At 63.2% G+C, this 56,479-nt stretch carries 53 protein-coding genes and 1 pseudogene (2 of these 54 cut by a window edge); 27 read left to right on the forward strand and 27 right to left on the reverse strand.

From position 1 onward, the window contains the following. The 3 genes in view from AC070A_RS17785 to cysE are tightly spaced (at most 10 nt apart) and all read left to right on the forward strand, a layout consistent with a single transcriptional unit that may run on beyond the window. Positions 1-456, forward strand: the final stretch of a protein-coding gene (locus AC070A_RS17785; RefSeq protein WP_112996762.1) for a CobW family GTP-binding protein. It extends 654 nt beyond the left edge of the window; the window shows 456 of its 1,110 coding nt (coding positions 655-1,110); its start codon lies off the left edge, out of view; the stop codon is at positions 454-456. Next, positions 456-1,445: a WD40 repeat domain-containing protein gene (locus tag AC070A_RS17790; RefSeq protein ID WP_492384743.1), complete on the forward strand. Its 990-nt coding sequence runs from the start codon at positions 456-458 to the stop codon at positions 1,443-1,445. Before AC070A_RS17785 ends, AC070A_RS17790 begins: the two co-directional genes overlap by 1 nt. Before the next feature lie 10 nt (positions 1,446-1,455). Beyond that, positions 1,456-2,283, forward strand: a complete 828-nt coding sequence (cysE, locus tag AC070A_RS17795; protein ID WP_112996763.1) for a serine O-acetyltransferase — start codon at positions 1,456-1,458, stop codon at positions 2,281-2,283. A gap of 33 nt (positions 2,284-2,316) precedes the next feature. Here the strand turns inward: cysE and AC070A_RS17800 are convergent, their stop codons facing one another. From AC070A_RS17800 to AC070A_RS17810, 3 genes and pseudogenes are all read right to left on the reverse strand, one after another. After that, complete coding sequence (locus AC070A_RS17800; protein WP_058325261.1) at positions 2,317-3,504, reverse strand: ZIP family metal transporter; 1,188 nt, start codon at positions 3,502-3,504, stop codon at positions 2,317-2,319. Next, positions 3,501-4,626: pseudogene (locus tag AC070A_RS17805) on the reverse strand (multicopper oxidase domain-containing protein). Before AC070A_RS17805 ends, AC070A_RS17800 begins: the two are co-directional and overlap by 4 nt. A gap of 305 nt (positions 4,627-4,931) precedes the next feature. Continuing rightward, positions 4,932-5,378 carry a glyoxalase superfamily protein gene (locus AC070A_RS17810; RefSeq protein ID WP_058325263.1) on the reverse strand — a complete coding sequence of 149 codons (447 nt, stop codon included), beginning with the start codon at positions 5,376-5,378 and terminating at the stop codon, positions 4,932-4,934. 279 nt (positions 5,379-5,657) lie between these two features. On the opposite strand from AC070A_RS17810, the gene AC070A_RS17815 reads away from it, so the two are divergent. The 3 genes from AC070A_RS17815 to AC070A_RS17825 all read left to right on the forward strand — a co-directional run bounded on the left by AC070A_RS17815 (position 5,658) and on the right by AC070A_RS17825 (position 7,465). Continuing rightward, positions 5,658-6,338: a LysE family translocator gene (locus AC070A_RS17815; protein WP_112996765.1), complete on the forward strand. Its 681-nt coding sequence runs from the start codon at positions 5,658-5,660 to the stop codon at positions 6,336-6,338. Then, a complete protein-coding gene (locus AC070A_RS17820; RefSeq protein WP_218373491.1) occupies positions 6,335-6,913 on the forward strand; it encodes a hypothetical protein in 579 nt (192 codons plus the stop codon). The genes AC070A_RS17815 and AC070A_RS17820 overlap by 4 nt, the downstream gene beginning before the upstream one ends. 144 nt (positions 6,914-7,057) lie before the next feature. Next, on the forward strand, positions 7,058-7,465 hold the full coding sequence (locus tag AC070A_RS17825) for a VOC family protein (RefSeq protein ID WP_112996767.1): 408 nt from the start codon (positions 7,058-7,060) through the stop codon (positions 7,463-7,465). A 21-nt stretch (positions 7,466-7,486) separates the two neighbouring features. On the opposite strand, the gene AC070A_RS17830 is transcribed toward AC070A_RS17825, so the two are convergent. The 3 genes from AC070A_RS17830 to odc2 all read right to left on the reverse strand — a co-directional run bounded on the left by AC070A_RS17830 (position 7,487) and on the right by odc2 (position 10,129). Beyond that, positions 7,487-8,113: a LysE family translocator gene (locus AC070A_RS17830; RefSeq protein ID WP_112996768.1), complete on the reverse strand. Its 627-nt coding sequence runs from the start codon at positions 8,111-8,113 to the stop codon at positions 7,487-7,489. Positions 8,114-8,310: 197 nt separating this feature from the next. Next, the gene (locus tag AC070A_RS17835; RefSeq protein ID WP_112996769.1) at positions 8,311-8,901 is read right to left on the reverse strand and encodes a GNAT family N-acetyltransferase; all 591 of its coding nucleotides are present in this window, start codon (positions 8,899-8,901) and stop codon (positions 8,311-8,313) included. Positions 8,902-8,989: 88 nt separating this feature from the next. Beyond that, on the reverse strand, positions 8,990-10,129 hold the full coding sequence (gene odc2, locus AC070A_RS17840) for an ornithine/lysine decarboxylase (RefSeq protein ID WP_218373492.1): 1,140 nt from the start codon (positions 10,127-10,129) through the stop codon (positions 8,990-8,992). Positions 10,130-10,823: 694 nt separating this feature from the next. Between odc2 and AC070A_RS17845 the strand changes: the two genes are divergently transcribed. From AC070A_RS17845 to AC070A_RS17855, 3 genes are all read left to right on the forward strand, one after another. Further along, the gene (locus AC070A_RS17845) at positions 10,824-11,717 is read left to right on the forward strand and encodes a LysR family transcriptional regulator (protein ID WP_057254565.1); all 894 of its coding nucleotides are present in this window, start codon (positions 10,824-10,826) and stop codon (positions 11,715-11,717) included. A gap of 126 nt (positions 11,718-11,843) precedes the next feature. After that, positions 11,844-12,488, forward strand: a complete 645-nt coding sequence (locus AC070A_RS17850; protein WP_058325269.1) for a DUF1007 family protein — start codon at positions 11,844-11,846, stop codon at positions 12,486-12,488. After that, on the forward strand, positions 12,482-13,543 hold the full coding sequence (locus tag AC070A_RS17855) for a nickel/cobalt transporter (RefSeq protein ID WP_112996770.1): 1,062 nt from the start codon (positions 12,482-12,484) through the stop codon (positions 13,541-13,543). Before AC070A_RS17850 ends, AC070A_RS17855 begins: the two co-directional genes overlap by 7 nt. Before the next feature lie 21 nt (positions 13,544-13,564). Here the strand turns inward: AC070A_RS17855 and AC070A_RS17860 are convergent, their stop codons facing one another. The 4 genes from AC070A_RS17860 to AC070A_RS17875 form a co-directional block, all read right to left on the reverse strand. Beyond that, positions 13,565-13,771 (reverse strand): hypothetical protein, encoded by a 207-nt coding sequence (locus AC070A_RS17860; protein ID WP_093233560.1) that lies wholly within the window; start codon positions 13,769-13,771, stop codon positions 13,565-13,567. A 41-nt stretch (positions 13,772-13,812) separates the two neighbouring features. After that, the gene (locus tag AC070A_RS17865) at positions 13,813-14,508 is read right to left on the reverse strand and encodes a GNAT family N-acetyltransferase (RefSeq protein ID WP_112996771.1); all 696 of its coding nucleotides are present in this window, start codon (positions 14,506-14,508) and stop codon (positions 13,813-13,815) included. Positions 14,509-14,608: 100 nt separating this feature from the next. Next, positions 14,609-15,322, reverse strand: a complete 714-nt coding sequence (locus AC070A_RS17870) for a tellurite resistance TerB family protein (protein ID WP_058326862.1) — start codon at positions 15,320-15,322, stop codon at positions 14,609-14,611. A gap of 219 nt (positions 15,323-15,541) precedes the next feature. Next, positions 15,542-16,180 (reverse strand): 2-dehydro-3-deoxy-phosphogluconate aldolase, encoded by a 639-nt coding sequence (locus tag AC070A_RS17875; RefSeq protein ID WP_058326863.1) that lies wholly within the window; start codon positions 16,178-16,180, stop codon positions 15,542-15,544. Between the two features lie 202 nt (positions 16,181-16,382). On the opposite strand from AC070A_RS17875, the gene AC070A_RS17880 reads away from it, so the two are divergent. Both AC070A_RS17880 and AC070A_RS17885 read left to right on the forward strand, forming a co-directional pair. Next, on the forward strand, positions 16,383-16,856 hold the full coding sequence (locus AC070A_RS17880; RefSeq protein ID WP_058326864.1) for a CYTH domain-containing protein: 474 nt from the start codon (positions 16,383-16,385) through the stop codon (positions 16,854-16,856). Continuing rightward, on the forward strand, positions 16,853-17,761 hold the full coding sequence (locus AC070A_RS17885; protein WP_112996772.1) for a CHAD domain-containing protein: 909 nt from the start codon (positions 16,853-16,855) through the stop codon (positions 17,759-17,761). The genes AC070A_RS17880 and AC070A_RS17885 overlap by 4 nt, the downstream gene beginning before the upstream one ends. A gap of 19 nt (positions 17,762-17,780) precedes the next feature. Here the strand turns inward: AC070A_RS17885 and AC070A_RS17890 are convergent, their stop codons facing one another. Then, complete coding sequence (locus tag AC070A_RS17890; RefSeq protein WP_112996773.1) at positions 17,781-18,209, reverse strand: DUF3592 domain-containing protein; 429 nt, start codon at positions 18,207-18,209, stop codon at positions 17,781-17,783. A 387-nt stretch (positions 18,210-18,596) separates the two neighbouring features. On the opposite strand from AC070A_RS17890, the gene trhO reads away from it, so the two are divergent. Continuing rightward, positions 18,597-19,553 carry an oxygen-dependent tRNA uridine(34) hydroxylase TrhO gene (gene trhO, locus AC070A_RS17895; protein WP_112996774.1) on the forward strand — a complete coding sequence of 319 codons (957 nt, stop codon included), beginning with the start codon at positions 18,597-18,599 and terminating at the stop codon, positions 19,551-19,553. Positions 19,554-19,779: 226 nt separating this feature from the next. On the opposite strand, the gene AC070A_RS17900 is transcribed toward trhO, so the two are convergent. The 4 genes from AC070A_RS17900 to AC070A_RS17915 all read right to left on the reverse strand — a co-directional run bounded on the left by AC070A_RS17900 (position 19,780) and on the right by AC070A_RS17915 (position 22,851). Next, a complete protein-coding gene (locus AC070A_RS17900; RefSeq protein WP_255571303.1) occupies positions 19,780-20,187 on the reverse strand; it encodes a GFA family protein in 408 nt (135 codons plus the stop codon). Between the two features lie 112 nt (positions 20,188-20,299). Next, positions 20,300-21,076, reverse strand: a complete 777-nt coding sequence (locus AC070A_RS17905) for a MetQ/NlpA family ABC transporter substrate-binding protein (RefSeq protein ID WP_112996775.1) — start codon at positions 21,074-21,076, stop codon at positions 20,300-20,302. 37 nt (positions 21,077-21,113) lie between these two features. Continuing rightward, the gene (locus tag AC070A_RS17910) at positions 21,114-21,779 is read right to left on the reverse strand and encodes a methionine ABC transporter permease (protein WP_057254555.1); all 666 of its coding nucleotides are present in this window, start codon (positions 21,777-21,779) and stop codon (positions 21,114-21,116) included. Then, complete coding sequence (locus AC070A_RS17915) at positions 21,769-22,851, reverse strand: methionine ABC transporter ATP-binding protein (protein ID WP_110880187.1); 1,083 nt, start codon at positions 22,849-22,851, stop codon at positions 21,769-21,771. The genes AC070A_RS17910 and AC070A_RS17915 overlap by 11 nt, the downstream gene beginning before the upstream one ends. A 413-nt stretch (positions 22,852-23,264) precedes the next feature. Here AC070A_RS17915 and AC070A_RS17920 point away from each other — a divergent pair, with 413 nt between their 5' ends. Beyond that, positions 23,265-24,134, forward strand: coding sequence for an NAD-dependent epimerase/dehydratase family protein (locus tag AC070A_RS17920; protein WP_057254553.1), 870 nt, complete (start codon positions 23,265-23,267; stop codon positions 24,132-24,134). 90 nt (positions 24,135-24,224) lie between these two features. Here the strand turns inward: AC070A_RS17920 and AC070A_RS17925 are convergent, their stop codons facing one another. The 4 genes from AC070A_RS17925 to xylA all read right to left on the reverse strand — a co-directional run bounded on the left by AC070A_RS17925 (position 24,225) and on the right by xylA (position 29,879). After that, positions 24,225-25,592: a GH1 family beta-glucosidase gene (locus tag AC070A_RS17925; RefSeq protein WP_112996776.1), complete on the reverse strand. Its 1,368-nt coding sequence runs from the start codon at positions 25,590-25,592 to the stop codon at positions 24,225-24,227. A 148-nt stretch (positions 25,593-25,740) separates the two neighbouring features. Further along, on the reverse strand, positions 25,741-26,922 hold the full coding sequence (locus AC070A_RS17930; RefSeq protein ID WP_110880190.1) for a Gfo/Idh/MocA family protein: 1,182 nt from the start codon (positions 26,920-26,922) through the stop codon (positions 25,741-25,743). Between the two features lie 302 nt (positions 26,923-27,224). Further along, positions 27,225-28,277 carry a sugar phosphate isomerase/epimerase family protein gene (locus AC070A_RS17935; protein WP_113132248.1) on the reverse strand — a complete coding sequence of 351 codons (1,053 nt, stop codon included), beginning with the start codon at positions 28,275-28,277 and terminating at the stop codon, positions 27,225-27,227. 291 nt (positions 28,278-28,568) lie between these two features. Beyond that, on the reverse strand, positions 28,569-29,879 hold the full coding sequence (gene xylA, locus AC070A_RS17940) for a xylose isomerase (RefSeq protein ID WP_113132247.1): 1,311 nt from the start codon (positions 29,877-29,879) through the stop codon (positions 28,569-28,571). Positions 29,880-30,034: 155 nt separating this feature from the next. On the opposite strand from xylA, the gene AC070A_RS17945 reads away from it, so the two are divergent. Next, positions 30,035-30,397 carry a nuclear transport factor 2 family protein gene (locus tag AC070A_RS17945; RefSeq protein ID WP_112995980.1) on the forward strand — a complete coding sequence of 121 codons (363 nt, stop codon included), beginning with the start codon at positions 30,035-30,037 and terminating at the stop codon, positions 30,395-30,397. A 38-nt stretch (positions 30,398-30,435) separates the two neighbouring features. On the opposite strand, the gene xylB is transcribed toward AC070A_RS17945, so the two are convergent. The 5 genes from xylB to AC070A_RS17970 form a co-directional block, all read right to left on the reverse strand. Next, positions 30,436-31,890: a xylulokinase gene (xylB, locus tag AC070A_RS17950; RefSeq protein WP_112995939.1), complete on the reverse strand. Its 1,455-nt coding sequence runs from the start codon at positions 31,888-31,890 to the stop codon at positions 30,436-30,438. A gap of 62 nt (positions 31,891-31,952) precedes the next feature. Further along, entirely contained in the window at positions 31,953-32,990 is a 1,038-nt protein-coding gene (locus tag AC070A_RS17955) for a LacI family DNA-binding transcriptional regulator (protein WP_093233570.1), read from the reverse strand. A 165-nt stretch (positions 32,991-33,155) separates the two neighbouring features. Continuing rightward, the gene (locus tag AC070A_RS17960; RefSeq protein WP_255571304.1) at positions 33,156-34,229 is read right to left on the reverse strand and encodes a metallophosphoesterase; all 1,074 of its coding nucleotides are present in this window, start codon (positions 34,227-34,229) and stop codon (positions 33,156-33,158) included. Positions 34,230-34,438: 209 nt separating this feature from the next. Then, positions 34,439-36,028: a DHA2 family efflux MFS transporter permease subunit gene (locus AC070A_RS17965; RefSeq protein ID WP_112995941.1), complete on the reverse strand. Its 1,590-nt coding sequence runs from the start codon at positions 36,026-36,028 to the stop codon at positions 34,439-34,441. 55 nt (positions 36,029-36,083) lie between these two features. Further along, on the reverse strand, positions 36,084-37,292 hold the full coding sequence (locus AC070A_RS17970; RefSeq protein ID WP_112995942.1) for an HlyD family secretion protein: 1,209 nt from the start codon (positions 37,290-37,292) through the stop codon (positions 36,084-36,086). Between the two features lie 187 nt (positions 37,293-37,479). Between AC070A_RS17970 and AC070A_RS17975 the strand changes: the two genes are divergently transcribed. The 3 genes from AC070A_RS17975 (at position 37,480) to AC070A_RS17985 (ending at position 39,961) form a co-directional block, all read left to right on the forward strand. Further along, positions 37,480-38,148 (forward strand): TetR/AcrR family transcriptional regulator, encoded by a 669-nt coding sequence (locus AC070A_RS17975; RefSeq protein ID WP_373419944.1) that lies wholly within the window; start codon positions 37,480-37,482, stop codon positions 38,146-38,148. Positions 38,149-38,259: 111 nt separating this feature from the next. Then, positions 38,260-39,099 carry an AraC family transcriptional regulator gene (locus tag AC070A_RS17980; RefSeq protein WP_058325329.1) on the forward strand — a complete coding sequence of 280 codons (840 nt, stop codon included), beginning with the start codon at positions 38,260-38,262 and terminating at the stop codon, positions 39,097-39,099. 112 nt (positions 39,100-39,211) lie between these two features. Continuing rightward, the gene (locus AC070A_RS17985; protein ID WP_110880638.1) at positions 39,212-39,961 is read left to right on the forward strand and encodes a TerC family protein; all 750 of its coding nucleotides are present in this window, start codon (positions 39,212-39,214) and stop codon (positions 39,959-39,961) included. 238 nt (positions 39,962-40,199) lie between these two features. Here AC070A_RS17985 and AC070A_RS17990 read toward each other — a convergent pair whose 3' ends face one another. Further along, positions 40,200-40,580 (reverse strand): VOC family protein, encoded by a 381-nt coding sequence (locus tag AC070A_RS17990; RefSeq protein ID WP_112995943.1) that lies wholly within the window; start codon positions 40,578-40,580, stop codon positions 40,200-40,202. Between the two features lie 224 nt (positions 40,581-40,804). Next, on the reverse strand, positions 40,805-41,152 hold the full coding sequence (locus AC070A_RS17995; RefSeq protein ID WP_057254541.1) for an ArsR/SmtB family transcription factor: 348 nt from the start codon (positions 41,150-41,152) through the stop codon (positions 40,805-40,807). Between the two features lie 259 nt (positions 41,153-41,411). On the opposite strand from AC070A_RS17995, the gene gltX reads away from it, so the two are divergent. Further along, the gene (gene gltX, locus AC070A_RS18000) at positions 41,412-42,869 is read left to right on the forward strand and encodes a glutamate--tRNA ligase (RefSeq protein ID WP_065375436.1); all 1,458 of its coding nucleotides are present in this window, start codon (positions 41,412-41,414) and stop codon (positions 42,867-42,869) included. Between the two features lie 10 nt (positions 42,870-42,879). Continuing rightward, complete coding sequence (lysS, locus tag AC070A_RS18005; RefSeq protein ID WP_110880641.1) at positions 42,880-44,376, forward strand: lysine--tRNA ligase; 1,497 nt, start codon at positions 42,880-42,882, stop codon at positions 44,374-44,376. A gap of 97 nt (positions 44,377-44,473) precedes the next feature. Here the strand turns inward: lysS and AC070A_RS18010 are convergent, their stop codons facing one another. Further along, entirely contained in the window at positions 44,474-45,133 is a 660-nt protein-coding gene (locus tag AC070A_RS18010) for a hypothetical protein (protein WP_112995981.1), read from the reverse strand. 262 nt (positions 45,134-45,395) lie between these two features. On the opposite strand from AC070A_RS18010, the gene AC070A_RS18015 reads away from it, so the two are divergent. The 8 genes from AC070A_RS18015 to AC070A_RS18050 form a co-directional block, all read left to right on the forward strand. Further along, positions 45,396-46,349, forward strand: a complete 954-nt coding sequence (locus AC070A_RS18015; RefSeq protein WP_112995944.1) for a nucleoside hydrolase — start codon at positions 45,396-45,398, stop codon at positions 46,347-46,349. Between the two features lie 88 nt (positions 46,350-46,437). Continuing rightward, positions 46,438-47,448, forward strand: a complete 1,011-nt coding sequence (locus tag AC070A_RS18020; RefSeq protein WP_112995983.1) for a ligase-associated DNA damage response exonuclease — start codon at positions 46,438-46,440, stop codon at positions 47,446-47,448. Between the two features lie 3 nt (positions 47,449-47,451). Further along, entirely contained in the window at positions 47,452-49,071 is a 1,620-nt protein-coding gene (locus AC070A_RS18025; protein ID WP_112995945.1) for a cisplatin damage response ATP-dependent DNA ligase, read from the forward strand. Positions 49,072-49,154: 83 nt separating this feature from the next. Then, entirely contained in the window at positions 49,155-49,340 is a 186-nt protein-coding gene (locus AC070A_RS18030) for a DUF3008 family protein (RefSeq protein WP_112995946.1), read from the forward strand. A gap of 135 nt (positions 49,341-49,475) precedes the next feature. After that, positions 49,476-52,115 carry a bifunctional diguanylate cyclase/phosphodiesterase gene (locus AC070A_RS18035; RefSeq protein ID WP_112995947.1) on the forward strand — a complete coding sequence of 880 codons (2,640 nt, stop codon included), beginning with the start codon at positions 49,476-49,478 and terminating at the stop codon, positions 52,113-52,115. Positions 52,116-52,445: 330 nt separating this feature from the next. Further along, the gene (locus AC070A_RS18040; RefSeq protein WP_162728101.1) at positions 52,446-55,352 is read left to right on the forward strand and encodes a monovalent cation/H+ antiporter subunit A; all 2,907 of its coding nucleotides are present in this window, start codon (positions 52,446-52,448) and stop codon (positions 55,350-55,352) included. Beyond that, positions 55,352-55,699, forward strand: a complete 348-nt coding sequence (locus AC070A_RS18045) for a Na+/H+ antiporter subunit C (protein ID WP_057254533.1) — start codon at positions 55,352-55,354, stop codon at positions 55,697-55,699. Before AC070A_RS18040 ends, AC070A_RS18045 begins: the two co-directional genes overlap by 1 nt. Continuing rightward, positions 55,692-56,479: the start of a monovalent cation/H+ antiporter subunit D gene (locus tag AC070A_RS18050; protein WP_112995948.1), read on the forward strand. It continues 829 nt past the right edge of the window; only the first 788 of its 1,617 coding nucleotides appear in the window; it begins with the start codon at positions 55,692-55,694; its stop codon lies beyond the right edge, outside the window. The genes AC070A_RS18045 and AC070A_RS18050 overlap by 8 nt, the downstream gene beginning before the upstream one ends.

Genomic DNA, 56,479 nt, shown 5'->3' on the forward strand with positions numbered 1-56,479 from the left:
GACCAGGACGATCACGAACACGATCACACCTGCGGTCCGGATTGCGGCCACGATCATCACCATCACCACCATGATCACGACCATCATGATCATGATCATGACCACGATCACGACCATCATCATCACCACGATGCCCCCTCGCCGATCCACGACGTGACGGTGCAGTCGATCTCGCTGCGCGGCGGCGAGATGAACCCCGATCGCTTCTTCCCCTGGATCCAGAAGATCACCCAGACGGACGGCCCGAACATCCTGCGCCTGAAGGGCATCATCGCCTTTGCTGGCGATGCCGAGCGTTACGTCGTTCAAGGCGTGCACATGATCATCGAGGGCGATCACCAGCGTGCGTGGAAGGAAGGCGAAAAGCGCGAAAGCCGCCTCGTCTTCATCGGCCGTGACCTCGATCGTGAAAAGCTCGAGCGCACCTTCAAAGCCTGCGAGGCGCAGCCGAACTGATGCCGACTGTCGCTCCCCTCGATCTCGAAGGTCACGTCGTCGGCGTGGCCTATCTCAAAGGCGTCCCCTTCTTCGCCGAAGCCACCGGTGCGATCCATCGCCTCGACCTCGGCCACAAGACGACGGAGGTCCATGAGGGCCTGCTGTCGCTCGTGGTGGACGACGCCAACGACACGCTGCTGACCGGCGGCGAGGACGGCAAGGTCATGCGTACGGCCGCCGACGGCACCACCTCGCTGGTCACCGAAGCGCCACGCAAGTGGATCGCGCAAGTTGCGACAGGCCCGCAAGGCGCCGTCGCCTATGCCTATGGCAAGACTACGCATGTGCGTCTTGCGGAGGGCACGACGAAGGAATTTACCGAGGAACGCACCGTCGAGGGCCTCGCCTTCGCGCCGAAGGGTTTGCGCATCGCCGCTGCCCGCTACAATGGCGTGTCGCTGCATTGGGTCGGCACCTCCGGCCAGCCGATCGATCTCGAGTGGAAAGGTGCCCACACCGGCGTCACCTTCTCGCCGGACGGCCGCTTCCTGGTGACGACAATGCAGGAAAACGCGCTGCACGGCTGGAAACTCGACGCCAAGCCCGGCGCCGAAGCCCGCCACATGCGCATGACCGGCTATCCCGCCAAGGTGAAGTCGGTCTCCTGGTCAGCCAAGGGCAAATGGCTCGCCTCCTCGGGCGCCCCGGCCGCGATCGTCTGGCCCTTCCAGGGCAAGGACGGCCCGATGGGCAAGGCGCCGCTGGAACTCGGCACCCGCGCCGACATCATGGTGACCTCGGTCTGCTGCCATCCGGCCGAAGACATCGTCGCGATCGGCTATCAGGACGGCATGATCCTCGGCGCGCGCTTTGCCGACAGCAAGGAAGTGCTGCTGCGCCGCCCCGGCAAGGGCGCCATCACCGCCATGGCCTGGAACAAGGACGGCCGGCAGCTCGTCTTCGGCTCGGCCGAGGGTGACTGCGGTGTCGTCGATATCGCGGGATAGCAGGCGAACAATGACCGCAGGCGCAGAAGCTCCACTCTATGCTGGCTCGGCCGTTGTGCCTCTGGCGGACGGCGAAGTCTGGAACCGCATCCGTGCGGAAGCCCGGGCGCTCGCCATGCGCGAGCCGGTCATGGAGCAAACCCTGCGGCTGATCACCGAGGCGCGGTCGGATGCGGCGGTGCTCGCAGGTGTTCTCGCTTCCCATCTTTCCGTCGCCCGTGTCGACGAACGGTCGCTGGCGCAGCTGCTTTCGGACGTCTTCGACGCCGATGCAGCAGCTCTGCGCGCTGCCGAGGCGGACCTCCAGGCGGTGATGGAGCGTGACCCCGCCTGCCCGGGCCTCTTGCATGTCCTCCTCAATCTCAAGGGCTTCCAGGCGCTGCAGACCTATCGCGCGGCTCACCGGCTCTGGATCGATGGCCGCAGGCAAGTCGCCAACTGGCTCTCGAACCTCGCCTCGCTTGTCTTCGGTCCCGATATCCACCCGGCCGCAGCAATCGGCAAGGCGGTGATGCTCGACCATGGATCCGGCATCGTCATCGGCGAGACCTCCGTGATCGAAGACCAGGTTTCGATCCTTCAGAACGTCACGCTCGGCGGCACCGGTAAGGAAACCGGCGATCGGCATCCAAAAATACGCCAAGGCGTCATGATCGGCGCCGGCGCCAAGATCCTCGGCAATATCGAGGTCGGAGCCTACAGCAAGGTCGCGGCCGGCAGCGTCGTCCTGAAGTCCGTGCCGCCGCGCACCACGGTCGCGGGCGTGCCGGCAATGGTGGTGCGCATTCACCGTGTCGACGAGGTGCCGGCGGCCGAGATGGACCAGACGATCGTCTGATCCATCTCGGCCCGCGTCAGACCCGCTCCCGCTTCAGATCTTCACCAGCGCGGCGGTGACAAACATGAAGGCGGCGCCGGTCGCGAGACCGGCCAGAACAGGCGGCGTCAGGAACACGTCGCGCCCGCGCTCGCTTTGCCGCATCAGATAGGCGCCGACTTCGATGATCACCTGCAAGATCGCCCCTGCACCAACCGCAAGCGCCAACGCCGACCACTGCGCCGAGGTTGCAAGGCTTCCGAGCCACATGCCGATCACCGCCGGACCGCCGGCAAGCAGCGTCAGCCCGATGAACGTCCAGATGGACGGCCTCTTTTTCAGGATCGGAGCGGCAATGCCGATGCCCTCGGTGACGTTGTGGAGCGCAAAGCCCAGCACCAGGAAGGTACCGAGCCCAGCCGACCCCGCCGCAAAGGCGGCACCGATCGCCAGCCCCTCGCCGAGATTGTGCAGGCCGATCCCGAGCGCGATGTAAGTGGAAAGCGCAAGCCCGGCCGGCGCACCGCTTCGCCGCCCGATCGCTATCAGCAGGAGGAAGCTGCCCAAGCCCGCCAGCACCACCATGACCGGCCCTTGGAAGATCGCGGCCGCCTCGCCGGCAAGTTCGAGCGCTTCTGCACTCGCATCGACAAGCAGGAAGCCGAGCAGGCCGATCGTCAGTGACAGCAGGAACGCCATGCCGTCGCGGCCGACGCCACGCAGCACCGGATAGAACATCAGGCCGACGGCCACCGGCACGATGCCGACGATAATGCCGACCAGCGCCTGCAGTCGCAGTTGGCCTGTCGTTGCCTGCGGCGTTGGCACGGCGACGGCAATGTCGTGCACAAACGTGGCCCCGGTGTTGGTCACCACCTTCACAGCATGCGCCTCGCCCAGCATCCATGGGAATGGCAGGTTCAGCCATGCTGCCCTGCCCCGCGCGATCGGCCCCGACGGATCCTGGGTGAACTGCCAATAGGCGTCATCCACCTGAACCTGCGCCACTGTCATCGGTTCGGATCCACCGGCGCGAACAAGGAGGCGAAGGCCGCTATCGTCGAGCACGGTCCTTTCGAAGGTCAGGTTTTCGATAGGCGGCGCGCCATTGCGGAATCCTGACAACGGATCGGCCGATAGAATCCAGGCAACGGCAATGGCAAAGGCGATGAGAGGCAGCGCCAGCCACACCAGGTTGGTCTTTGCCGCGCGGATAGCAGCTCTCGGCAGGGTCTCGTTCATGCCAGCGCCTCCACCACGTCGAACATGCCGACCCAGCCGAGCTCGGTAAACTCGGTCTGATGCGGGTGGAACATGTAAAGACCGGGCTCATGCTCGGCGAAGGTGAATTCGAGAATGCCGCGCTGTGCCTGGCACTGGGTGATGAGATCGACGGTTCAATGTCGGCGTCAGCGTCGTGCCCTGATCGTAATAGTCGAAGAAATTGGCGTGCAGGTGGAACGAGTTGATTGGGTCGAACTCGATGACGTTGACCAGATAGATGCGCACCGGTTTGCCCTTCACGATCCGGATCGGCCGCTTCATGAAGGCGTGAGCGACGGTGTTGACCGCGTAGAACTCGTTTTCCGCATCGAAATTGGTGTCGAAGGCGTTCATCACCATCACCAGTTCCTGCCAGCCGGCATTCTCCGGCGTGCCGAGCAGTCGGGAGCGGGCGACGTCCACATGTTCCGGCCGGCGCTCCGGATCCGGGTCGATGACGAAGGCGCCGTACATGCCCTTGTGAATATGCCGGCGCAGCGGCATCGCATGGCAATGATAGAGATGGCAGCCAAACGGCTTGGCGTCGAACTCGTAAATGAACTCATCGCCCGGATCGACCATGCCCGCACCCGGCACGCCATCCATGCGTGCGGCATGGATGCCGTGGAAATGGATCGAGTGCGGATGAGACGCATAGTTGCGAAAGACGATTCTCAGCCGCTCACCCTCCTTCGCCCGCAGCGCCGGCCCGGGGACACGGCCGTTATAGGTCCAGGCGGGAAACTTGATGCCGGGAGCGATCTCGATCTCGCGATCCTCCGCCCTCATCTCGAAGGTGCGTAGCGTCCGCCCGTCCGGTAGCGTTGAAACGGTCCCGGTCTCCCAATCGGTCAGCATGTCGGTCGGATCGAAGCCGTTGGCTGCGCTGTCAACATCGCCGACTGTCATCATCGCCCCATGCCCCATGGCGGGCATCGGGTCCTGGGTGGTGGCCCCCGCCGGCGCAGCATGACCGGCATGGCTCGCCTGCTCTTGGCCCAAGGTGGCGCTGGTGCAGATCGCGGTCCCGCCCGCCGCCGCCAGCCCGCCCATCAGAAGGCTCCGCCTTCGGAGCAGGTCTGGTCTTGTCGGCTTGTCCATTTTCGGCCCTCTCTCGATAGGATAACCCGCGCGCCACGCTGCGATCGGCATAGGTCAGCAATGCGCCACATGCTTTTGCAAATCATTTGCAGCTACATCAATAATGCAAATGCAACTCATTCGCAATTAACTTGCAAATCGAGCGATCTTCCGGCCCACGGGACAACTCGGCCAAGGCCGCACCTGCGATCGGCCCTGAAACGAAAACGTCCCCGGAAGCACGCGCTTCGGGGACGTTGATCGGAAGCCGTTGCACGGACCGGAAGCGGGCTCATCCGCGTGGCAAAGCCCGACGAGCGCCAGTCTCACCAATCGAGTTCGAGTTGCGGAAGCCCGTTCGAGGTCTTTTCGATCGTCCGACCCGTCTCATCCACCGTCGCAGTGACCCGTTGACGGAAGGCCGAGAAGCTCTCGAAGGTGACGACGTCGACCGGTTCGTCGAATTTCATCGTCAGGCGATAGCGCCCCGGCTGCGCCGTCAGCGCCTGCACCGACAGGATTTCGCCTTCGAAAGCCTGGCCGAGATAGCGCCCCTTCACCCGCGAGCCCAGCATCCAGGGATTGAAGGGCGGCCGGTTGCCGACGGCAGCGTGCAGCGTGTTCCAGTCGCGAAAGCCGTATTGGGCGGCGATCAATTCAAGCGAACGGGAATGGCCGATGGTTTCGCCTTCGGCAGCAAGGCGGGTACGCAAGCGCCTGGCCTGATCTTTTAGGGCATCGAGTGAGGGAAGCGTGGTTGTTCCGCGCGTCATGAGAGGGTCTCCTGCAGCGGCATGCATTCCTTGGAGATGGGAGCCCGCATTGCCACCGGTTCGCATGCCGTTTCGGCTGACCGTGTCTCGAAGAAGGACTTCACCAAAGCATGACGCTCGCGGACGGCAGGGACCTTCACCCTGCCGTTTCCATAGGGGATGCCGTCTCGGCTGTCAAACCTCGCCTGGAAGAGCGGCGATCGTGCAGGCGCAAAAGACGATTGCGCACGCGCAAAAGCTGTGGGACGACTACGGCGCGGGAGACGCAGGGAGGACCCCATGACCGACATGACGATACTCGCATTCGCGCTGGTTGCCTTCATCGGCATCGCGACGCCAGGCCCGACGGTCCTGCTCGCGCTCACCAACGGCTCGCGCTATGGCGTGAAGCGCGCCACGGCCGGTATGCTCGGCGCCATGCTCTCGGATTTCGTGCTGATCGGCGCCGTCGCACTCGGTCTCGGCGCCCTGCTCGCCGCCTCCGAATTCTGGTTTACCGTCGTCAAATGGCTGGGCGCCGCCTACCTCGCCTTTCTCGGTATCATGCTGTTGCGGTCGAAAGGGACGATCCAGGTCGCAACCGAGGCAAGCGGCTCCGGTCATCCCGTTTCCGCTGTCGCCATCTTCCTCAAGAGCTTCCTCGTCGCCGTCACCAACCCGAAGGGCTACCTGTTCTTCACCGCCTTCCTGCCGCAGTTCATCGACGCCGCCGCGCCGCAAGCACCACAATATGCCATCCTGGCATTCGTCTTCGCCTCGGTCGATCTTGCCGTAATGTTCGGTTACGCGCTGCTCGGTGCACAGGCCGCGGCCTTCCTCAAGCACTCCGGCGCCGTCTGGCTCGATAGACTCTGTGGCGGCGCGCTACTGGCGCTCGCCGGCTCGCTCGCCCTCTATCGCCGCGCCACCGCCTGCTGCTTCGTCAGCACGTGCTCGCAGCCATCGCGAGTGGCGACGTGACCTTGGCCTTCCGACGCTGGACGAAGCCAACGGTCAGGGCCGGTGGTACGCTGCGCACCGCAGTCGGCGTTCTCGCCATCGATGCCGTCGACGAGATCGAGGAAGGCGCAATCACCGACGGCGACGCGCGCAAGGCCGGCTTTGCCGACCTCGGCGCTCTCTTGAAACAGCTTGCCGCTCGCCGCGATGGTCGCTGCTACCGCATCGCCTTCCACCGAGCCGGCGACGATCTGCGCATCACGCTGCGGGAAATGTCCGACTTCGGCAGCGAAGAACGGGCAGAGATCGGCCGCAAGCTCGATGACTTCGACCGCAGCGCGGGCATGGCCTGGACGATACCGGTGCTCACGCTGATCGCTGCCTGCGACGGAACCACCGCCACGGAATTGAGCGCCACCATCGGCATGGAAAAACTGAAACTCAAGACGCGCATCCGAAAACTGAAGGAACTCGGCCTCACGGAAAGCCTTGCCGTCGGCTATCGCCTGTCCGAACGCGGCCGCGCCTTTCTCAAGGGGGCAGTAACGCACAAAAAGGCGGACGGCGCCGAGGACACCATCCGCTTCTCGTCTTGAGGCACATGCGATCCACGGCAACACAGCGCGAACACCATCGTTGCGCGTATCGGTGGCTCCTTCTAATCCCGATTGCCACTGTTGCGTGCCTGGAGCAGGTGTGAGACGACTTGCCACCGAGACGGGCAAGGCGAGGAGACAGGCATGATCGGCTACACCATGGTCGGGACGTCGGACCTGAAACGTGCAGAGCGTTTCTATGATCCGCTGATGACGCTGATCGGCCAGGAACGCTGCTATTGCGACGAGCAGGTGTCCTCGTGGGGCCGAAAGGACGACGACAAGGCGCCGCGCTTCTTCGCCTGCTACCCCTTCGACACGCGTCCCGCCTCGGTCGGCAACGGCGCCATGACGGCCTTCCTGGTGGAAAGCGCCAACCTCATCGACCGCCTGTTCGAAACCGCAATGGAGCGAGGCGGCGGCGAAGAGGGAAAACCGGGCTTCCGCCCGCAATACGGAGACGGCTTCTACGCGGCCTATGTGCGCGACCCGGACGGCAACAAGCTTGCCTTCGTCTGCTACGACGCCCGCACGGAGAAAGATGCCGCCTAGTCGGTCCTTTGCCGGGCACCCCTAGCGTCGCGTCGACCAGCCGAACCAGATCGCCACGGCCGCGAGCATCAGTGCGAGCACACGTCGCACCAGTCGTTCGCGGGACGGTGAGTTGAGGACCGGCTCCAAAGCCCCTGCCAGAAGCACGATCGCGGCATGCACCGCAGTCGCGACGCCCACATAGATCGCAGCAAGCGTCAGGTTCTGCGGCAACAGCGGCCGGGCGTCGTCAACGAAGGTCGGCAGGACGGTTACGAAGAACAGGGCCGCTTTCGGATTGAGCAGATTGGTGATCAAGCCACGTCGAAAATAGAAGGATACCGGCTTGCCGCTCGGACCGGCCTCCTCGCCGTTGCCGTTCCAGGCGTCGAAGGCAAGATAGAGCAGGAAGCCGACCCCTGCCCAGCGAAGTGCGCCGTAGAGCATGTCCGACTGACCGACGAACTCGGCAACCCCGAAGGAGGCGGCGAAGCCCACGAGTGCCAGGCCGAGCGCGACGCCGGCAACGGTCGCCATGCCGGGCCGACGCCCCTCCGAGGCCGCAACCATGGCGAGGTAGGCCATGTTCGGCCCGGGCGTCAGTTCGATGATGAAGGATGTCAGCAGAAAGGGCAGCAGGGTCGCTGCCCCGAGAATGAACGGATCCATGCGGGAGATTTCCATGCACTTGCAACGAGGCCTTGTCCGCAAGGACAGGTCAGCGACGCCGCGTTGTCAAGGAAGATCACGAAATCATCGGGAGAGAGCGCCCGGCCCATGGGCGTCTGCCCCCTCACCGGTCGCATCGGACCAGCGAGGGAGCAGCGAAAAATCCGCCTCCGCAGGGTTGGAGGCGGAAAGGGGTATCAAGCCGCGCGGCGGACCGGCGGCATCGTCAGCTTACGGCCGCTGGCGACGATCAGGCCGGCAGCGCCCTCAAGCCAGTTGTCCCGAAGCTCGAGCGCCAGGAACCGGTTGCGCTCAAACGGGCCGGGCATGACGAGGTGCTGCGTGCGGCCCGCGAAGAAGCCGAAGCGCTCGTAATAGGCGGCGTCGCCCACGAGCAGGATCGCGCCATGGCCGCGGTTCTTGGCCTCTTCGATCGCCGCCCGCATCAGCATGCCGCCGATGCCCTTGCCCTCATGATCAGGATCGACCGCGAGCGGACCGAGCAGCAATGCCGGCAGGGCATGGTCTTCGCGGTTGACACCGGCTTCGACGTTCCAGAGACGCACCGTGCCGATCACATGACCGTCGATATCACGCGCGACGAAGGCGAGGCCCTCGGCCGGCAGCCGGCCACTGCGCAGCTTTTCCGACGACTTGCGGCGCCGCTCCGGCCCCATGGCACGGTCGAGCAGGTTCTCGCGCGCGACGACGTCGCCCGGATTTTCGGCATCGATTACAAATGTAGTGGGCGCAAAGAATGCGCGCAGGGCGTCAACAACAGCGGCCATCGGGGCCTCCCGTCATCAAAACCGCTTCAGGCGGACCGAACAAAAATTGTGAAATGGCGCTCCCGCCCGAAGACGGGAGCAAACCGGATCAGATCACGTAGGCCTTCAGCGGCTCGAAGCCGTTGAAAGCGACGGCCGAGTAGGTCGTCGTGTAGGCGCCGGTGCCCTCGATCAGAACCTCGTCACCGATCGAAAGCGTGATCGGCAGCGGGTACATGTTCTTCTCATAGAGCACGTCGGCCGAATCGCAGGTCGGGCCGGCGAGAACGCAAGGTTCCATTTCGTCGGCATCGCGCGCCGTGCGGATCGGGTAGCGGATCGCCTCGTCCATGGTTTCGGCTAGACCGCCGAACTTGCCGATGTCGAGGAACACCCAGCGATGGGCGTCGTTGTCCGACTTTTTCGACACGAGCACGACTTCCGCCTTGATCACGCCGGCGTTGCCGACCATGCCGCGACCCGGCTCGATGATGGTCTCCGGGATGTTGTTGCCGAAGTGCTTCTTCAGCGCACCGAAGATCGCCTGGCCGTAGGCTTCCGCCGTCGGGACGTCCTTCAGGTACTTCGTCGGGAAGCCCCCACCCATGTTGACCATCTTCAGCTCGATGCCGCGCTTGGCCAGCTGCACGAAGACGCGCTTGGCATCCGAGAGAGCCGCATCCCAGGCATCGAGCTTCGTCATCTGCGAACCGACATGGAACGAGACGCCGTAGGAGACGAGGCCGTGCTGATGGGCGTAGACGAGCACGTCGACGGCCATCTGCGGGACGCAGCCGAACTTGCGCGACAGCGGCCATTCGGCACCTTCGCCATCGGTCAGCACGCGGCAGAACACGCGGGCGCCGGGGGCCGCACGGGCGACCTTCTCGACTTCCTCGTGGCTATCGACCGCAAACAAGTTGATTCCAAGCGCATGGGCGCGGGCAATGTCGCGCTCCTTCTTGATGGTGTTGCCATAAGAAATGCGGCTCGGGGTCGCACCGGCATCGAGCGCCATTTCGATTTCAGCGACGGACGCGCAATCGAACGAGGAGCCGAGACCGGCGAGAAGGCGCAGGATTTCCGGCGCCGGGTTGGCCTTGACGGCGTAATAGATCGAGCTGTCGGGCAGCGCGTGGCGGAAGGCCTTGAAGTTGTCGCGCACGACGTCGAGGTCGACAACGAGGCATGGGCCTTCGGGTCGTCGGGTGTTGATGAAGTCGATGATGCGTGCCGTGGTCATGGCCATATTCCCCTGATCCAAAATGCTCCGCTTTCGCGGAGGACAAAGGGCATACGCGCACATGCGCTGGAACCAGCCGGTGGAGACCCCGGAACCATGCATGCGCTCGATGCGCGAACGGTGAATCAAAGCCCGCCTAGGCTTCAATTCGGCTTTGTCTGCCATGGATTGGAGGGGATAACCCAACCGCACTTCCGGCAATGAAGGTGTGCCTCTTCAGTAACCCCGGCTGTTGGAAAGCCGGCAGACACCAGAAAGGCCCGCACCGTCGTTGCTTCAAGATGTCCTCGCATTTCCCGGTTGGCCGGAATAGCGACTGGAGGGGTTAGTTCCAGGTACCTTACCGATACCCTCACCTAATCGAGGGTCGGCGGACACCCACAGGCACGTGCGACTTTGGGCAAGGGCGTAGGTAAGAAAAAAGCCTGTCGCAATCAAGAGTTTTTTCGCACTGGCAGTTGAATTTTTTTCCAAGCAGGCAAAACTGGCGGTGTTCACAAACATTGAACGATCTGCGCCGGATCGATCACTGCTGTAAATTATTGAAAAGGGTCATTATTTTCAGCATGCGCCGGTATCCGCCGAAACCGGTGCATCAGGCGCAAGCGACGGACAACCTGCCGTCGGCATCATCGGCGCGAAAAGAGGCGTTCGCATCGAATCGGCGCAACGCGATTGAGAGCACGAAAGAAAGATTGCCATGGACACACTCACCCGCATCCGCGCCTTCATCGACGTCGTGGACGCCGAGGGGTTCTCGGCCGCCGCCAGGCGCGTCGGCAAGTCGAAGGCGCTACTTTCGAAATATGTGCGCGAACTCGAGGACGAGCTCGGCGCGCTGCTGCTCAACCGCACCACCCGGCAATTCTCGCTGACCGAAGCCGGCCATACCTACTACCGCACCGCCTCGGAAATCCTGAAGGAGATCGACAACCTTGCCGATCTCGTGCGCGCCAACAACTCCGACCTGAAGGGACGGCTGCGCATCACGGCGCCGCGCACTTTCGTCGATGCCGAGATCGGCCAGTCGCTCATCGACTTCGGCAAGCAGCATCCTGAGCTCTCGCTGGAGATCGTCTCGGACGACCGCTTCGTCGATCTCGTCGAGGAAGGCTTCGACGCTGCCATCCGCATTACGCGACTGGAGGATTCCACGCTTATCGCCCGCAAGCTCGACGATTTCCAGGTGCTGATCTGCGCCGCGCCGGAGTTTCTTGAGAAATCCGGCCCGATCGAACACCCGACCGATCTTTCCAAGCTCCCCTGCATTCTCGACACCAATGGCCGCTCCTATTCCAACTGGCGCTTCGTCGAGCCCGACGGCTCGGCCTTCACCGTTCCGGTCAGCGGCCCGATCGAGGTCAACAGTCCGCTTGCCGCTCTGAGGGCCGCCGTCTCCGGCATGGGCGTCGCGGTCATTCCCGATTTCATTGCCCGGCCGAAGATCGCGGCGGGCGAACTCGTGACGATGTTTGACGATTTCCTGCCGCGCGACCGCGGCATCTATGCGATCTATCCGCATCGCCGCTATTTGCCGGCCAAGGTCAGGACGCTGGTCGATTTCCTGCATGCCTGGTTCCGCAAGCCACGCTGACCGCCTCTGCACCACCGAAGCTGCCGCCGGCGCATGTGATCGGCCAAGTCCCAATTCCGTCCCATTTCCGGTACATTCCCGGAAACGAATCGCGGGAGATCGCCCCGCCGAAAGGATTGCCGTTTCATGAGAACCAAACGCCTCATCATGGCCGGCCTTGCCACCCTGCTTGCGCCGTCGCTGGCCCTTGCCCATCCGCACATCTTCGCGGAAGCGCGGCTCGAGGTGGTCTCCGACGACAAGGCCGAAGTCAGCGAACTGCGAAACGTCTGGCGTTTCGACGAGCTGTTTTCGTCGAGCGTGGTGCTCGATTTCGACAAGAACTCGAATGCGATGCTTGATCCGGACGAACTGGCGGAAGTCGGCCAGACCGTGCTGGAGTCGCTGTCTGAGTACAATTACTACACGACGATCCTCGACAACGGCAAAACCATCAAGGTCAACAAGCCGGACAGCATCACCGTCGACTACAAGGACGGGCAGCTCATGATGATGTTCGCCGTCAAGCCGGCCGAGCCGATGCCGCTCAAGGGCAAGCTTTCCTTCGGCGTCTATGATCCGACCATGTATACGGCGATGGATTTCGCGACCGACAACGACCTGACCGTCGTCGGCGAGAAGATCAACGCCTGCGAGCACAAGGTCGTCCGCCCTGATCCGGACGAGGTCCTCGCCGAGAACAAGGACACGCTGACCGATGCCTTCTGGAGTGATCCGACCGGCACGGACATGTCGAAGCTCTTTGCAACCAGGATAGAGATCACATGCTGAACACCTGCAGGATCGGACGTCTGGTCACGGCAGCGCTCATCGTCACGGCGCTGTCCGCAACGCTTGCGGCGGCCCAGTCGCCGCTCGGCATCGGCACGGCCGAGCCTGCATTCAAGACGACCGGCTTCCTCGGCGGTTTCTTCGCCTGGGTGAACATGGAGCAGCAGGGCTTCTACCGGTTGATGACCAACGCGTTGAAGGGCATGCGGGAAAACCCCTGGCAGCTCTGGTCGCTGGTCGGGCTCTCCTTCACCTATGGTGTCCTTCATGCCGCCGGCCCCGGCCACGGCAAGGCGGTGATCTCCTCCTACATGATCGCCAACGAGACCGAGCTGAAGCGCGGCGTAATGTTGTCGTTCCTTTCCTCGATCTTGCAGGGGATCGTCGCGATCCTTTTGATCGGCGCCGTCTATCTGCTGCTGCGCGGTTCGTCGATCAACATGACCACGGCGACGCGGTGGTTGGAAATCGCCAGCTACGCGCTCATTGCCGCTTTCGGCGGATGGCTGCTCCTGCGCAAGCTGCGGTCGATGCTGCGCCCGGTCGCCGTGGCCTCAGTCGCCGGCGGCGGGCATATCCATCTCGCGCACGATCACGACCATCATCACCACGATCACCATCATCACGACCATCACGAACACGGCGGTCACCATGGGCACAGCCATGGCCCTGGCGAAGTCTGCGCGAGCTGCGGGCATGCGCACGCCCCCGATCCGTCGATGCTGAAGGGCGATCGTTTCGCGCTCCGGGAAGCCTGGTCGGCCGTTATCGCCGTCGGCCTGCGTCCCTGCTCCGGCGCGCTGATCGTGCTCTCCTTCGCGCTTCTGAACGGGCTCTATCTCGGCGGCGTGCTGTCGGTCTTCGCCATGTCGATCGGCACGGCGATCACCGTCTCGATCCTCGCGACCATGGCCGTCACTGCCAAGGGCTTTGCGCTCCGCTACGCCTCAAGCGGCTCTGCCGCCGCCCGGATCTCGAATGGCATCGAGATCGCCGGTGCAGCCTCGGTTCTTTTGCTTGGATTGGTGCTTCTCGGCGCAGCCCTGCAGAGCTGAGGCTCTGGCAGGAAGCGATCGTCAAAGCCCGCGCTTGCGCTGGTAGCGGGCCCGGAGCCAGAAGAGCAGGAAAAAGGCCAGTACGAAGATCACGCCGAACGCGGCGGCAAGCCAGGGCGAGATGTCGCCAAGCTTCAGCATGATCGACGGCAGCACGAAGAAGCCGAGGCCGGCGACGACGAGAATGATCGCAGCGGCGATCGCCGGTGACTTTTCCTTGTTCTGCATGACTTCCCTGCTGTTGTCTGGTGCGACCGAGCGTCAGGCGCCTACTTGGACGCCTTCCGCTCCAAGTCCGCACGTATATCTTCAAGCCGCCGCTTCTGGCGACCATCCTCATCGAAATTATCAGCTGCGAGCCAGGTTTCGAATGCGGCATTGAGCAGCGGCCATTCGCTGTCGATCATCGAGAACCAGGCCGTGTCGCGGTTTTCGCCCTTGGAGATCATGTGCTGGCGGAAGATGCCCTCGAACGTAAAGCCGAGGCGCGCCGCCGTGTTGCGGCTTGCCATGTTCTCGCTGTGGCATTTCCATTCGTAGCGGCGATAGCCGAGATCCTCGAAGACGTGTTTCGCCATCAGGTAATGGACTTCGGTCGAGAGCGGTGAGCGCGCCATGGCGGCGCCATGGGCGACGGAGCCGACTTCAACAACGCCATTGGCGGGATCGGCGCGCATGTAATTAGCCATTCCGACGACGATACCCGTCGCTTTGTCGCGAAACACTTCGGTGACCCAGCCGGATTTCTCCTGCGCCGCCGTCAGCCAGGCGTCGAATCCTTCAATGTCCTTGAAGTCCGGCTGCGTGAAATACTTGAGCAGCGGATTGATCGCCATGCCGCCGAGACCGTCCCAGAGGTCCTGAAGATGCCGGTCACGCTCATAGGGCTCGAGCTTGACGAAGCGCCCTTCGAGCGCGACGCCCTTCGGCGCCGGGCATCCTTTCCAGTTCTTGAGATCACGCATCGGCCGCTCCTCCGTTACCCCTTGCACTTCGCAATAGGCCAGAGTGGCGACCGATACAAATTCAAACTGGTTATGAACCCATGAGGATCAGGCGAGGATGCTAGGCCGTCGCCGGCACCTTGGCGGCCGAAACGGTCGCTTCGATGTGATCGACCAGCGCATCCGGAAGGCCGAGGCGGCCGGCCAGCAGGTCGAGATAGCCACGCTCCGCACGCGTCTCCGGCTCGATCGTCAGGCGCGATGCGGTATAGACCTCGACGCGCTCTTCTTCCGTCTTGGCCGCACCGACGATCGCGTCGATATCGACAGGATTGGCAAGCTCGTTTTCGAGGAAGGCGGCGGCATCGGCCGAAAGGCCGGCGACCGACAGCTTGTCCATGATGTGCTGACGCTCGGCCTCGTCGATGTGCCCGTCAGCGCGCGAGGCCGCGATCATCGCCCGCACCAGCGTCAGCGCGAAGTCGTGGCTGACGGCCTCCGGCGCAGACGCGAAGCCGGAATCGGCCGGCGGCGGCAGGAGTTCCGGTTCCCCCTTGGCAACGGTTGCGCCTCCCGGCGTGTTGCCGGCCTGATAGTTCTTGTAGGCCTGGTAACCGAGACCCGCGATGGCCGCGAGGCCACCGAGCACAGCGGCATTGCCGGCCAGCTGGCGACCAGACTTGGTGCCGAGCAGGACCGCGGCGATGGCGCCTGTCGCCAGCGGATTGTCCTTGGCAAGCTGCGTCGCCTGGGTCGCGCGATCGCGCACCGTGCCGCCGGCACCGGGCACCTGCGATCCCAGAAACTGATCCAGCAATTTCTTCGCGTCGAACATCGGGTTTCGCTCCTTGTCGGTTGGATTGTCGGTTCCGGGCGGTTGAGATCAAACGAAACGGAGCGCCGCCCGCGCTCGCGCCGTCGAATGGATTGAGACATAGGAACGTTGCAGGGGAAATACAAATTCGCGCCAGGCGCGTGTGACGAAGAACACCGCGACCAACGAAAAAAGCCGGGCTTACGCCCGGCCTTCAAATGTAGAAACAGTGCTTCCCGTTCAGCCCTTGAGGGCGAAGGCTTCGGCCGCAAGCTTGGTGATGCCGGCCCAATCGCCCTTGGCGACCAGATCCTTCGGTGCGACCCAGGAGCCGCCGACGCAGACGACGTTCGGCAGCGTCAGATAGTCGCGCGCGTTGGAAAGCGAGATCCCGCCGGTCGGGCAGAACATCGTGCCGGCCAGCGGCGAAGACAGCGACTTGAGATAGGCGGCACCACCGGCCTGTTCCGCCGGGAAGAACTTCATGACGTCGTAGCCTTCTTCGCGCAGGCCCATGACTTCGCTCGCCGTCGCGGCACCCGGCAGCAGCGGCACTTCGTGGTCGTTCGCGACATCGATCAGTTCCTGCGTCGTGCCGGGGCTGACGATGAACTTCGAGCCGGCTTCGACAGCCGCTTCGAATTGCGCGGCATTGAGGATCGTGCCGGCGCCGGCAACCGCGCCTTCCACTTCGTTGGCAACCGCGCTGATCGCTTCGAGCGCTGCCGGCGTGCGCAGCGTGATCTCGATCGCCCTCAACCCGCCGGCAACCAGAGCGCGCGCCAGCGGCACGGCGGTCGCGACGTCGTCGATCACGAGGACCGGAACGACCGGCTGCAATTTGAGGATGGAAAGAAGCCTGTCGGTTTTCGCGCTCATGCCGATCGTCCTTTTTAAAACGATTGAATATGCCCTCCGCATACTCCGCCGGCCACCGGTTGTCGAGACCCAAGGGCGCAAGTGTGCGGCATTCTCATGTAAGCTGAAGATAAAATATTACCTACAACAAAGAGATGACTTGAGCCTTCGCACGAAAGCGATAGTTTGATGACGGCGAGCCTATCGAAATGGCGGATTATCCATGGCGAAGGAAATAGAACGCAAGTTTCTGGTCGCGTCCGACGCGTGGCGAGAGCATGCGGACAAGGGCATCGACCTCAGGCAAGCCTATGTCGTCACCATGGACGATCGCTCGCTGCGCGTGCGCATCCACGGCAACAAGTGGGCGCGCCTCACCATCAAGATCGGCAAGTCGGCGCTGGTCAGAAACGAATATGAATACGATGTACCGATGGACGACGCTCGCGAGATGCTGACGCAGGCGGTCGGCATCGTCATCGAGAAACGACGATATCGCGTGCCATACAGGGGCTTCGTCTGGGAAGTGGATGTCTACGAAGGCGCGCTCAAGGGCCTGGTCGTCGCCGAAGTGGAGATGAAGCGCGAGACCGACTTGCCGGCGCTGCCCAATTGGATCGACCGCGAAGTCACCGGCGACCGCCGTTATTCCAACCAGGCACTTGCCACAGAGGGGCTGATGGAACCCCAATCATGACCTACGCCTTCCGGCCCGGACGGCCGTTCACCAACGATTTCCGCGCCATTGCCGCCGAACAACTCACGCAGGCGGTCATGACCCTCGAAGACCGCCCTGATGGCCTCCATGAGGCCATCCATGAGGCCCGCAAGAACTTCAAGCGTCTGCGTTCGCTCTATCGGCTCGTTGCCGCCGACGCGCCGCAATTCCAGAAGCACGAAAACACGCGCATTCGCGACATGGCCCGCAATCTCTCAACCGTCCGCGATGCGGCAGCGCTGGTGGAAAACGCTCAATACCTGAGGGCATCGGCTGCCAGCGTCGAACAGGAGAAGGCTCTCACTCACATTTGCAAGCGGCTGGAGAAACGCCGCGACCGCATCGCTGCCTGCGAGACCGACATCGAGGACCGCGTTGCCGCAACCATCGTCACTTGTGAACACGCCCTGCAGGCACTGGCGCAAGTCTCTTTTGACGATCGTCGCCGCAGAACCGCCGCCCGGCTGACGAAAGGCTGGCAGCAGACGCTCAAGCGCGCCGCCCGCGCCAAGGAAGCCTGCGGCTCGAGCACCGAAGCCGGCGCCTTCCACGAGTTGCGCAAGCGGGCGCAGGACTACCGCATGCATCTGGGACTTATGCGCGACACCTGGCCGTCTGCTATCCAGGCCAAGCGCAGCGAGGCCAAGATGCTGGTCGACACGCTCGGCCACCTCAACGATCTCGCCGTCATGATCCAGTTGATCAACGAAGATCCGGCGCTGGCCGGCAACAGCCAGGACCAGGCCCATCTCATCGCCGCCGTCATTGCCCGGCAGGAAACCTTGCGAGACGACGCGTTGACACTGGCAGCAACGGTCTTCCAGGAGCAGCCCGACGAAGAGAGCCGGACGATCCGTCTGCTCTGGCTCGACGCCGCGCGCTAGCTGGGGCTCCCCGCTGTATTCAGCCGTCGAGCACCACCGCCAGGAAGACAAAACCCGCGGCGACGATCAGAGACACCACGTACAGCAACATGCGCCTTAGGGGTCTGCCGGCGAGATGGGCACGCCCTGGGGTCTGAGGGTCATAGCGTACGTCGACGCTTGTCCCGACGGGCTCGCCTGAATGAGGAAGCTCGGAGTCGAATTCGTGTGTGCGTCCCGCCCCGTCTGTGAACCGAATGATGGCGGTGTCGTAGTCCTCCCCACTCGACACTTGGACGATCCGTCCCTTGGTCGATGTTCCACGACGCCGAAGCAGCGCGTCACGCCGCAGCTTCCATGCGATATCCAACGCAAGTCCCACGCCGACGACCGAGAAAAGCAGACGGACCAAGCGAAAGTCCTCGGCTAACCACACATAGAGCGTGCTAAGGACGGCGCTCAGGTCCATGCCAGCGGCATTCGGATAGGATCGGGGGATCTGCCTGCGTGTACCCTGGCGCAGGAGTCTTCATTGTTACGCACCTTAGGTTTGCATGGCTCAGGGCCCCAAGTGATCTGCGTCTCCTCCCAGCTGGCGGTCCCGCTCTCTCGCGCATTGATCTCGCAAACAGCAGCGCGCTCGCGCAATTCCTAAATCGCGCCTCCACCCTTTTGAGTTGCATATTAGCATCCAATTGTTTCTTGAACATGATGCGGAACCAAGACGCGATGCGATCCCGCCTGCGGTTTCCCGCCGGTTCATTCAACTCGTTTCATCGTGACCTGCAGCGACAGAGTGCCCCCTCTCGCCCGCCACGATTGCGCTTGCGGCGCGAAAGCTGTATTTGCACCGGCCATGACCGACATTTCCACCACCCCGCGCCCTGAGACCCATGGTGAGACCCACGGCCAGTTTCTGGTCGCCGCGCTCTATCATTTCGCAAGCTTCCCGCGCTTCGCCGAATTCCGCGAACCGCTGCAGGCCGTCTGCGACGAGAACGGCGTCAAGGGCACATTGCTCATCGCCCATGAGGGCATCAACGGCACGATCGCCGGCACGGATGCCGGCATCGCCACGGTGCTTGCCTTCCTGCGCGCGCAGCCGGAGCTTGTCGCATTGGAGCACAAGGAAAGCCGCGCGTCCTCGATGCCGTTTCTGCGGATGAAGGTGCGGCTGAAAAAGGAAATCGTCACCATGGGCGTCGAGAACATCGACCCCAACAAGATCGTCGGCACCTATGTCGATCCGAAAGACTGGAACGCGCTGATCTCCGATCCCGAGACGATCGTCATCGACACGCGTAACGACTACGAGACGGCGATCGGCATCTTCAAGGGCGCGGTCGATCCGCAGACCAAGACCTTCCGCGAATTTCCGGACTGGGTGCGCAACCACACCGGCCTGCACAACAAGCCGAAGATCGCCATGTACTGCACCGGCGGCATCCGCTGCGAGAAGGCGACCGCCTTCATGAAGGAACAGGGCTTCGACGAGGTTTATCACCTCAAGGGCGGCATCCTGAAGTATCTCGAGGAAGTGCCGCAGGAAGAAAGCCTGTGGGAAGGCGCCTGCTTCGTCTTCGACGATCGCGTCTCCGTGACCCATGGCCTTGAAGAAGGTGAGCACACGCTCTGCCACGCCTGCCGGCAGCCGCTGACCCCGGCCGATCTCCTGTCGCCGCACCATGAGGACGGCGTCTCCTGCATCCATTGCCACGAGGTCCGCACCGACGAGGACCGCGAACGCTACCGCCAGCGCCAGAAGCAGATCGAGCTTGCGGAGAAGCGCGGCGAACGCCACCTCGGTAGCTGAAGCGGGCTTCGGAGAAATCCCCCTCATCCGCCTGCCGGCACCTTCTCCCCGCAAGCGGGGCGAAGAGACTTGCGGTACCGCGCCAGTCCGCCGATCAAACTCCGATACGTGACGGCCGCTTTCAGGCCACGGGCAGCGAAGGTTCCGGCACGACGGCCGCTGTTGGGCACGTCCCCTCGCCCCGCCTGCGGGTAGAGGGTGAGGGGCAAATCCGCTGTCGCAGCAGCTAGCCCGGTAACGCCTCGCACTCCTCCAGCGCCAGCGCACTGCGGTCCCATTCATGCCGGCTGCGGGTAAAGATCGCATCGGTCGGCTGGAACACTGAGGGATCGTCGAGCGTGCCGGCATAGATCGACACGCGTGGATCCCCTGGCGGGCCTGAGCCGAAGACCTGACTGCCGCAGGTTTCGCAGAAATAGCGGACCGACACATTGCCGTTTTCGGCGCGTGTCTCGTAGCCGCGGCAGGTGCCTGACATTACCACGTTCGCGCGATCGAGGATCATGTAGCAGCAATGGCCGGTTCCGGTGGTGCGCTGGCAATCGCGGCAATGGCAGAACCCGGAATAGATGGGTTGCCCCTTCGCCTCGTAGCGGATTGCGCCGCAGAGACAGCCGCCTTTCATCACACTCATGTCGTCTCCTCCTCAAAGCGTGAGGAGGATAACCGGGCGAAACTTGCGGTCAAAGAAAAACCGCGCTCCGGGATTGCAGCGCGCGGTCCATTTTTCCGTTCGAAAGGAGCTCTTACCAGCTCGGGATCAGCGCGCCCTTGAAGGTGTCGTTGATGAAGGCCTTCACCTTCTCATCATGGTAGGATTCGACCAGCGTCTTTACCCACGGCGCATCCTTGTCGGCCTTGCGCACGGCGATGACGTTGGCATAGGGCGACTTCTCGCCTTCGATCGCGATCGCGTCTTTCTTCGGATGCAGGCCGGCTTCCATCGCATAGTTGGTGTTGATGACGGCCGCATCGACGTCCTGCAGCGAGCGCGGCAGCTGCGCCGCATCAAGCTCGGCGAAGGTGATGTTCTTCGGGTTCTCGGTGACGTCGGCAGGCGTAACCTTCAGGCCGGCCTCTTCCTTGACCTTGATCAGGCCCTTGGAGGCGAGAACCAGCAGCGCGCGGCCGCCATTGGTCGGGTCGTTCGGGATGGCGATCGTCGCGCCGTCCTGGAGTTCGTCGAGGCTCTTCACCTTCTGCGAATAGACACCCATCGGCGTGGTAATCGTGGTGCCGACGCTGACGATCTCGAAGCCGCGATCGGCGATCTGGTTGTCGAGATAGGGCTGGTGCTGGAACGAGTTGGCGTTGAGATCGCCATCGGCCAGAGCCTGGTTCGGAACGACGTAGTCGGAGAATTCGAGGATCTCGATGTCGAGGCCCTTGGGTGCCGCGACTTCCTTCACCTTCTCCATGATCTGGGCATGCTCGCCCGGCGTGACGCCGACCTTGATGGTCTCGGCAAGCGCCGTGCCGGCGGTAAGAGCGGCAATCGCTGCCGCGATGATAAGCTTCTTCATGGATGTCTCCTTGTTCACGTTCAGTCTTGGGAGGAAATCAGGTCTTGCGGTTTTTCTTGTCGAAGCGCCGCGCCAGGCCGTCGCCGGCGCTCTGGACGAGTTGCACCAGGACGATCAGCACGATGACAACGACGAGCATTACGTCGGGCATGAAGCGCTGGTAGCCGTAGCGGATGCCGAGGTCGCCGAGCCCGCCGCCGCCGACGGCCCCGACCATCGCCGAATAGCCGATGAGGCTGACGGCCGTCATCGTCAGTGCCAAGGTCAGCGCCGGCCGCGCCTCCGCAAGCAACACCTTGAAGACGATCTGCATCGGGGTCGCGCCCATGGCGCGCGCCGCCTCGATCAGACCCTTGTCGATCTCGCGGATCGCCGCCTCCACCAGACGCGCGACGAAGGGGATCGTCGCAATGGTCAAGGGCACGATCGCCGCCTTGGTACCGATCGAAGTGCCTGTGAGAAGCCGAGTGAAGGGAATGATGGCGACGACCAGGATGATGAACGGCGTCGAGCGCGTGGCGTTGACGATCAGCCCGACGATGCGGTTCAGCGTCGGCGCCGGGAAGAGTTCGCCCTTGCCGCTGGTCGCGAGAAAGATGCCGATCGGCAGGCCGATCAGCGAGCCGATCAGGCCGGCGACTGCGACCATGTAGATCGTGTCGACGGTGGCGCCGCCAATGCGCAGGAGAATATCAGGCGACATAACCGAGCACCTCCGTGACCAGACCGTTTTCGGCAAAGAAGCGTTCGGCGCGCCCGGACGTCTCGGCATCCGCGCCATAGGCGACGACCAGCGAGCCATAGGGCGCGCCGCCGATTTCGTCGATCGTTCCGGCGATGATGTTGACCTCGGCGCCGACAGACTTGATCAGCTGTGAGATCAGCGGCCTTTCGGCCGCCGCACCAAAGAAGGTGAGCCGCACGACGGCACGGTCTCCAGGTGCGGGCTGGGCTTTGAGCGCCCGGGCCACCGCGTCCGGAAGCTTGGAGCCCGGCAGGCCCGAAAGCAGCGCCCGCGTCGTCTCGTGCTTCGGATGGGTGAAGACGTCGAAGGTATGACCGCGCTCGACGATGCGGCCGTGGTCGATGACGGCGACGTCAGAGGTCACCGCCTTCACCACTTCCATCTCATGGGTGATGAGCAGCACGGTCAGGCCAAGCTCGGCGTTGATGCGCTTCAACAGGTCCAGGATCGACTGTGTCGTCTCCGGGTCGAGGGCGGAGGTCGCCTCGTCGGAAAGTAGCAGCTTCGGCTCCGTCGCAAGCGCCCGGGCGATGCCGATGCGCTGCTTCTGCCCGCCGGAAAGTTCGGCCGGGTAACGCCCGTGTTTGTCGGCAAGGCCGACGAGATCGAGCAGCGGCCGGACGCGCTGTTCAATGGCGCGTTTGTCCATGCCTGATATCTCGAGCGGCAGCGCGATATTGCCGAACACGGTGCGCGAGGAGAGCAGGTTGAAGTGCTGGAAAATCATGCCGACGTTGCGGCGAAGCGTGCGCAGCGCCGCCTCGTCGAGCCCGCCGACATCGACGCCGTCGACCAGCACCTTCCCGCTGCTCGGCTTCTCCAACCCGTTGACCAGCCGGATCAGCGTCGATTTGCCGGCGCCGGAACGACCGATAATGCCGGTGATTGAACCGCGATCGACCGTCAGCGAGACGTTGTCGAGCGCGGTGAAGGCGCCGCTTTGGCCGGAGGCGGGGAAATGCTTGGAAACGCCGTCGAAGACGACGGCTGCGTCAGCCGGTGACGTGGCTTTCAAGGCGGAAACGCTCATCGTTCGGAGATCCCCGAAAGAGGCGCAGTCGGAATGTGCGGATACATTAGGTGCTCTCGGATGTTCAAAACTCGTGATCCCGGCAAAGTCGGGATGGAAGGCGCGTCCGGTCAGGCCGACATTCGACAACGCATTCGGAACAGGGAGCACTTCTCTAGCATCAAGAAACCAGTCAGTTCAACTTTGGCGCCGCATGGCCCGCATGCGACATAATCTACGGCTCTTATGGAGAACTGCCGCTGGATGTTACAGACATGATTTTCCGCAATAGGAAGGAGATCGGCAAAACCATGCTCTTTTGCTGCACTGGGTGCCGCATCCCGCAGATCGCCATCTTGGAAATCCTTGTTTGAACGGACTGCACCCGACCGCATTTCATGCTAACGGGCAGGAACAGGGTTACGAGGTAAGAAATGCGCATCGTCTTGACCGGAAGCTCGGGCCGCATCGGCCGGGCGATCTATAACGCGCTCGCCGCAGACCATGATGTCATCGGCATCGACCGCACGCCTTTCGGCACGACCGCGATAGTTGGCGATCTCGTCGACGGCGAATTGCTGGAGCGGGCCATGGAGGGGGCGGATGCCGTGATCCATACGGCAGCACTGCATGCGCCGCATGTGGACATGCTCGCCGACCAGGAATTCGAACGCGTCAATGTGATGGGCACGCATCTGGTGATCGCTGCCGCCCAGGCGACGGGTGTCGGCCGTATCGTCTTTACCAGCACGACGGCTCTTTACGGCCACGCGGTCACCGCCGGAGGCTGCGCCTGGATCACCGAGGAGACACCGCCAAAGCCGCACACCATTTATCACCACACCAAGCTTGCGGCCGAAGCCCTACTTGAAAATGCCGCCGACCGTGCCCTGCATGTGCGGGTATTGCGCATGTCGCGCTGTTTCCCGGAGGCGGCCGACCGCGTCGCGAGCTATCGCTTGCACCGTGGCATCGATGTGCGCGACGTTGCGGCGGCGCATGCGGCGGCACTCGACAACGGCGGCCCTTTCTTCCAGCGTTACATCATCTCTGGCGAAACGCCGCTGCTTCCGACCGATTGCCGCCGTCTGGCAGAGGACGCCGCAAGCCTGTTGCGCGAACGCGCGCCAAAACTGTCGCAGGCTTTTGCGGATCGCGGCTGGCCGCTGCCCGCCACGATCGACCGGGTCTACGACCCGAGCGCCGCAATCGAGAAGCTCGATTGGAAGCCGCGCTACGGTTTCAAGGAAGTGCTGGCCCAGCTCGACCGGCAGAGCCTCGAGGTCCTGCCGGTCCGGTGGTGATCTTGGGGTAACGCAAATCCGGGAGAACCGTTTCGCGTTCTTCCCGGAGTTATGCTTGATGCGGGTCGGCTGAAACCACGCGCCCAATTGTCAGGCGTGGTTGCCCTTCGGGAACTCTTCGGCGAGCGCCTGGTACCAGTGACCGCTCTTCTTGATGGTGCGCACCTGGGTATCGTAGTCGACATGGACGATGCCGAAACGCATCTTGTAGCCTTCGGCCCATTCGAAATTGTCCATCAGGCTCCAGGCGAAGTAGCCGCGCATCGGGTAACCCTCGGCAATCAGGTCGGCCGTGACAGACAGATGGTCGGCGATGTAGTCGAGTCGCGGCTGGTCGTCGACGATGCCGTTTTCGACACCCATGTTGTAGCAGGCGCCGTTCTCGGTGATGTAGCAGTCGGGCAGCTGGTAGGTCGCGTTGAGCGTCCTGACCAGGCTACCGAGCGCCGGTGCGTAGACCTCCCAGCCGATATCCGTCTTGGTCTCGCTCACCGCCTTGGCGTTGATCGTCGCCGGGTACTCCGCACTCTTCGCCGGGTCGGCGCTGACCCGCATCGGCGTGTAGTAGTTGAGCCCCCACCAGTCGAGCGGCCGGGAGATCGTCTCCATGTCGCCGTCTTCGATCGTGGGCATGCGGTGGCCGAGCGCGCTCATGAAGCTCTCGGGGTATTCGCCTCTAAAGATGGGGCCGAAGAAGACACCATTGTGGAAGTCGAAGGCCCGTTCGGCCGCTGCCATGTCGGCCTTGCGGTCGCTGCCGGGATACACGGAGTGCGCATTGATGACGATGCCGGCAGGCAGGTTCGGCCGCTCCGAGCGGATGGCATCGACGCCGAGCCCGTGCGCCAGATTGGTGAAGTGCAGCGCGTGAAGGGCTGCATCCATGTTGCGCTCGCCCGGCGCATGGATGCCGTAGAGATGGCTCAGCCACACCGAACACCACGGCTCGTTGAAGGTCGCAACCGCGTCGAGACGATCGCCGAGACGGGCGGTCACCGTCTTGGCGTAACGCTGGAAGGCGTAGGCCGTCGTGCGCGCCGTCCAGCCTCCCTCGCCCATCAGCGCCAGCGGCAGATCCCAATGGTAGAGCGTGGCGAATGCCCTAATGTTGCGGGCCTTAAGCCCGTCGACGAGACGGTCGTAGAAATCGAGCCCCTTTTCGTTGATCGGGCCGGTGCCTTCCGGAATGATGCGCGGCCAGGCGATCGAGAAGCGGTAAGCCTCGACGCCGAGGCTCTTGATCAGGTCCAGATCCTCGTCCAGCCGGTTGTAGTGGTCGCAGGCGACATCGCCATTGTGCCGCCCGAAGACACGGCCCGGCATGTTGGAAAACGCGTCCCAGATCGACGGCTTCCGCCCATCGGCCTTGGTGGCACCTTCGATCTGGAAGGAGGCGGTCGCCACCCCGAATACGAAGTCGCCCGGGAAGCGCTGGGCCAGGATCTTGGGATCGGTCATCTCTCTGCCTCGTCTTGTTCCGGCCCCGCCGGAAACGGGACCATGTTGCTTTCTTTTGTTTCGCGGCCGACCTAAAGCCGTGTTGGCAAATGTCAACTCGCGAAAAAGGGCGGGAATGCCCCGCCCTTTCGCCGATTCTTGTGCTCCGCTACACCTTTACCCACGCACCATTTCGTTTGGATGACTGGACGCAAGCGTCGACGAAGACCATGCCCTTCATGCCGTCATCGATGGTCGGGTAGGTGACGGCGGCATCGACCTTCTCGCCCTTGCGCTTGGCGAAGATGGCGCGCGCCGCTTCCGTGTAGATATTGGCAAAGCCTTCGAGGTAACCTTCCGGATGACCGGACGGAATCCGGCTGACGCGGTTTGCCGCAGCACCCGCCCCGGCACCCGCCCGGGTGAGCAGTCGCTTCGGCTCGCCGAACGGCGTGTGCCAGAGATAGTTCGGGTCCTTCTGCGTCCATTCGAGCCCGCCCTTGGTGCCGTAGACGCGCACCATCAGGCCGTTCTCGTGGCCGGGCGCGACCTGGCTGCACCAGAGCAGCCCCTTGGCCCGCTCACCGTCCTTCGCCTTGAAGCGCATCATCACATGCGCATTGTCGTCGAGCTGACGACCAGGAACGAAGCTGTCGAGATCGGCCGAAAGCTCCTCCAGTTCGAGACCGGAGACGAAGGCGCCGAGATTATAGGCGTGCGTGCCGATATCGCCGGTCGAGCCGCCGGCGCCCGAGCGCGCCGGATCGGTGCGCCAGGCCGCCTGCTTCTGGCCGGACTGCTCGATATTTTCGGTCAGCCAGTCCTGCGGATATTCCATCTGCACCAGCCGCACCGCGCCGATCTCGCCATTGGCGACCATCTCGCGCGCCTGGCGGACCATCGGATAGCCGGTGTAGTTGTGCGTCAGCACGAACAAGGCATCGCTGTCCTCGGCCGCCTTCTTCAGCTTCTTGGCGTCGGCAAGCGTCGAGGTCAGCGGCTTGTCGCAGATCACGTGGATGCCGCGCTTCAGAAACTCCTTGGCAGCGGCGTAGTGAACGTGGTTCGGCGTGACGATCGCCACCGCCTCGATGCCGTCCTTCAGCTTGGCTTCGCGGATCGCCATCTGCTTGAAGTCGGAATAGACGCGCGACGGGTCGAGCCCGAGCTCGCGGCCCGAGCTTTCCGCCTTTTCCGGCGTCGACGACAAGGCGCCCGCCACCAGTTCAAAGTGATCGTCGAGCCGTGCCGCGATACGATGCACTGCGCCGATAAAGGCGCCGGAGCCGCCGCCCACCATGCCGAGCCGGATGCGGCGCTCGCGCTTCTCGCTCGTTCCTTCGATTGCCATTTGAATTCTCCCCTGTTTCCGTTCGTGTGTTTTGCTTGTTACGCGTGATCGTTCGCGAGAATTGCCCCTCATTCGCGCGGTGAGGGCAGCCCCTCATCCGCCTGCCGGCACCTTCTCCCCGCACACGGGGAGAAGGGACTGGATGCGCCCGCTCGCCAGGCCCCAAGCAACTCTCTCTGAGAGCGCTGCAGGTGCAGCCGCAGCCACAGTCCGCGTCCCCTCTCCCCGCAAGCCGGGAGAGGGTTAGTCCTCGGGTTAAACCCGAGGAGAGGGGCAGTCGGACCCTCAGGTCCCGCCCTGCTTCAGATCCCCAGCATGCGCCGATTGGCCGCCTCGTCCGTGCCCGCTCCGGCAAAGTCGTCAAACGCCTTCTCCGTCACGCGGATGATGTGGTGCTTGACGAAATCGGCACCCTCGCGCGCGCCATCCTCCGGGTGTTTCAGCGCGCATTCCCATTCGACCACGGCCCAGCCGGAAAAATCATTGGCCGCCATCTTCGAGAACACCGCGCCGAAATCCACCTGGCCGTCACCGAGCGAGCGGAAGCGCCCGGCGCGGTTGACCCAGCCCTGATAGCCGCCGTAGACGCCCTGGCGTCCGGTCGGATTGAACTCCGCATCCTTGACGTGGAACATGCGGATGCGGTCCTTGTAGATGTCGATGTTGTCGAGATAGTCGAGGCACTGCAGCACGTAGTGCGACGGGTCATAGAGCATGCAGGCGCGGGCGTGGTTGCCGGTGCGCTCCAGAAACATCTCGTAGGTGATGCCGTCGTGCAGGTCCTCGCCCGGATGGATCTCGTAGCAGACGTCGACGCCACAGTCCTCGGCATGGTCGAGGATCGGTTTCCAGCGCTTCGCCAGTTCGTCAAAGGCGGTCTCGACGAGGCCGGCCGGCCGCTGCGGCCAGGGATAGACGAAGGGCCAGGCAAGCGCGCCGGAAAAACTCGCCATGGCGTTCAGCCCGAGGTTCTTCGAGGCGGTCAGCGCCAGCTTCACCTGTTCCACCGCCCATTGCTGCCTTGCCTTGGGATTGCCGCGCACTTCCGGTGCCGCAAAACCATCGAAGGCCTCGTCATAGGCCGGATGCACGGCAACGAGCTGGCCCTGCAGATGGGTCGAAAGCTCGGTCACCTCGACGCCGTTGTCGCGGGCCTTTCCGGCAAACTCGTCACAATAGGTCTTCGAGGTCGCGGCCTTCTGAAGATCGATCAGCCGCGCGTCCCAGCTCGGCACCTGCACGCCTTTGTAGCCGCAGTCGGCCGCCCATTTGGTGATCGCGTCCCAGGAATTGAACGGTGCCGCATCGCCGGCAAATTGCGCAAGAAAGAGCCCTGGACCCTTGATCGTCTTCATCCCGATTTTCCTCCCGATGAAACGGCCATTGATGATGTCGGCCTATCCGGTCAGTCGGCGACAAGGAGGTACAATGGCACCTTGTTTTCGCCACAACTGGCGGACCTGAAACGTTGCAGGCGCCAAAGCTAGCAGATTTTTAACAGGGGGCAACTGGCGAAGGCGCAGATTCCCGAGAGATTTGTAATCGATTTCATGTGGCAGCCCCACCTGTCTCGCCGGCACCACGCAGTCGTCGCAAACCGACGGCCCGGAGAGACCGGGCCGCCGCGAGCAACCTCGCGAGAGTGCTCAGACGTAGCGGTTGACGACGTTTTCGAGCAGTTCCTGCTTGCCGGACTTCGGCTGCGGGTTGAGATCCGATTTCAGCACCCAGGCTTCGATCTCCTCCAGCGAGAAGCCGCCGTCGAGCATCTTCTTGGCTTCCGGCACCTGCCAGCCGGCATAGCGCTGATTAAGCGGTGCCGAGAGCGCCTTGTCCTCGATCATCTTTGCCGCTGCCTTCAGACCACGGGCGCAGCAATCCATGCCGCCGATGTGACCGATCAGCAGGTCTTCCGGGTCGATCGACTGGCGGCGCAGCTTGGCATCGAAGTTGGTGCCGCCGGTCTTGAAGCCGCCGCCTGCGAGAACCTGGTAGTAGGCGAGCGCCATCTCCGGCACGTTGTTCGGGAACTGGTCGGTGTCCCAGCCGGACTGGTAGTCGTTGCGGTTCATGTCGATCGAGCCGAAGATGCCGAGCGCATTGGCAAGCGCCAGCTCGTGCTCAAAGGAGTGGCCGGCAAGGATCGCATGGCCCTGCTCGATGTTGACCTTGACCTCGTTTTCGAGACCGTAGTTCTTCAGGAAGCCGTAGACGGTCGCGACGTCGTAGTCATACTGGTGCTTGGTCGGCTCCTGCGGCTTCGGCTCGATCAGGATCGCGCCCTTGAAGCCGATCTTGTGCTTGTACTCGACGACGAGATTGACGAAGCGGCCGAGCTGGTCGAGCTCGCGCTTCAGGTCGGTGTTGAGCAGCGTCTCGTAGCCTTCGCGCCCGCCCCACAGCACATAATTCTGGCCGCCGAGGCGCTTGGTCGCGTCAAGGCAGGTCTTCACCGTTGCCGCGGCGAAGGCGAAGACATCCGGGTCCGGATTGGTGGCCGCACCCGACATGTAGCGCCGGTTGGAAAAGAGGTTCGCCGTACCCCAGAGCAGGTTGACGCCGGTCTCGGCCTGCTTCTTCTCGAAATGATCGACGATCTCGTTGAGGTTCTTGGTGTTCTCCGCAAAGCTCTTGCCTTCAGGACGCACGTCCGCGTCATGGAAGCAGTAGAAGGGCACGCCGAGCAGATCGAAGAATTCGAAGGCGACGTCGGCCTTCAGCTTCGCGGCGTCCATGGTGTCCTTGAACCAGGGGCGCTCGAAGGTCTGGCCGCCGAAGGGATCGCCGCCCGGCCAGACGAAGGTGTGCCAGTAGGCGACGGCAAAGCGCAGGTGATCTTCCATGCGCTTGCCGAGAACGACCTCGTCCTTGTTGTAGTGGCGGAAGGCGAGCGGGTTGGTGCTGTCAGGGCCTTCATACTTGATCTTGGCGATATCGCCGAAAAATCCTGTGCTCATGGGTTTGGCTCCTCTCAAGGATGATGCGAATGGGATGGATTTCGGCCGGCGTCGCCCGTTCGATAGGCGCGGCCATTACGTGGAAGGTAATTGGTTTCATTCCCTCGTCCGGCGATAGCCGGGGCATCGAAACGCCAAACGAAAGGAACACTTCGATGCACGACTTCAACGCCATCGCCGAAGCCTACATTGCCGCCTGGAACACAACCGACGCCGCCGCCCGCTCGGTGCTGATCGAGAAGGCGTTCACCGCCGACGTCGCCTACTGCGACCCGATCATGCAGGGCGACGGCCATGCCAGCATCGATGCGCTGATCGCCGGCGTCCAGGGGCAGTTCCCCGGCTTCCGCTTCACGCTGAAGGGGGCTGCGGACGGTTATGCCGACACGATCCGCTTTTCCTGGGCGCTCGGCCCGGAGGGCGTTGCCTCTGTTATCGAAGGCACGGATGTCTGCCAGGTCGAGAATGGCCGCCTGAAGACGATCACCGGCTTTCTCGACAAGGTCCCCGCCCGCTGAGCGGCCGGCACTCGAACCGGATCCGCGGTGCAGCGTCGTCACGACGCCGCACCCTTGATCGCCGGATAGAGCCGGCGATAGCGCTGGTAGCTCGCCTCATAGACTGAGACCAGCGGCGCTTCCGGCGCGATGGTCTCGGCCGTGCGCGGCGCGTAGCAAGTCGCCACCGGATCCGCGCCCGTCGCGGCAATCAGGCCCAGGCGGGCTGCCCCGAAGGCAGCTCCGAAATCACCGTCGGCGGGCAAATCGACAGGCAGGTCGAGCGCAGTGGCGATCGATTTCAGCCAGTAGCGCGAGCGCGAGCCGCCGCCGATCGCGGTCACCCGCGACAGCGTCGTGCCGGCGGCACGCAAGGCCTCCAGGCTGTCGCGAATGGCGAAGGACACGCCTTCCATCACCGCCTGGGTCAGCACCACCCGGCTGCTTTCATGCCCGAGCCCGACGAAGGCGCCGCGGATCGCCGCATCGTTGTGCGGGGTGCGTTCACCTGAGAGGTAGGGCAAGAACGTAACGCCGGTTGGCGCCTTGATGGTATCGCCGAGTTCGGCGCTCAAGTCCGCTGCACTGCGTCCGGCGATGCCCGAGTACCAGTTGAGCGCATCGGTCGCCGACAGGATGACGCCCATCTGGTGCCAGGTGTTCGGCAGCGCATGGCAAAAGGCGTGTACGGCGCTTTCCGGATTGGGCAGGTAGCTCGCATTGGCGGCAAAGAGCACCCCCGAGGTGCCGAGCGAGACAAAGGCATGCCCTTCGCCGACAGTGCCCATGCCGCAGGCAGACGCCGCATTGTCGCCGGCACCGCCGGCAACCACGGCATTGCCCGAGATACCCCAGCGCCCAGCGAGTTCCGGGCGTAACGTTCCGGCCGGATCGGTCCCTTCGACCAGGCTGGGCATCTGCTTCTCATCCATCCCGGTGGCGGCAAGCAGGCTCTCCGACCAGCACCGCTTGCCGGTATCGAGCCAGGAGGTGCCGGCGGAATCGGACATTTCCGACATATGTTCGCCGGTCAGCCATAGGCGCAAATAGTCCTTCGGCAACAGTACCCAGCGCACCCTGGCAAAGATCTCCGGCTCGTTGGCGCGCACCCAGGCGAGCTTCGGCGCCGTAAAGCCAGGAAAGACGATGTTGCCGGTGATCGCCCGGAACTGCGGGTCGGCGTCGAGCGCTGCCGCCTCGCGGAAGCTGCGGGTGTCGTTCCAGAGGATGCAGGGCCGAAGCACCCGGTCGTCGGCATCGATAAGCGTCGCACCGTGCATCTGGCCAGAAAGGCCGATGCCGCGCACGGCTGCAAGTTCCCTGGGGTGCGCTGCCTTCAGGCCGGCAATCGCCTCCTCGGTTGCTCGCACCCACTCGGCCGGGTCCTGCTCCGACCAGCCGGGATGCGGCCGCGAGACGTCGAGCGCGCCGGAGGCCGAACCGATGATGCGCTGGTCGCCATCGATGAGCATTGCCTTGACGCCCGAGGTGCCGAGATCCAGTCCGAGATACATGCTTGCCTCCATTGAGCAATTCCAGACCGGTTTGCCGTCCGGAACCGCGCAGTTCCAAATCGTTACGCCGGCTCGACCGGCAGGTTATCCCTAAGGAAAATCTCGATGCGGATGCGCTCCTGCGCCCCGATCACCGCGAGTCCATCCGCACGGGCCTTCAGCACGCGGATGGCGCTGCGCACCTCATGCCCGGCATCCTGATTGAGGAGCGCGTCCAAGGTGCCGGAGGCGAGTGCCGCGCGGCTATGCGGTGTCAGCTCGTGCGCGATGGCGCAAATATCAGCCTGACGCCCGGCCTTTTCGAGTGCTGCGATCAGGCCGCGATTGCCGGCGCCGAGACTGTAGATGCCGGCGAGGTCCGCATGATCGGCGACAAGTCCCGACACAAGGTTCTCGACTTCGGTGGGATCGTCATGCCCCTCGACGACGGGCAGAAGCCGGCGGCCCGGGGCGCTTTCGGCCATCGCCGCGCTGAAACCTTCGAGGCGATCACGATGGTCGCGCACCAGCATCGAGCCGGCGACGATCGCGACCGGTCCTTCGCGACCGCTGAGGAAACGCCCCATCAAGGTGCCTGCGGTCCGGCCGGCGGCGATGTTGTCGACGCCGGCAAAGTGATCACGCGACGATCCCGGCAGATCGGAAACCAGCGTCACGACGGCAATACCGTCTTCACGCAGCCGATCGACAGCCGCAACGACCTCGGGCGCATCGATCGCAACCACGGCGACACCGGCAGGGGCGAGTGCCCGCGCCTTTTCCAGCGCCGCAGCCAGGGCCGCCTTATCGAAGGCCGGGACGGAGAGCACGGTGATCGCGGTGCGCTCGACCGCAGACCGCACTTTCGCCGCCTCCACCTCGACCGCAAGGCCGCGCATGAAGGTGTTGTCGCCCTCGGGCAGGATGAAGATCAGCGGGTAGATGCGGCTCTTGGCGAGATTGGCGGCGGCGACGTCACGCACATAGCCGAGCGTCGTTATGGCGCGCTCGACCTTGTCGCGGGTGACACCGCGCACGCCGGGACGATTGTTCAAAACCCGGTCGACGGTGGCGAGACTGACCCCGGCTTTAGCAGCGATATCGTGAACTGTCGGACGCATGTTTTCCTCCGGGTTCTGCCTTTAGAGGAATTTCTGATGTACGTAAATCAGAAATCTTCAAAACGGCGAAAACAGGCGTCCGTGCGCCGGCGGAAGGACGGCACGCTGTCACTTTAAACGATTGATTCCGAATGGTTTAACGAGTGTTGTGAAACTTGCCGGATACTAGCCGAGCCGCTTGCTGAAAGCCGCAGTAAACGTGACCTCTCCGTGCGCGGAACCCGCCTCGGCCAACACTACATCCATGAAACCGTCCGTGACACGCACGACCGCAAAGCCGCCCATATAGGCAGCCTTCGGCTTAATGAGGTCGAGCCCGCTCTGCCGGTAGATCATTGCGGTTTCGTGCTGGTGTCCGTGGAACAGGCCGATGACGTTGTAGCCCTTGAGCGAGTCGAGCAGCGCCTGGCGCTGATCGACACTCCACCAATGCGGCGCGCCATCGCCTTCATCATCGAAGGTCTTGGCCTTCACATCCCAGACCTCGGTCGAAAACGCGTCCCAGCCATAGTGCTGGAACAGTATGACGGGCCGGCCATCGCCGGCATAGGCAGCCAGATCCTGTTTCAGCCAGGGCAGCGCATTCACCGCGCCCTTCGTCTCATCGCCGCCGAAGCGCTGCAGCTGCACAAGGTGCAACCCGCCCCAATCCCAGGAGTAGCAGTCCGAAAGCGGGTCGTAGTTGGTCACCGGCACCGGCGGCTTGTAGAAGACCGTCTGGCGATGATTGAGCTCGACATAATCGCGCAGCTCGCAGCGATACCAGTCGACATGCGGCGGCGGGCCGTCCTGGTCGAGGTCATGATTGCCGAGCCCGACGAATACGGGCATGTGGACGCGATCCGCCCCCGCCCCTTCCTGATAGCGACTGGAGAACTGCTGCAGCTGCCGCCCTTCGCGCGGCTGGCGCACCTGGCCGCCGCCGTCGTCGGTGATGTCGCCGCCAAGCACCAGGCCGAGTGGCTTGCCGATCTGCCGTCCGGCACTTGCGAGACCGCTCGGCTTGCCCGCGACCGTTTCCGGCCAGCGCATGGCATGCACGGCGTTGAGCGCCGCCACATGGCGCAGCAGGTTCGCGTCGGTCTTGCCTTCCGCCGCGCAGTTCGGCGCGAGCCCCTCGATCGAAACGAGGCAAGCATGAATGTCGTTGGAGAACAGGAACGTCGCATCGATGGCCGGTGCGGCAGCGCGACTGCGCGAGGCGGCAAGCCCCAGCCCGACGCCGGCAAGGCCCGTCATGAAAGACCGCCGTGAGATAGCCGTCGAAACCCGTTCCTTCATCCCGCCGCCCCTCGCCATCAGTCGACGGGAGTGTGCAGCAAGGCTCGGCTCGCGTAAACCGTGCGGACTTGTCTGAGGATGGAAACGAGGAAAGACGGGCGCTCGCCCGCCTACCTACCTCTCATGGGAAAGTATGATGGGCCGCCTCGACCCATCATCCTCTTGTCCTAGTGACCGCCGCCGCTGGGGCCGGCGCCCTGCGGCTTCTTGATCATCATCACACCGAAGATCAGCGACAGGAACAGCACCGTCAAAAGCACGAAGATATCGCCGAAGGACAGGATGACTGCCTGCTTCTGCGCCATGGCGGCAAGCTGCTTGACGGCGATCGTCGTGCCGTCGAGACCATGGGCGTTGAAGTTGGCGGCCATGTTGTTGAACCGCTCCATCGCCTCCGGGTTGCCCCACTGCACATGCTCGGCAAGACGCGCATAGTGGAAGTCCTGGCGCTGGGTCAGGATCGTATTGATGACCGCGAGCCCGACGGCACCGCCGAGGTTTCGGGTGAGGTTGAAAAGACCAGAAGCGCCACGCATACGCGCCGGCGACATGGTGCCGAGCGCAATGTTGTTGATCGGCACCATGCAGAGCATCAGCCCGACGCCGCGCAGAATCTGCGGAATGAACAGCTCGTAAAAGTCCCAGTCGGCGGTCAGATGGCCCATGATCCAGGTGCCTGCGGCAAAGCTGGTGAAGCCGATCGTCATCAGCACGCGCGGATCGAGCTTGCCCGAAAGGATGCCCGCGACCGGCGCCGTGAAGAACATCGCAAGGCCCGACACGAACATGGTCTCGCCGATCATCAGCGAATCGTAGCCGCGGATGCGACCGAGATAGAGCGGATAGAGATAGGTGAGGCCATAGAGGCCGATGCCCATCACGAAGGAGAACATCGAGCCGAAGGCGAAGTTGCGGTTGGCAAAGGCCCTGAGGTCGACGACCGGGAACTCCACCTTGAAGGCCCGATAGAAGAACACGATGGCGGCGATTGCCGAAGCGACTGCGCCCATCACGATGTGCTCGTCATTGAACCAGTCGTTGGTGTTGCCTTCTTCCAGCACGTACTCCAGCGCGCCGAGGAAAATCGCCATCGAGGCCAGGCCCCACCAGTCGAACTTCTTGAACAGGCCGAGCTCCGGCTTGTCGAAATCGATGAAGGTCCAGGTGAGCGTGGCGACGATGATGCCAGGGATGACGTTGACCAGAAACAGCCAGTGCCAGGAAAAGGCGTGGCTGAGATAGCCGCCGACCGTCGGCCCGATCGTCGGCGCCAGCGTCGCGATCAGGCCGATGATCGGCGAGACGATGTTGCGCTTGGACGGCGGGAAGATGGTGAAGGCCGCCGCAAACACCGATGGGATCATGCCGCCGCCGATGAAGCCCTGGATGGCGCGATAGACAATCATCTGGTCGATGTTCGTCGCCGTTGCCGCAAGCGCGCTCGCCGCGGTGAAGCCGGCGGCCGAAACCGAGAACAGCACGCGCGTCGAGACGATGCGCGCCAGCGTTCCCGACAGCGGGATCATGATGACTTCGGCGATGAGATAGGAGGTCTGCACCCAGCCGATCTCGTCCGAGCCGGCCGACAGGCCCGCCTGGATTTCGGCCAGCGAGGCCGAGACGATCTGGATGTCGAGGATGGCCATGAACATGCCGACGACCATGGCGAAGAAGGCGATCAGCCTCTTCGGATCCATATGTTCCTCGACCTTCGGTGCGGCGGCCGCCACCGAACCTGCTGTTGCCGTTGCGGCCATCTCAGCCACTCCTTGCAAGGGCGCGCCCTCAAGGCGCGCCGGCGTTTGGGCCTGATTACTTGGTGGCGGCGACCTTGGTCTGATCCGGCGCCGTGCGCGTGTCGACGTCGACGACGACACTCAGGCCGGCACGCAGGTGTCCTTCGGCCAGCACGTCGGCCGGGAGCGTGATGCGCACCGGCACGCGCTGGATCACCTTGGTGAAGTTGCCGGTGGCGTTTTCGGCCGGCAGCAACGAGAAGACCGAACCGGAGGCTGGCGAAATCGAGGCAACGGTGCCTTCGATCGCGTGATCCTCATAGGCATCGACATGGACCTTGACCTTGGAGCCCGGCACCAGATGCGCGATCTGGGTCTCCTTGAAATTGGCGTCGATGTAGAGCTGGTCGACCGGAACGAGGGCAGCGAGCCGCTGGCCGGCGGAAACGAGGTCGCCAACCTGAACCGCCACGTTGCCGACGATGCCGTCATAGGGCGCCTTCAAGACGGTGAAGCCGAGGTCGCGATTGGCCTTGTCGCGCACAAGCTCGAGAGAGCGGATCTCGCTTTCGGCTTCGGTGCGCTGGGCTTCGAGAACCGTGATGCTCGCATTGGCAGCCGCGATATTGGCATCGGCGCCGGAGAGGTTCGCCCGCGCCTGGTCGAGCGCCACATCGGCGTTGTCAAGCGAAGCGACGGTGCCAACGGCCTTGGACTGGAGGTCGCTTGCGCGCTTCTGCGCAAGCTCGGCGCCGCGCACCGTCGCTTCGAGAGCCTTCTTCTGCGCTTCGGTCTGGGCCAGGCTCGCCTTGGCACCGGCAATCTGCGCATCGAAACGGCTGAGTGCAAGTTTCTGGGTGGCAATCTTTGCTTCGGCCTGCTCGGCAGCGATACGATAATCGCCATCGTCGAGGGTAACGAGAGGATCGCCGGCCTTCACCTTCTGGTTGGCGACGGCATCGACCTTGGCGACGTATCCGGAAACCTTGGGCGAGATCGTCGCAATGTCGCCTTCGATATAGGCGTCATCCGTGGAGACCATGAAGCGGCCATTGGTCCACCAGTCGTAGCCGAACCACGCGCCGGCGACGAGAAGCGCCAGACCGAGCACGGGAACGATGGGCTTGCGCGCCTTCTTCGGCGGCTGCGCCGCTTCTGCAGGAGCCTGGACAGCGGCCTGCTCCGCAGCAGGCGCCTTTGCCTCAAGCGCGGTTTCCTGCTGCACTTCAAAATTCTCGTCGACGGGGCGGACGCGAGCAGCGCTGGATGTGTTGGATGCGGACATTGGGCACCGGCCTGGTTAAAGATTGCTGAACGAACTGAACCGTTCGGTTCGATCGAGCTTGACATAGGCCCTTTCTGGTCGCATATCAAGAGGAAATCGAACCACGCGGTTCGATGACTGAAATTTAATGCAAGCAGGACGGAAACAAGCGACCACCATGAGCACGGTGAAGACCGGAACCCAGGACATGATCCAGCCGAATGTCGGCCAGGACGAAGATCTCTTTTCGATGGGCGGCCGCCACGCCGCCGGCGAGGACCCCGCCAAGCGCGAGCAGATCCTCGAAGGTGCCCGGCGCGCCTTTCTGAGCCAGGGTTTCGACGCTGCCAGCATGAACGACATCACCCGCGAGGCCGGCGTCTCCAAGGGTACGCTCTACGTCTATTTCGAGAACAAGGAAGACCTGTTCAAGGCTCTGATCATCAAGGGCAAGACCCGGGTGGTCCAGACCGCCAAGCACGCGCTCAACGATCACGACGACGTCGAGGAATCGCTCTACGATTTCGGCGTGACGCTGACGACCAGCATGACGGCCGAAGAAACGATCCGCTCCATGCGCATGGTGATCGGCGTGATCGATCGCATGCCGCATCTGGCCGAGCGCTTCTTCAGCGAGGCGCCGGAAAACGGTTATACCGTGCTCAAGGCCTATCTCGACCGGCAGGTTCCTGCCGGTACTCTGGATATCGACAACACCGAGATGGCCGCCCGCCAGTTCATCGAAATGGCGCAGGCCGGGCTCTTCAAGCACCGCCTGTTCGGCGGCATGTGCACCGCACCGCCGAAGGAACAGATCGAGGCGACGGTGACCGCCGCCGTCCGCGTCTTCATGTCCGCCTACGGACCGAAGAAATAGGACGGCTGGCGCCGAACTCTTCCGACCCCTCCGGCGTTACAATCCAGCAATTGCGATCAAGCGCGCCTTCCGGCAAGACCCTATCACCAGGGCGCTGCCAAAGGAGTGATGATGAGTGCCATCGGACGCGCGGTCTGGTTCATCGAGAGCCATTTCGCAAGGGACATATCGCTGGATGAGATCGCCGGGGCCGCTGGCCTCTCGCGCTTCCATCTCTCGCGCGTTTTCGGGCTGGTCACGGGCCGTTCGATCAGCGCCTATATTCGCGGCCGGCGCCTCAGCGATGCCGCTTACGCCCTGGCCGATGGTTCCCTCAGCATTCTTTCGGTAGCCCTCGAAGCGGGCTACAACTCGCACGAGGCTTTCACCCGCGCCTTTCGCGACCAGTTCGGCGTGACGCCCGAGACGGTGCGCAAGCAAAGGCACGTTCGAAACATCGAACTGATGGAGCCTTTAAGAATGGACGATACCCGCCTTCTCAAGATCGACCCGCCGCGCTTCGAAGACAGCCCGCCCCTGCTTCTGGCGGGCCTAGCGGAAACCTATGCCTACAGCCGCACCGAGGGCATCCCTTCGCTCTGGCAGCGGTTCAACCGCCACTTCGGCAACATAGCCGGCCAGAAGGGCGACATCGCCTACGGCGTCTGCACCCAAAGCAATGGCGAGGCCGGAACCTTCCGCTACATGGCAGCCGCAGAAGTCAGCGAAACCGACGACCTGCCGGAGGGCTTTTCGACGCTGAAGCTGCCGAAGCAGCGTTATGCCGTCTTCCTGCACCGCGGCCACATCTCCGCGATCGCCAAGACCGCGGACCATGTCTTCGGCACCTGGTTGCCCGAGTCCGGACTTCAGCACGGCGAAACGCCTGATCTCATCGAACGCTACGACGAGCGCTTCGACCCACATTCGGGCATGGGCGTCGTCGAACTGTGGATTCCGATCAGATCGTAAACGGTAAAGCGCCGCCGCAAATAGCGGCGGCGCTTGTCACCTTCGCGATGTTTCTTAAATACTTTCGGCGATTCTTGCGCGACGACGCGCCACCCACAAAGGAAGATCGCCGATGCAGGATATCCTGTTGCTTGCCCAAGACCCCGCCGCCTGGGTCGCCCTCGTCACGCTTGTGGTCATGGAGGTGGTTCTCGGCATCGACAACCTGATCTTCATCTCGATCCTCACCAACAAGCTACCACTGGAGCATCGCGAAAGGGCCCGCCGCATCGGCATCGGCCTCGCCCTCGTCATGCGCCTTGCCCTGCTCGGCACCGTTGCCTGGATCGTCAAGCTGACGACGCCGGTGTTCGAGGCCTTCGGCCACGGCTTCTCCTGGAAGGACATGATCCTGATTGCCGGTGGCCTGTTCCTCGTCTGGAAGGCGACCAAGGAAATCCACCACAATGTCGATCCGGCCGATCATGGCGAGGACTTCATCGCGTCTTCGGCGATCAACAGCTTCGGCGCTGCGATCGCTCAGATCCTGTTGCTCGACCTTGTCTTCTCCGTCGACAGCATCATCACCGCCGTTGGCATGACGCCGCACCTGCCGATCATGGTCATCGCCGTGATTGCCGCCGTGACCGTTATGCTCGTCGCCGCCAATCCGCTCGCCAACTTCATCGAGAAGAACCCGACGATCGTCATGCTGGCGCTCGCCTTCCTCTTGATGATCGGCACGACGCTGATTGCCGAAGGCATGGGCCTGCATGTGCCGAAGGGTTACATCTACGCCGCCATGGCTTTCTCGGCCCTTGTCGAAATCCTCAACATGGTCGCGCGCAATGCGCGGCTCCGGAAGGCTGGCAAACTCAACTGACGAGCTGCCCCCACGACGGCCTCATCACGAAAAGGCCCGCATCGCCGATGCGGGCCTTCTTGTTTGCGGGAGTTCACGAAGGCGCGAAGCCGAACCGACCGGCCGTCAACCGCGAGCCTTCAGCGAAAAGCAGGAACGCTCCTCCTCTTTCGCTGAGCCATGCCGGTAGCCCGGCTCCACGCCTTCTGGTTGGACAACGCCTCTCCCGAGGAAACGTTCCGCTGACCTCCGGTCCGGTTCAGACGTCTGCGCGATGACCGACTTCGACCAGAATGTTGCCGGGAATGACCACATAGAAGACGTAGGCGCCGTGCCGGTCCTCCGGTGCGATCACCTCGACGCCGGATCCACGCACCCGCCGGTAGGCGTCGTCGACCTCGGCCCGCGCCGGCAGCAGGAAGCCGATGTGGTAGGTCTGGGCACCGAGGTTCACCTGGTCGCCGCCGCCAAGCGCCGTGATCGGCGGGCTGACGACGAGCACGAGGCCGAAACTATCCGTCAAGCGATAGAACGCGTCCTTGCCGCGCTTTTCGACCAGCGTCAGGCCGAAATGGTCGATGAGGAAGGAAGCCGTTTCGGCAACGACGGGGCTATAGAGGTCGATATGATTCAGTCGCATGTTCACAGTCTCCGTGTTCGAGAAACGCGGCGGACTGCGTCGATATGCATACCCCGCCGCGGACCGATGCGATTGCATCGGAACCACGTCGTGGGTTCGAACGGGACGTTCGAGCAGAGCTTCGTTAGAAAACCGAAGGGACCGGGCTTACCATATCCGGTCCTGCCTTTTTCGACGCGTCCTGCTTACAGCAGAACGGCCGGACACGGAAGATGGAATGACGATCAGTTCTTTCCGGCGTCCGGATCGATGTGCTGGAGTTCCTGCAAATAGGTGTCGAGACGATCGAACTTCTGCTCCCAGAAGCGGCGGTAACTGTCGAGCCAGCTGTTGACGTCCTTCAGCGGCGCGGCCTCGAGCCGGCACGGGCGCCATTGCGCTTCGCGGCCGCGGCTGATCAGCCCGGCGCGCTCGAGAACCTTGAGATGCTTGGACACTGCCGGCAGGCTCATTGCGAAGGGCTCCGCCAGTTCGCCGACCGAGGCCTCTCCGAGGGCGAGACGGGCAAGGATCGCCCTTCGCGTTGGGTCGGCCAGGGCGGAGAGCGTCGTCGACAAGCGATCTTCCGGCATTTTCTAAAAAACCTTTCAGTTAAATAACCTTTCGGTTCATTATCGTCCAGGGCCGGCAGTGTCAACAAAAACCGACGTGGTCCACTTTCCGTTGACATGATCGGTGTTCTATGGTCTCACGCGAGCCGACTGGAATAGCCTGCCGATACCGCTGTTGCGGCACCCTTGCGGGCCTTTCCTTCCCATAAAATGCGCGCCCCGGCGGTCGGATTTCTTTTCCGGCAAGGGGCGAAAAGCACGTCAGACGGGCAAAAAGACCATGGCAAATTCAGCAGTCCGGGTACGCATCGCACCCTCCCCCACCGGCGAGCCGCATGTCGGCACGGCCTATATCGCTCTGTTCAACTACCTCTTTGCGAAGAAGCACGGCGGCGAGTTCATCCTGCGCATCGAAGACACCGATGCGACCCGCTCGACGCCGGAGTTCGAACAGAAGGTGCTGGACGCGCTGAAATGGTGCGGGCTCGAATGGTCTGAAGGTCCTGATGTCGGTGGTCCCTATGGCCCCTATCGCCAGAGCGACCGCAAGGACATGTATCGCCCTTACGTCGAGAAGATCGTCGAGAACGGTCACGGCTTCCGCTGCTTCTGCACGCCCGAGCGGCTCGAGCAGATGCGCGAGAGCCAGCGCGCCGCCGGCAAGCCGTCGAAGTATGACGGCCTTTGCCTCAACCTTACGGCCGAAGAAGTGACGTCGCGCGTTGCCGCCGGCGAGCCGCATGTCGTGCGCATGAAGATCCCGACCGAGGGCTCGTGCAAGTTTAACGACGGCGTCTATGGCGATGTCGAAATCCCGTGGGATGCCGTTGACATGCAGGTGCTCTTGAAGGCCGACGGCATGCCGACCTACCACATGGCAAACGTCGTCGACGACCATCTGATGAAGATCACCCACGTCGCCCGCGGCGAGGAGTGGCTGGCTTCCGTGCCGAAGCACATCCTGATCTACCAGTATCTCGGCCTCGAGCCGCCGAAGTTCATGCACCTGTCGCTGATGCGCAATGCCGACAAGTCGAAGCTGTCGAAGCGCAAGAACCCGACGTCGATCTCCTACTACACAGCCCTCGGCTATCTGCCGGAAGCGCTGATGAACTTCCTCGGCCTGTTCTTCATCCAGATCGCCGAAGGCGAGGAACTGCTGACGATCGATGAGCTCGCGGCAAAGTTCGATCCGGAAAACCTGTCCAAGGCCGGCGCGATCTTCGACATCCAGAAGCTCGACTGGCTGAACGCGCGCTGGATCCGCGAGAAGCTCTCGGAAGACGAGTTCGCTGCCCGTGTGCTTGCCTGGGCGATGGAAAACGACCGCCTGAAGCAGGGCCTGAAGCTCAGCCAGTCGCGCATCTCGAAGCTCGGCGAACTGCCGGATCTCGCAAGCTTCCTGTTCAAGTCCGATCTCGGCTTGCAGCCGGCCGCCTTCGCCGGCGTCAAGTCGACGCCCGAAGAACTGCTCGAGGTCCTCAACACCGTTCAGCCGGATCTCGAAAAGATCCTCGAATGGAACAAGGAGTCGATCGAAGCGGAACTGCGTGCGGTCGCCGAGCGCATGGGCAAGAAGCTGAAGGTCATCGTGGCGCCGCTCTTTGTGGCGGTTTCCGGCTCTCAGCGCTCGTTGCCGCTGTTCGACAGCATGGAAATCCTGGGCCGCGCCGTGGTACGCCAGCGCCTGAAGGTTGCCGCCCAGGTGGTCGCCTCCATGGTCGGCAGCGGAAAGTAAGGAGAGCACGATGAACGACAAGACCGAGACCACTGGCCTCTCCTCCGACGCAACTGAAGTCCGCGCACAGAAGCTGAAGCTGCTGCGCGAACAGATCGGCGACGTCTATCCGGCGCATTTCCACCGGACGATGAGCAATGCCGAACTCACCGCGAAATACGAAGGCCTGGAACCGGACACCGAGACGCAGGACGTCGTCACCGTTGCCGGCCGCGTCTATTCCTCGCGCAACTCGGGCATGTTCATGGACATCCATGACGCCTCCGGCAAGATCCAGATCTTCAGCCACAAGGACGTGACGAGCGAAGAGGCCCGTGGCCTGCTGCCGATGATCGACATCGGCGACATCATCGGCGTCACCGGCGTCGTGCGCCGTACCAAGCGCGGCGAGCTGACGATCAACGCCCAGGCGATCACCATGCTGACGAAGTCGCTGCTGCCGATGCCCGAGAAGTGGCACGGCCTCTCCGACATCGAAATTCGCTACCGCAAGCGTCACCTCGACATCATGACCAACGAGGAATCGAAGCTGCGCTTCCAGCAACGCAGCCGCATCGTTTCCGGCATCCGCCGCTTCATGGAAAACGACGGCTTCATGGAAGTCGAAACGCCGATGCTGCATTCGGTCTACGGCGGCGCCACCGCCGAGCCGTTCAAGACGCATCACAACACGCTGAAGCTCGACATGTTCCTGCGCATCGCGCCGGAACTGTACCTCAAGCGCACGCTGGTTTCGGGCCTCACCGACAAGGTCTTCGAGATCAACCGCAACTTCCGCAACGAAGGCGTCTCCACCCGGCACAATCCGGAATTCACCATGATGGAGTGCTACTGGGCCTATGCCGACTACGAGGACATCATGGACCTCGTCGAGCGGCTGTTCGCCGAGCTGGCGATGGCGATCCACGGCTCGACCGAATTTGCCTATGGCGACAAGGAAATCTCCTTCAAGGGTCCGTTCCGCCGCGTGCCGATGCCGGACGCCGTCAAGGAAGCGACAGGCATCGACTTCCTAGCGATGAAGACCGACGAAGAAGCCCGCACTGCTGCCAAGGCTGCCGGCTTCGAAGTCGAGAAGGACTGGACCTGGGGCGAGTGCCTCGCCTTCATCTTCGAAGAAAAGGTTGAAGGAACGCTGATCCAGCCGGCCCACGTCACGCATTTCCCGAAGGACATCTCGCCGTTTGCCAAGGAAGTGCCGGGCGAGCCGCGCCTCGTCGAACGTTTCGAGACCTATTGCAACGCCTGGGAACTCGGCAACGCCTTCTCGGAACTCAACGACCCGGAAGAGCAGCGCGCCCGCATGGTCGAGCAGCTCGAACAGGCGCATGCTCGCGGCGAAAAGGCCAAGCAGCTCGACGACGAGTTCCTCGATGCCATCGACCAGGGCATGCCGCCGGCCGGTGGCCTCGGCATCGGCGTCGACCGCCTGATCATGCTTCTGACCAATGCGCCGTCGATCCGCGACGTCATCCTCTTCCCGGCACGCCGCCAGAAGGCTGATTGATCAAGGTCGCATTGCCATGAACACGAAGGCCCGCCGCACCCGCGTCGGGCCTTTTTATTTTCTGATGATGATCCGACGTCTCGGACGCAGCGTGGTCTCAGTGACCGGCCGGCGCCTCGGCCGTCTCCTCCGGCTTGGCCTCGTGTTCGGCACCGCCCGCGTCGGCGGTCTTGGCTTCGGCCGGATCCGCGGACGGATCGATGCACGACGAGTGGTCGTCCATCGCTGCCATCATCGTGCGGATATCATCCATCGACAGATCGACCGTCTTGCCATGAAAGACGCCGGCAGAATTCGCCGTGCCGGCATTATAGGAAGCGCGGAACGTTTCGCTCATTCCAGGCACGCTCTGCGGGCCGGGAGCGAAAAGCACTTCCGCCCCGATTGCGGCTCCGCGAACCTGCGCCCGATCCTCCGGGCCGGCCGCGTCGAGCACGACGACCTGATAGAGATCGGCACTTTCAGCCTTCGCCAGCGCGCCGACCACACGCAGGGCCGTGCGCATGCGCGTTTCGCCATCGGCGCGATCGGTCTTGACGTGCATGCGGATCCAGCGCTGGCCGTTATGACTGAGCTTGAGGGTCCGCAGCATCGTGCATTCGAGACCCGAGGTATTCGGCTTGGAAAGCCCCGCCATCAGTGCGTCCCGGCTGACATAGACGGCGGCCCCGCCGGATGCGGCCGAAACGCCGAAGGCGGCCACGAGGATGACGAGCAGTCTCTTCGATGGCCGAAACTTGCCGAGGATAGCCTTCACGAGGGTGACTCCGCCGTCATATCCAGGAATTGCAGAAAAGCCCGAAAGGGCGCGCCTCAACATTAGGCGCGCCACCCTTTCGGAAAGTTTAAGCTGCTGCGAAGGAGACTGCCATGCCTGCCGGTGCAGCGATGTTCCCCCCGGAAACCGGCCAGGAAGGCGCTCAGTCTCGGCCCAGGCGCCCGCGAGGGAGATTGACTTTCACAGCCATCTTGCCTCCATTGCGGGCCGTCAAACACAAGAACAAGAAAAGAAGAATGCAATGCACAAAGTCATCTTTGATACGGACCCGGGCATCGACGATGCGATGGCGCTGCTTTTCCTGCATCGTCATCCGGCCATCGACCTGATCGGCATCACCACTGTCTTCGGCAATGCCTCGGTCGAAACCACCACCCGCAATGCGCTGTTCCTGAAGCAGCAATGGGGCATCGATGCACCGGTTGCCAAGGGCCTCGACAAGACCTTCAACCCCGACCGTCCGCATGTCGGCTGGCCGACCTTCATCCACGGCGACGACGGCCTCGGCAACATCGATGTCCCGGAGACTGTCGATCTGCCGATCGACCCGCGCCCGGCGCACCGCTTCATCATCGATACGGTCCGCGCCCATCCGGGCGAAGTGACGCTGATCGCCGTCGGCCGCATGACCAATCTGGCGCTGGCGCTGCGCGAGGATCCGGATTTTGCCGCACTCGTGCGCGAAGTCGTCATCATGGGCGGCGCCTTCGACGTCAACGGCAACATCACACCCGCTGCCGAAGCCAATATCCACGGCGACCCGGAAGCCGCTGACGTGGTGATGACGGCCGCGTGGCCGGTCACCGTCGTCGGCCTCGACGTCACCACCCAGACCGTGATGACCAAGGCGATGATCGCCGACATAGCCGAGCGCGGCGGCGAGGCCGGCAAGCTGCTTGCTGACATCTCGAAGTTCTACGTCACCTTCTACGAGCAGCATGTTCCCGATGGCATGGTCGTGCATGACAGCTGCGCCTGCGCCTATGTCGTGGCGCCCGATCTCTTCACCGTCAGAAGCGGATCGATCCGTGTCGTCTGCGGCGGCATTGCCGACGGCCAGACGATCCAGAGCCCCGACAACAGGCTCTTCCCGCCGAGCCCGTGGGACAATCTGCCAAGCCAGAAGGCCTGCATCGACATCGATGCGGCCCGCACGCTGAAGCTGATCAGCGACACGCTTGTCTTGAACGGCTGAACCCGATCGAGGCGCGACCGATGTTGTGCCTTGAAAAACTTGAACAAGATGGCTGGCGGACGCGCGTTCGCCGGCTATCTTTATGTCCATGAAACCGGACGCCCTGCTCTATCCCGCCCCCAAGGGTCTCTACTGCCAGATTGGCGATTTCTACATCGACCCGGTGCAGCCGGTCGAAAGGGCGCTCATTACCCATGGCCATTCCGACCATGCCCGCGCCGGCCACGGCCAGGTGCTCGCCACCCGCGAGACCCTCGACATCATGCGCATTCGCTACGGCGACGGCTTCTGCGGCACGAGCCAGGCGGTCGAACTCGGGGAAAGGCTGACGCTGAACGGTGTCGAGGTGGGCTTCCATCCCGCCGGCCACGTGCTCGGCTCGGCGCAGATCTCGGTGCGTGCCAACGGTATCCGCATCGTCGTCTCCGGCGACTACAAACGGCGGCGGGATCCGACCTGCACGGGTTTCGAACCGGTTGCCTGCGACGTGTTCATCACCGAGGCCACCTTCGGTCTGCCGGTCTTCCACCACCCGGACGACCGGGCCGAGACGCGCAAGCTGCTCACCTCGCTTACCCAGTTTCCCGAACGGACCCACGTGGTCGGCGCCTATGCGCTCGGCAAGGCTCAGCGCGTCCTCGCGCTCCTGCGCGAACAGGGCTATCACCAGCCGATTTTCATTCACGGCGCCCTGCAACGGCTGTGCGACTACTACCAGAGCCAGGGCATCGATCTCGGCGAACTCCGTCCGGCAACACTTTCCGCCGACGAAAAGCAGGATTTCAGAGGGACCATCGTGATCGGTCCGCCCGCCGCCTTCGCCGACCGCTGGTCGCGGCGCTTTGCCGACCCGATCGCCATCTTCGCCTCCGGCTGGATGCTGATCCGCCAAAGAGCGAAACAGCGCGGCGTCGAACTGCCGCTCGTCATCTCCGACCATTGCGATTGGGCCGAGCTCACGCAGACGATCACCGAGATCGCTCCCGGCGAAGTCTGGGTCACGCACGGCCGCGAAGAAGCACTGGTGCGCTGGTGCGAGCTGCAAGGCATCGCCGCCCGCCCGCTGCATCTCGTCGGCTACGACGACGAGGGAGAGTGACGGATGCACGCCTTTGCCGAGCTGCTCGACCGTCTCGTTCTGAGCCCGCAGCGCAACGCCAAGATCCGCCTGCTTGCCGATTACTTCCGGACCGCGCCGGATCCGAGCCGCGGCTACGCGCTCGCGGCGATCGCCGGTACGCTGTCGCTGAACACGGTCAAGCCGGCGATGATCCGGGACCTGCTCCTCGAACGCATGGACGCGGTGCTCTTCCAGTACTCCTACGACTATGTCGGCGACCTCGCCGAAACGGTGTCGCTCGTCTGGGAACCCCCGGTTGGTACGGTTCAATCGGACATCCCGCTGGGTGCCGCCATCGAGCGCCTGCAGATGACCGGGCGCGCCGACGTGCGCAGCGTCGTGCGCGACATGCTCGACCACCTGGACACCTCGGCGCGCTTCGCCTTCCTCAAACTGGTGACCGGAGGTCTGCGCATCGGTGTATCGGCGAAGCTCGCCAAGCAGGCGCTTGCCGACATGGGCGGCAAGGATGTCGCCGAGATTGAAACGCTCTGGCACGGCCTGTCGCCGCCCTATCTGCCGCTCTTCCGCTGGCTCTTGGGCGAGGCGGATAAGCCCGAGCTTTCGACGCCGGCGGTCTTCCACTCGGTCATGCTCGCCAATCCCGTCGCTGAGGGCGATCTCGACGCGCTCGACCCCAGGGATTTCGCGGCCGAATGGAAGTGGGATGGGATCCGCGTACAGCTTGCCAATATCGGCGGCGTCAAACGTCTTTACTCCCGCAGCGGCGACGAAATTTCCGGCGCCTTTCCCGATGTGCTGGAGGCCGCGGACTTCACCGGCGTCATCGACGGCGAACTGCTCGTCGGCGGCACGGCGCGCACCAATCGCGCAACCCGAAGCTTCGCCGACCTGCAACAGCGCCTGAACCGCAAGACTGTCAGCCACAAGCTCATCGAGGCCTACCCGGCCTTCATCCGCGCCTATGACATTCTCTTTTCAGGCGAGGAGGACGTTCGCCCGCAAGGCTTCGTCACACGACGGGCAATGCTTGCCGATCTTGTGGAAAGTGCTGCGCCACAACACTTCGACCTCTCGCCGCTGGTGCCGTTCTCCTCCTGGGACGAGCTCGACCGGCTGCGCGCCGACCCGCCCGATCCAGTCATCGAAGGCATCATGTTGAAACGGCTCGATTCGCCCTATACGCCCGGCCGTGTCAAAGGTCCCTGGTTCAAGTGGAAGCGTGCGCCCTTCAATATCGATGCGGTGCTGATGTATGCACAGCGCGGCCACGGCAAGCGCTCGAGCTACTATTCCGATTACACCTTCGGCGTCTGGACTGTCATCGACGGGAAGGAAACGCTCGTACCGGTCGGCAAGGCCTATTTCGGCTTCACCGACGCCGAGCTGGAGCTTCTCGACCGGTTCGTCAGGGACAACACGACCGACCGTTTCGGGCCCGTCCGTGCCGTCAGGGCCGAACCCGATTTCGGTTTCGTCGTCGAGGTGGCCTTCGAAGGCATCAACCGCTCGACCCGGCACAAATCCGGCGTGGCCATGCGCTTCCCCCGCATTGCCCGCCTGAGACAGGACAAGCTGCCACGCGATGCCGATCGCCTGGAGACGCTGCAAGCCATGATCGAGGCCCGGGAAGGCGCGTAGCATCGCGCTATTCATCCGAAAATCTCGGAACACCGGCGACAGCTGAGCGTTGGGAGGGGCTATCAACCGAAAGGCGGTGTTCCATGCCAGCCAAATCGAAGGCTCAGCAGAAGGCAGCCGGTGCGGCCCTGGTCGCGAAACGCGGAGAGACCAAGAAGTCCAGCCTCAAGGGCGCGTCCCGCGAGATGGAAAAATCCATGACGGAAGGCGAGCTCAAGGAACTCGCCGAGACCAAGCGCAAGAAGCTACCCGAGCGCAAGGGCGGTTGAGTGCGAAACCTCGAATAAAAGAGCTGGCTAAAACAAGAATTATTAAGACCCTTTTGGGATTATCCGGGTCGATACACAGCCATTCGCGTGCCGCCGGGGTGATTTGTGCCTGCCAGACATGCTTTCAACCTCGGAATGAAGAGGCTCTCCAGGGTTTTAACGCCAAGCTACCTTCCGGCGGTCATCGCGGCTTTCGTGGTCCTGGTGGCCGGCATCCTGGCGGACAATCAGAACCAGGTGGTAGCCGAGGCGCGGTTGCGCGCACGGGTAGCCGAAGAGCTCAATCCCATCCGCTCCAAGCTCGAAGCCAACGTCAACGGCAATATCCAGCTCGTGCGCGGCTTGATCGGCACGCTCGTCACCGAGCCGGGCATGGATCAGAAGCGCTTCGCCGCCCTTTCGCGCAGCATCTTTACCGAACGCTCGCAACTGCGCAGCATCGCTGCCGCGCCGAACCTCGTCGTCTCGCTCGTCTACCCGCTCAAAGGAAATGAGAAGGCGCTGGGGCTCGATTACCGCAAGAACGAGTTGCAGCGCGCTGCCGTCATGCGTGTCAAGGACACCAGGCAGATGGTGCTTGCCGGCCCGGTGGATCTCGTCCAGGGCGGACGTGGGCTGATCGGCCGCTTCCCGGTAATGATCGACGCCGGCGGCGGCAGCAATCGCTTCTGGGGCATCGTCTCCGCCATCATCGACATCGACCGCCTCTATCGTGACAGCGGCCTCCTTTCCGAACAGCCCGGCATAGATATCGCAATAGCCGGGCGCGACGGCACCGGCGCGGACGGGCAGGTCTTCTTTGGCGACCCCGCGATCTTCAAGCATTCGCCGGTCGGGATGACCGTGCTGTTGCCCGGCGGCTCCTGGCGCATTGCAGCCGTTCCCAGGGGCGGCTGGCCGACGACGGCCGGCAATGCCTGGTTCATCCGCGGATTGATCGTTCTCGGCGGCCTGATGATCATCCTGCCGATGGTGCTGACCGGTCGCCTGATGAGCGAGCGGCAGATGAACATCCGCGCGCTGAGGCACAGCAAGGCGCAGCTGCAGGAACTCTCCCATCGCCTCAAGATCGCGCTGGACTCGTCGCAGATCGGCATTTGGGAGCTGGATATTGCGAGCGGCAAGCTGCTTTGGGACGACCGGATGCGCGAACTCTACGGTCGCGCCGGCTCTACCCGCGAGACCTATGAGGACTGGAGGAGCGCCCTTTATTCCGACGATCTCCAGCGCGCCGAGGCCGAGTTCGTAGAAGCGCTCGAGACGGGCGACGCCTACAACTCGGACTTCCGCATCTGCCTCCCAGACGGCAGTTTGCGTCACATTCGCGCGATCGGCTCCGCCTATATCGGCGCCGATGGCATGCGGAAGGTCGTCGGGGTTAACTGGGACGTCACCGCCGACTTCGAGACCCGCGAAACCCTGTTCGAAGCCAAGCGCATGGCCGAGGCACACAGCGTCGAGCTCGAGGCGGCGCGCCATCGCATGGAATTCAATGCGCTGCACGATCCGCTGACCGGCCTGCCGAACCGCCGGTTCCTCGATCAGGTCCTGGCCGAGCGCAACAGGCATTTCGCACCGGAGGCCCGGCTCAGCATATTCCACATGGACCTCGACCGGTTCAAGCAGATCAACGATACGCTCGGCCACGCCGCCGGCGACGAGATCCTGCGCCATGCCGCCGAGCTGCTCCGGGGCAATGCGGATGCCAGGGACTTCGTCGCTCGCATCGGCGGCGATGAGTTCGTCATCGTTCGCCAGGATGGCGGGATGGAACCGGACGCCGCACTCGCATCCCGCATCATCGAGGCGATGAGCGTGCCCGTCCGCTACAAGGACCAGGAGTGCCGCATCGGCGTCAGCATCGGCATTGCTGCTCAGGCCAAGGCAACGGATGATCTGTCGCACGTGCTGGTCAATGCCGATATTGCGCTCTACGAAGCCAAGCGCCGCGGCCGCAACCGGCACGAGACCTTTACCGGTGAGCTGAAGACGGCCGTTTTCAAGACCAAGCAGACGGCCGACGAGATCCTTCGCGGGCTGGAGCACAACGAGTTCATCGCCCATTTCCAGCCGCAGTTCTGCCCGCGATCCCTCGACATAACAGGTGTCGAGGCACTGGCGCGCTGGGATCACCCGTCCAAGGGACTGCTCGGCCCGCATACCTTCCTGAAGACGGCGGAAGACATTAACGTGGTCGCGTCGATCGACCAGGCAATCCTGGAACAGGCGCTATTCCAGATCTACCGCTGGGAGGCGGGCGGCATCCATATTCCCAAGGTCTCGGTCAATCTGTCCTATGCACGTCTTCACGACGAAAACCTGATCGATCGCCTCGAACAATTGCAAATTCCGGCGGGCCGCCTGTCCTTCGAACTCCTGGAATCGATCTCCTTTGACGAGAGCGACGTGACCGTGCTTTCCAACATCCGCCGAATCAAGGAACTCGGCATCGACATCGAGATCGACGATTTCGGCACCGGCTATGCCTCGATCCTGAGCCTTCTGAAGCTGACCCCGCGGCGGCTGAAGATCGACCGCCAGCTCGTCCTGCCGATCCTCGACTCGCCCGCCGAAAAGCGCCTCGTCGAATCGATCATCGATATCGGCACGTCGCTCGGCATCGAAGTAATCGCCGAAGGCGTCGAGACGCTGGAACACGCCCATATCCTGAAGGAACTCGGCTGCCACGGGCTGCAGGGTTATGCCTTCGCGCGGCCGATGAACGCCAACGACCTCGCGACCTTCGCCTTCGAGCGCCGCTGGCTTGCGGCCTGAGAAGCACGCCGGCCTGCTGCAAAAAACACGGTGCGTGCATTTTTCGCACCGGTAAGGCTTGGCAGCTTTGCCGCGAATCGCCATAAAAACAATTGCCTGCCTCCACGATCTTGGGATCGGCGGCATCACCTGCGGCAGTCGCTGATGCGACCGCCCTTTCGGGCCTCTAGGGCGTCCCGCTTCAAGGGCAACCCACTGAAGCGGAAAAGATGCTCTAGATTCAACATCCTGGTGCGTCCCCTGTGCATTCTTTTGAAAGCACGGCGCTCTGGTGCCCGCTCTCCATGAAACCCGAACGAAGGGAACGGTACGATCGAATACGCGGGAAAATTGCTTTCTGTCTTCATTCTCGCCCCATTTGCGGGAAGCCTCCTTGCAATCTTCTTTCCGCCCGATCAACGCGGTGCGACAGCCTGGTTCGCAGGAACGATCGCGCTCCTGTGTTTCCTCGTCGCCGCCAGCCTCTATCCCTTCGTCACCTCGGGCGGCGTGCTGCGCTACGACATCGCTTGGCTCCCTGAACTCGGCCTCAATTTCACGCTCCGGATGGACGGCTTCGCCTGGCTCTTTACGGTGCTGGTGACGGCGATCGGCGTGCTCGTCGTGCTTTACGCCCGCTACTACATGGCCGCGGAAGACCCGGTGCCGCGCTTCCTGGCGCTGTTTCTTGCCTTCATGGGCTCGATGCTCGGCGTCGTGCTTTCAGGCAATCTCATCCTGCTTGCGGTCTTCTGGGAACTGACGAGCATCGTTTCGTTCCTCCTGATCGGCTACTGGCACCACAATGCCCATGCCCGCGACGGCGCCCGCATGGCGTTGACCGTGACCGGCACGGGCGGCCTCTGCATGCTCGTCGGCCTCCTGCTGATGGGCCGCATCGTCGGCAGCTACGACCTCGACGTCGTGCTGGCGTCGGGCGATCTGATCCGCAACTCGCCGCTCTATATGCCTGTCCTGATCCTGGTCCTGCTCGGCGCATTGACGAAAAGCGCGCAGTTCCCGTTCCACTTCTGGCTGCCGCACGCGATGTCGGCACCGACCCCGGTCTCCGCCTACCTGCACTCCGCAACCATGGTGAAGGCAGGCGTCTTCCTGCTCGTGCGTCTGTGGCCGGTGATGGCCGGTACCGAGGCCTGGTTCTGGATCGTCGGCCTTGCCGGGCTCTCCACCCTGCTGCTCGGCGCCTATTTCGCCATCTTCCAGCAGGACCTCAAAGGCCTGCTGGCCTATTCCACCATCAGCCATCTCGGCCTGATCACGGTGCTGTTGAGCCTCGGCAGCCCGCTTGCAGCGGTCGCCGCGGTCTTCCACATCGTCAACCACGCCACCTTCAAGGCGTCGCTGTTCATGGCGGCTGGCATCATCGACCACGAGACCGGAACGCGCGACATGCGCAAGCTCGGCGGGCTGATCCGCTACATGCCGGGAACGGCGGTGCTCGCCATGGTCGCGAGCGCTGCCATGGCTGGTGTTCCGCTTCTGAACGGTTTCATCTCGAAGGAAATGTTCTTCGCCGAGGCGATCGAGACACACCAGGCCAACATCCTCGACACGATGACGCCCTATATCGCGACGCTCGCCGGCATGTTCGCGGTCACCTATTCGCTGCGTTTCATCCATAGCGTCTTCTTCGGCAAGACGCCGGAGGATCTGCCAAAGGTGCCGCACGAGCCGCCGCGCTGGATGCGCGTGCCGATCGAATTCCTGGTGCTCGCCTGCCTGGTCGTCGGCATCATTCCGGCGATCACCATCGGTCCGTTCCTGCACACGGCGGTCGTATCGATCCTGGGCGCCAGCACGCCATACTACAGCCTCTCCGTCTGGCATGGCTGGAACCTGCCGCTAATCATGAGCTTCGTGGCGCTGGCGGGCGGCGTCGGCCTCTATTTCCTGATGCGCAATTATCTTGCGACCAGCATCGAGGGGCCGCCGATCTTCCGCCTGCTGCACGGCCAGCGCATCTTCGAGCGCGTGCTCGTGACGCTCTCCTGGAAATGGGCACGTTCGCTCGAACAACGGCTCGGCACCCGGCGGCTGCAGCCGCAGATGCGCTTCCTCGTCTTCATCGCCGTCGCCGCCGGTGCGCTGCCGCTGCTTCTAAGCAAATACGAGCTGCCGCCGCTTCTCGTTCGCAGCATCGATCCGGCCTTCGCGCTGCTTTGGGCGGTCGGCATCGCCTGCGCGATCGGCGCGGCGCTGCTGGCAAAATTCCACCGGCTCGCCGCACTCGTGCTGCTTGGCGGCGCCGGTCTCACCACCTGCCTGACCTTCGTCTGGCTTTCGGCGCCGGACCTTGCCGTGACTCAGCTGCTCGTCGAGATCGTCACGACGGTCCTCATCCTGCTCGGTCTTCGCTGGCTGCCGAAGCGTATCGAGGATACGCAGGAATCGGAGCTGCTGTCATTGCGGGTCCGCTTCCGCCGTCTGCGCGACTTCCTGCTGGCGATCGCCGCCGGCGGCGGCGTGGCGCTCATCGCCTATACGATGATGACCCGGCCCATGCCCGAGACGATCGCCAGCTACTTCCTTGAGCGCGCCTACAAGGAGGGCGGCGGCACCAACGTCGTCAACGTCATCCTCGTCGACTTCCGCGGCTTCGACACGCTCGGCGAAATCGCCGTTCTGGCGATCGTGGCGCTCACGGTCTTCGCTCTGCTCCTGCGCTTCCGCCCGCAGGCCGACAGCCTGGAGGCACCGGAACAGCAGCGCGTCCAGAACGCCTTCGACGACGACCACCCGGATCGCAACAAGGGCGACAGCGTCGCCGAGTATCTGTTCGTGCCTTCTGTGATCATGCGCTGGATGTTCCCGGTCATCGGCATGCTCGCCGCCTATCTGTTCCTGCGCGGCCATGACCTGCCGGGCGGTGGCTTTGCGGCCGGCATCGCCATGTCCATCGGCTTTATCCTGCAATACATGTCCGGCGGCACCCGCTGGGTCGAGGAACGGCTGCGCATCCATCCGCTGCGCTGGATGAGCATCGGTCTGCTGGTCGCCGCGACCACCGGCATCGGCTCCTGGCTCTTCGGTTATCCGTTCCTCACCTCGCATGCGCAATACGTCACGCTGCCGATCGTCGGGAAGTTCCCGCTCGCCAGCGCGCTGTTCTTCGATCTCGGCGTCTTCTCGCTGGTGCTCGGCGCAACGGTACTGATCCTCATCGCCCTTGCCCACCAGTCGATCCGTGCGCCGCGTGCCCATGCCCGCGCCACGCGGACCGGAAAGGAGGCCCGCTAATGGAGATCATCCTCTCTGTCGCGATCGGTGTGCTGACCGCATCGGGCGTCTACCTGCTGCTGCGTCCGCGGACCTATCAGGTGATCATCGGCCTCTCGCTGCTTTCCTATGCGGTCAACCTCTTCATCTTCGGCATGGGGCGCCTTCGCGTGAACGCGCCGCCGGTGCTGGAACCCGGCGGCGTCGGCGACCTCAGCCGCTATACCGATCCGGTGCCGCAGGCGCTCGTGCTGACCGCGATCGTCATCGGCTTCGCGATGACCGCGCTCTTCCTCGTCGTGCTGCTCGCCTCGCGCGGCTTCACGGGCACCGACCACGTCGACGGCCGGGAGCAGCGCCATGACTAACTGGGTGCACCACCTGCTGATTCTGCCGATCCTGCTGCCGCTGATGGTCGGTGCCGCGATGATCCCGATCGACGAGCGCAACCGTATGGTGAAGGGCGTGATGGGCTTCGTCTCGACGCTCGCGCTTTTCATCCTCTCGATGGTGCTGATGCGCATCGCCTCGATAGACGGCGCCCCCGCCGGCAGCGGCGTCTATCAACTCGGCAACTGGCCGGCGCCCTTCGGGATCGTGCTGGTGCTCGACCGCCTGTCGGCGCTGATGCTGTGCCTGACGAGCGGACTGGCGCTTGCCGCCCAGGCCTATTCGATCGCGCGCTGGCACACGGCCGGCCACCACTTCCATTCGCTGGTCCAGCTGCTGATCGCCGGTCTCAACGGCTCGTTCCTGACCGGCGACCTCTTCAACCTCTTCGTCTTCTTCGAGATGATGCTGGCGGCATCCTACGGCCTGCTGCTGCACGGCTCCGGGCCGCTCCGCGTCAAGGCGGGCCTGCATTACGTTGCTATCAACCTCGCTGCCTCATCGCTCTTCCTGATCGGCGTCAGCCTGATCTATGGCGCGACCGGCACGCTCAACATGGCCGATCTCTCGATGAAACTGGCGACGCTCTCGCCGGATGACCGCCAGATGGTTGAGGTCGGAGCGGGCGTGCTCGGTGTCGCCTTCCTGGTGAAGGCCGGCATGTGGCCGTTGAGCTTCTGGCTGCCGACAGCCTATTCGGCCGCGACACCGCCGGTCGCCGCCGTCTTCGCGATCCTGACCAAGGTCGGCATTTATGT

It is taken from the genome of Ensifer sp. GW101-20A05 (genome assembly GCF_059424735.1).

Coding starts and splice junctions, on each gene's coding strand:
- AC070A_RS17935 (WP_113132248.1), bottom strand. CDS start 28,277: ATGAAGACGATCAAGGGTCCAGGGCTCTTTCTTGCGCAATTTGCCGGC.
- AC070A_RS17810 (WP_058325263.1), bottom strand. CDS start 5,378: ATGACGCGCGGAACAACCACGCTTCCCTCACTCGATGCCCTAAAAGAT.
- AC070A_RS17855 (WP_112996770.1), top strand. CDS start 12,482: ATGCTGAACACCTGCAGGATCGGACGTCTGGTCACGGCAGCGCTCATC.
- AC070A_RS17830 (WP_112996768.1), bottom strand. CDS start 8,113: ATGGATCCGTTCATTCTCGGGGCAGCGACCCTGCTGCCCTTTCTGCTG.
- AC070A_RS17870 (WP_058326862.1), bottom strand. CDS start 15,322: ATGTTCGACGCGAAGAAATTGCTGGATCAGTTTCTGGGATCGCAGGTG.
- AC070A_RS17860 (WP_093233560.1), bottom strand. CDS start 13,771: ATGCAGAACAAGGAAAAGTCACCGGCGATCGCCGCTGCGATCATTCTC.
- AC070A_RS17815 (WP_112996765.1), top strand. CDS start 5,658: ATGACCGACATGACGATACTCGCATTCGCGCTGGTTGCCTTCATCGGC.
- AC070A_RS17955 (WP_093233570.1), bottom strand. CDS start 32,990: ATGCGTCCGACAGTTCACGATATCGCTGCTAAAGCCGGGGTCAGTCTC.
- odc2 (WP_218373492.1), bottom strand. CDS start 10,129: ATGGCCATGACCACGGCACGCATCATCGACTTCATCAACACCCGACGA.
- AC070A_RS17990 (WP_112995943.1), bottom strand. CDS start 40,580: ATGCGACTGAATCATATCGACCTCTATAGCCCCGTCGTTGCCGAAACG.
- AC070A_RS17850 (WP_058325269.1), top strand. CDS start 11,844: ATGAGAACCAAACGCCTCATCATGGCCGGCCTTGCCACCCTGCTTGCG.
- AC070A_RS17900 (WP_255571303.1), bottom strand. CDS start 20,187: ATGAGTGTGATGAAAGGCGGCTGTCTCTGCGGCGCAATCCGCTACGAG.
- AC070A_RS17920 (WP_057254553.1), top strand. CDS start 23,265: ATGCGCATCGTCTTGACCGGAAGCTCGGGCCGCATCGGCCGGGCGATC.
- AC070A_RS17875 (WP_058326863.1), bottom strand. CDS start 16,180: ATGAGCGCGAAAACCGACAGGCTTCTTTCCATCCTCAAATTGCAGCCG.
- AC070A_RS18020 (WP_112995983.1), top strand. CDS start 46,438: ATGAAACCGGACGCCCTGCTCTATCCCGCCCCCAAGGGTCTCTACTGC.
- lysS (WP_110880641.1), top strand. CDS start 42,880: ATGAACGACAAGACCGAGACCACTGGCCTCTCCTCCGACGCAACTGAA.
- AC070A_RS17945 (WP_112995980.1), top strand. CDS start 30,035: ATGCACGACTTCAACGCCATCGCCGAAGCCTACATTGCCGCCTGGAAC.
- AC070A_RS17965 (WP_112995941.1), bottom strand. CDS start 36,028: ATGGCCGCAACGGCAACAGCAGGTTCGGTGGCGGCCGCCGCACCGAAG.
- AC070A_RS17910 (WP_057254555.1), bottom strand. CDS start 21,779: ATGTCGCCTGATATTCTCCTGCGCATTGGCGGCGCCACCGTCGACACG.
- AC070A_RS17835 (WP_112996769.1), bottom strand. CDS start 8,901: ATGGCCGCTGTTGTTGACGCCCTGCGCGCATTCTTTGCGCCCACTACA.
- AC070A_RS17890 (WP_112996773.1), bottom strand. CDS start 18,209: ATGGACCTGAGCGCCGTCCTTAGCACGCTCTATGTGTGGTTAGCCGAG.
- AC070A_RS18035 (WP_112995947.1), top strand. CDS start 49,476: ATGAAGAGGCTCTCCAGGGTTTTAACGCCAAGCTACCTTCCGGCGGTC.
- trhO (WP_112996774.1), top strand. CDS start 18,597: ATGACCGACATTTCCACCACCCCGCGCCCTGAGACCCATGGTGAGACC.
- AC070A_RS17960 (WP_255571304.1), bottom strand. CDS start 34,229: ATGACGGGCCTTGCCGGCGTCGGGCTGGGGCTTGCCGCCTCGCGCAGT.
- AC070A_RS17915 (WP_110880187.1), bottom strand. CDS start 22,851: ATGAGCGTTTCCGCCTTGAAAGCCACGTCACCGGCTGACGCAGCCGTC.
- AC070A_RS18030 (WP_112995946.1), top strand. CDS start 49,155: ATGCCAGCCAAATCGAAGGCTCAGCAGAAGGCAGCCGGTGCGGCCCTG.
- AC070A_RS17845 (WP_057254565.1), top strand. CDS start 10,824: ATGGACACACTCACCCGCATCCGCGCCTTCATCGACGTCGTGGACGCC.
- AC070A_RS17980 (WP_058325329.1), top strand. CDS start 38,260: ATGAGTGCCATCGGACGCGCGGTCTGGTTCATCGAGAGCCATTTCGCA.
- AC070A_RS17925 (WP_112996776.1), bottom strand. CDS start 25,592: ATGACCGATCCCAAGATCCTGGCCCAGCGCTTCCCGGGCGACTTCGTA.
- AC070A_RS17825 (WP_112996767.1), top strand. CDS start 7,058: ATGATCGGCTACACCATGGTCGGGACGTCGGACCTGAAACGTGCAGAG.
- AC070A_RS17790 (WP_492384743.1), top strand. CDS start 456: ATGCCGACTGTCGCTCCCCTCGATCTCGAAGGTCACGTCGTCGGCGTG.
- xylA (WP_113132247.1), bottom strand. CDS start 29,879: ATGAGCACAGGATTTTTCGGCGATATCGCCAAGATCAAGTATGAAGGC.
- AC070A_RS18025 (WP_112995945.1), top strand. CDS start 47,452: ATGCACGCCTTTGCCGAGCTGCTCGACCGTCTCGTTCTGAGCCCGCAG.
- AC070A_RS17880 (WP_058326864.1), top strand. CDS start 16,383: ATGGCGAAGGAAATAGAACGCAAGTTTCTGGTCGCGTCCGACGCGTGG.
- xylB (WP_112995939.1), bottom strand. CDS start 31,890: ATGTATCTCGGACTGGATCTCGGCACCTCGGGCGTCAAGGCAATGCTC.
- AC070A_RS17985 (WP_110880638.1), top strand. CDS start 39,212: ATGCAGGATATCCTGTTGCTTGCCCAAGACCCCGCCGCCTGGGTCGCC.
- AC070A_RS17905 (WP_112996775.1), bottom strand. CDS start 21,076: ATGAAGAAGCTTATCATCGCGGCAGCGATTGCCGCTCTTACCGCCGGC.
- AC070A_RS17995 (WP_057254541.1), bottom strand. CDS start 41,152: ATGCCGGAAGATCGCTTGTCGACGACGCTCTCCGCCCTGGCCGACCCA.
- AC070A_RS17970 (WP_112995942.1), bottom strand. CDS start 37,292: ATGTCCGCATCCAACACATCCAGCGCTGCTCGCGTCCGCCCCGTCGAC.
- AC070A_RS17800 (WP_058325261.1), bottom strand. CDS start 3,504: ATGAACGAGACCCTGCCGAGAGCTGCTATCCGCGCGGCAAAGACCAAC.
- AC070A_RS18045 (WP_057254533.1), top strand. CDS start 55,352: ATGGAGATCATCCTCTCTGTCGCGATCGGTGTGCTGACCGCATCGGGC.
- AC070A_RS17930 (WP_110880190.1), bottom strand. CDS start 26,922: ATGGCAATCGAAGGAACGAGCGAGAAGCGCGAGCGCCGCATCCGGCTC.
- AC070A_RS18015 (WP_112995944.1), top strand. CDS start 45,396: ATGCACAAAGTCATCTTTGATACGGACCCGGGCATCGACGATGCGATG.
- cysE (WP_112996763.1), top strand. CDS start 1,456: ATGACCGCAGGCGCAGAAGCTCCACTCTATGCTGGCTCGGCCGTTGTG.
- AC070A_RS17865 (WP_112996771.1), bottom strand. CDS start 14,508: ATGCGTGATCTCAAGAACTGGAAAGGATGCCCGGCGCCGAAGGGCGTC.
- gltX (WP_065375436.1), top strand. CDS start 41,412: ATGGCAAATTCAGCAGTCCGGGTACGCATCGCACCCTCCCCCACCGGC.
- AC070A_RS17885 (WP_112996772.1), top strand. CDS start 16,853: ATGACCTACGCCTTCCGGCCCGGACGGCCGTTCACCAACGATTTCCGC.
- AC070A_RS17975 (WP_373419944.1), top strand. CDS start 37,480: ATGATCCAGCCGAATGTCGGCCAGGACGAAGATCTCTTTTCGATGGGC.